We start from the raw sequence: 57,671 nt of genomic DNA, 5'->3' as shown, positions 1-57,671 counted from the left end.
CTGATGTCATCGGGAAACCCGTTCTGGATATCAGCGATCGCGGCACTTGTCGCAGCGGGTATTGTCGGAGCGATCAACGGTACATTGATTGCTTACGTGGGCATGCCGGCGTTTGTGGTGACGCTCGGGATGCTGTCGGCCGCCAGATCTCTGGCAATGGTCCTGTCCAACAACAAGATGATCTGGGAATTCGGCCCCGATCACGACCTTTTGTTATGGGTCGGCGGCGGCTCGACACTGGGTTTGCCGCATCCGATCTACGTACTCGGTCTTCTGACCATCGTGATGAGCGTGGTGTTTCGGTGGACGAGATGGGGCCAATATGTGTTTGCCATCGGCGGAAACGAGCAGGCAGCGACCCTGACAGGCATTCCGGTGAAGCGAATCAAGGTCTCGATCTATGTGTTTTCGGCCATGACCGCGGGGGTCGCCGGCATCCTCATGGCCGGCTGGCTCGGCAGCGTGACGACAAATCTGGGACAGGCGATGGAACTGACGGTGATTGCCGCGGCGGTGATTGGAGGTGCCAATCTTGCCGGAGGCCAGGGAACGGCCCTTGGAGCGGTCATCGGGGCTCTCTTGATCGAAGTGATCAGGAACTCTCTGATACTTCTTGGCATCTCGACGTTCTGGCAAGGCATGTTCATCGGCTGCTTCATTGTCATTGCAGTTGCATTCGACCGCGTCCGCAATTTGCGTTCACTCGACTAAAGCGTGAGGAGAAACAGACACCTGTGCAGATATCGACGGTGCAGAAACGTTGCGTTTGACCGTCTTTCCCGATAGTCATTCGCCGGTTCAGACACCTAATCCGTCCATTGCGAGGAGACCGGAACGAAGATGGCGAAAAAAGCCCGGCTTGGCAAAGATAGACGTCCTACAATGATGGATGTTGCGGCAATGGCCGGAGTTTCGCAGGCAACGGTATCGCTCGTCCTGAACGGAAGCCGCGGCGCGAAGTTGAGCGACGCGACGCGCAAGCGCGTGCACGAAGCCGCCAGAGAACTGGGGTACAATCTGATACGCCGGGGGGCGCGGACGGTGCCCGATGACCGGTCGAACATTGTTTTCATTGCGGACGAAATCACAACCGATCCGTGGATGGCTCTGGCTTTCGAAGGTGTTCGGGACAAGGCGTACGAATACGGCATCAACGTCAGTCTGGCAGTCAGCCACGGAGACGAAGAAACCGAGCAGATGATCGTCAACCAGATGAGCCGCCTGCCTCTTCTGGGCATGATCTACGGCACGATCCTGACCCGGCGCGTCGAACTGTCTTCTGCCTTTGACGGCCAGCACACCGTGCTCCTGAACTGTTACAACGCCGATCGCTCCCTTCCCTCAGTCGTACCTGGCGACGTTCTGGGAGGGCGGACGGCAACCGATCATCTGATCAAGGCCGGCTACAAACGCATTGCCCTGATCAACGGCCAGTCGGGCGTGGAAGCGACGCGGGACAGGCTCAAAGGCTACCGGCAAGCCCTCTCGAGCCACGACATTCCTTTCGACGGCGACCTCGTCAAACCGGGCAACTGGGAGCCGCTGTCCGGTTACGAGCACACCCATGCGCTCATGAATCTCGACATGCCACCGGATGCAATTTTCTGCGCGAACGATCTCATGGCCCTTGGGTGTTTCGACGCCCTGAAGGAACGCGGCCTGCGGATACCGGAAGACATTGCGGTGATCGGATTTGACAATCGGGAAATTTCCGAAAGCACGCATCCACCGCTTTCAACACTCGTATTGCCACAATACGAGATGGGAGAAATCGCCTTCGAACTGCTGCTCGACAATGCGAATGGCCGCCAGTCCGGACCGGCCCAGATCAAGGTCGAATGCCCGCTCATCGAGCGGGCGTCCGTAAGGGCTGCAAAACCGGTTCTCGGACAGGAAGCCGAAATGCTGTAGAGGGCACAGACAGCGCTCCAGGATTAACCAACGACCCGTCCCTCAGGGGCCTTTAAAGGACTTTCTCATCGCCGAGAATGCTTCCTCACAAGCCAGATTTGTCAGATCGCCGATCTTGCGTTGACCGCAATCTCATAAACCGACGTGGTTGCGGTGATCAGCAACCGGTTGCCGCGCACGCCACCGAAACACAGGTTAGAGACCACTTCCGGCACCAGGATCTTCCCGAGCCGGGTCCCGTCGGGGTGGAAACAGTGGATGCCGTCGGACGCCGAACTCCAAAGATTGCCGGCGATATCAACCCGCATTCCATCGGGAAGGCCCCGGTCAACCGTGGCAAAAACATCGTCCGACAGGATCCTGCCGGTGTCGTCCAGTTTGAAGGAGCGGATGACGGAGGGAACCCCGGCATCATGACTGGAGCCGGATTCCGCCACGTAGAGAACGCTCTCGTCCGCTGAAAAGGCCAGACCGTTCGGCTGGGTGAAGTCGGTGATCATTGCCTCGACCTCCCCAGTCGCCGGATCAACGCGGAAGACATTGCGGGCCGCCTGCTCCGGCTCTGCCGTGTAGCCTTCATAATCGCTCAGGATGCCGTAGGTCGGATCGGAGAACCAGATCGCACCGGTCGACTGGACGATCACGTCATTCGGTGAATTGAGACGTTTTCCCTGGTAGCTGTCTGCAATCACGGTGCGGGTGCCGTCCAGCTCGGTCCGGGTAACGGAACGGGTTCCGTGCTGACAGGACACCAGCCTGCCCTGACGATCCCGGGTGTTGCCGTTGGAATAATCCGAAGGCTGGCGGTAGGTGCTGACCTGGCCATCGAGTGTCAGCCGCATCATCCGGTTTGCGGGAATATCGGAAAAAAACAGGTGCTGGTGATCGGCAAACCAGACGGGCCCTTCTGTCCATTCAAAGCCGGTCGCAAGTTGGCGCAACCTTGCATTCTTCTGGATCAGGTTCCTGAACCGGGGATCGTCGATCTGATAGGGAGAAGAGAAACTGTTCATGTGGGTCTGCCCTTTCCGGATGCGGCAGCGACGATGCCAATGATGATGGCGCCGGTCATGATCAGGCGCACGCCTGCGCCGAAGCCGTAGGAATTCAACATCGAGACGACCAGGAACATCAGCAGCGCCCCACCCCAGATGCCCGGAACATTCGAATTGCCGCCTGCGATCGAGCAGCCTCCGATCACAACGACGGCGATGGAAATCAGGAGATATTCCGTGCCCATGTTCAGCGCGGCACCTCCTGAAAAGCTCGCCAGAAGGTATCCGGTGAACGCGGCCAGGACGGCGGACGCGATATAGGTGACCGCGCGGACCGTCTCCACCGGGATCCCGCTTAGTCGGGCCGCGCGCGTGTTCTGCCCGAAGGCGGACACCCAGCGTCCGAAGATCGAGTGTTCCAGAACCACCCAGCTCAACAGCGCAATCAGCACGCCGATGATCGTCAGGTTCGGCAGGCCTGCGATGGCACCGGTCGAAAAATCCGCGAGCGCCTCGGGCGGCTTGATCCTGAGGCCGCGGTTCCACCAGATCGCCAGCGACTGATAAAGGAAAGACGCTGAAAGGGTCGCAATGATTGGCGGGATCCGCAAAAGCCGGATCAGCAGGTAATTGAATGTGCCCGCGCCGATACCGACGGCAAAGGCAACGGCGAGCCCCGGCAAGATGAGATTTGCCGCGCCATCCATGAACTTGAGCGACAGCGTGCCAGCCAGCGTCATGGTCGCAGGGATCGACAGATCGACATTGCCCGGCCCTAGCGTAATGACGAACATCTGACCCAGCCCGACAATGGCCGAGAAGGAGGCAAAGGTCAGCGCTGCGGAAAGAAGCTCCCCTCCACCGCGTCCTTCCGTCAGCGAAAGGGTTGCGAAATAGGCAAGGGCACTGGCCGCGAATGCCCAGAACCAGGGTCTTCTGGGGATGGCGAGAACTGTCGAAAGACGGGAGTTATCCATTTTCGGCTCCCTTCCATTTCCGGCTGCGGCGCGAAAAGATCAGCCGCACCGCAAGCACAAGGATGAGGATCGCGCCCTGGGCGCCGATCTGCCAGTCCGGCGACAGGCGCATGAACGAGAGGAAGCTTCCGGCGAGCGCGAGTGTCAACGCACCGAGAACCGCACCGACAGGCGAGACCCGGCCACCGGTGAACTCTCCTCCCCCCAGGATCACTCCGGCGATGGAGAGCAACGTGTAGCGCAGCGCGATATTGGCATCGGCCGACGTTGTCAGTCCGACGAGGCAGATACCGGCCAGGACACCGAAGAAGCCGGCAAGCGCATAGGCGCCCGCCTTCAGTTGCGTGACCGACCAGCCGGAGCGGGCGACCGCCTGGGCGTTGCCGCCGACTGCGCGCAACAGCGTGCCTGTCGAAGACCGCATGATCAAAAGGTGCGTCAGACCGGCGATGAGGATGCAGGCCACCACCGCCATCGGCACCAGCGGAGGCTTGACGGTCATCACCGTCCGGATCCATGTCGGCGCCGCACCACCCGGCGATGGCAGCAGCAGAACCGCCAGGCCTCCCCAGACGAATGACATGCCGAGCGTGACCACAATCGCCGGAAGCTGGCGAATGTGAATGAGCGCGCCGATGGCCGCATACGCGAGGATCGATGCCAGCAGGATAGCCGCACCGACAAGCGGCGCATCGTTTAGGAAGGTTGCCGTAACACAGGCGACGAAGCTGACGAACGTCCCGACCGACAGGTCGATGTCGTTGACCATGATGATCATCATCTGCGCGATGGTTGCCAATGCGATCGGCACCGCGAGATTGAAGAGCAGGTTCAGGCCGAAGTAGCTCATTGCCCGGGGTTGAAGGTAAAAGACGGCCGCCAGCAGCACAGTCAGGGACAGGACCGGAAGCAGAATGCGGTACTTTCCGTTCATGCGCCGCCCCCCTGCATCTGGAAGGATGCGGCCAGAATGTTTTCTTCCGTGATGCCGTCCCCGGTCAACTCCGCAGATATCTGCCCGTTCCGGAACACAAACACCCGGTCACACTGGCAGACTTCATCCGTTTCCGTCGAGTACCACAGGAAGGTGCGCCCGTTGGCGGCTTCCGTTCGGATCATGTCGTAAGCTTCCTGTTTGGTGCCGACATCGACACCGCGCATCGGGTCGTCCATCACCACGATCGGGGCGGATGAGGCCAGTGCGCGGGCGAAAAGAACTTTCTGCTGATTGCCACCGGACAGGGACAGGATGAGATTGCCCAGATTGTCGGTCCGAATACCGATGCGTTTCTTCCAGTCTGCGCCCAGCGCCTGTTCAGCAATCCTGTCGACCAACCCTCGCCGGGTCAGGCTTGGCAGGTGTGTCAGCGTGAGATTTCGAAGGATCGACCAGAGCGGCATGACCCCGTCCCGGCCGCGGTCACCGGCAACGAAGGCCGCTTCAGGATCCTTCACCCGCGTGAGTTTCCCCGACCGGGACATGAAGAACCGGGCCAAAGCTTCTGCCTGCCCATGCCCGGCAAGACCCGCCAGGCCAACGATTTCCCCTTTGCGGGCACTGAGCCCTTCCGGCGTCTTCAGCACTTCTTCGCCGATGCGCTGGCTGCTTTCGACCGCCGCCCGGGCGACGGCCTTCTCGTTTGCCACATGTCCCATGGCATCAATCAGGCCCTGCTGGGTAAATTCGGACGCCGGTCTGCTGGCGATGATCTTGCCGTCCTTCATCACGTCGATCCGTGAAGCGACTTCGAAAACCTCGCCCAGCATGTGCGAAATGAAAATGACCGCACCGCCCTCGGCGCAGAAACGGCGGACATGTTCGAGCAGTTGCCGGGCGATCGAGGCATCAAGGGACGATGTCGGCTCGTCAAGGATGACGAGACGCGGCGGTGTAGGGCCGCCTGCAAATCCGGCAGCGATCTCGACCATCTGACGTTCCGCCAGGGTGAGGTCGCCGACGATCATGCCCGGTTCGATCCTGTGTCCGGGAAAGATTTCGTCGAGAGCACCGGCAATCCGCCCGGCAGCCGATTTGCGCCAGCCAAACCCTGTCAGATCACGATGTGGAACCCTCAGATTTTCCAGTACGGACAGGTTAGGGCATAAGGAGAGTTCCTGGAAAACACTGCGGATACCACAGGCACGCGCACGTGCCGCCCCCGTTCCTTTTCTGCCGTCCTCATGCCCGTAACGGACTTGTCCGTCCGTTGGCGTTAGTCCGCCGTTGATCACGTTGACGGCTGTCGATTTGCCCGCACCGTTGTGACCCATCAGACCGACACATTCGCCGGGACTGACGGTCAGACTGACCCCGTCGAGCGCGCGCACTGCACCGAAGTGAACGCACGCGCCCGAAAGGGCAACCAACGGGACATCCGGCTTCGGCCTGCCGGCGCCAGTTGCCACTTCCAATTCCGTCTCTCCCTTAGTTGGCAGCTGAAATGACGGACTTGGCGTCTTCCTGACTGTATTCGACGTTCGCCACCGAACCGGCAGGTGTTGCGGCAAGCGTCTCGTCAAGCGTCTCCTGGGTGACTTTCAGGAAAGGGACCGTGAGATCCTTGGGCACTTCGGCACCATCTAGCACCTGCTGGGCGACCCAGAAGGCAAGCGTGCCAACACCCGGGGCAATGGAAAGAGACAGGGTCTCGTAGCCGTTTTCGTCACGCGCTTCGGCCCACCATTTCATTTCGTCCTGGCGGTTGCCCATCACGATGATCGGCATATCGCGGCCGGCCGCCTTGATCGCCTGCGCTGCCCCGTAGCCATCGCCGCCCTGGGTGACGACCCCGACAATCTCCGGCAAGCTCGGCAAGACGCCTGCGACCGCCTTCTGGGCAACGTCCTGCGCCCAGTCGCCGTGGACCGATCCGACGATCTTGAATTTCGGGAATTCCGTAACGCCCTGCTTGATACCTGCGTGGATTTCATCGTCCACGAAAACCCCGGCCAGACCGCGAATTTCAAGAAGGTTGCCGCCATCCGGCAGGCGTCCGGCGAGATACTCGACCTGCTGACGGCCCATTTCCTTGAAATCAACCGCAATGCGCCATGCGCAGGGCTCGGTGACGATACCGTCGAACGAGACGACCGTGATGCCGGCGTCGCAGGCTTCCTTGATCGCGCCGTTGAGGGCGGTTGGCGAAGCTGCGTTGACCACAATCGCGTCGTAGCCCTGCAGGATCATGTTCTGAATCTGGGCAGCCTGTTCGGTTGCCTGGTTCTCGGACGTGGTGAATGCATCGGCCGAGGCGACCAAACCGTCTTCAACAGCCTTGTCACCGACCTTGGCCCAGCTTTCAAGCATGGCCTGACGCCATGAATTGCCGGCATAATTATTGGAAAGGGCAATACGTTTATCCGCGGTGTCCGCTACAGCGTGACCCGGCAGGGTGACCGCAACAAGTGCGACCGCCCCCAAGAGCTTGGCTTTGGTGTTCATGTTTCCTCCCTGACGCCAGCAGGCGTCTTTGATAACGGGACACAGTTCTCCCAACGCATCCCGCACTCAGATTGCTGACGTTAAGGAAATGCGTAAAGCGGAAGAAACGCATCATGGTTGCGGGTTCCCGCAACCATGATGCACTTGAGCGCGCAACAGATGGGTTGCCGACGCAAGCCCTGTACCGCACACTGGCATGCAATAAACGGGAGGAGCTTGTTGTTGCCATGCGACAGGAAGCCAATGAAAACCAGGAGGTGTCGGAGCCGACGGCTCTCGTCTCTCTCTTGCGCATTTCCAGTCATCTTGCGGGCCAGGTCGAAATCCGGGCTGCCCTGAGATCGGTGAAGGCCGAGATCGAGAACCTGCTTCCGATCGATCACCTGGACGTCTGCCTGGTGGACGACAAGAACACCTGGAACACCAGTTACGAAGTCGGCATGAAGACGCGCTGGAGCCTGTCACGCACGCTTGTCGCCATCTCACCCGTTCGCAGCATCCTGCTCGGGGAGACGGATTACATGCTCACCGGCAACGCCATGGAAGACGAGCGCTACACCTATGAGGGTGCGCTGGCCCAACCGATCATCAAGCACAAGCTGCGCAGCCGGGTGAATGTCGCCATGAAGGTGCTTGGCCGCACCATCGGCGCGCTGAACTGCTCCTCCTGCACAGCGGACATCTACGACGAGGCAACAGTTGTGCGCGTCAGGCAGATTGCCGATGTGCTTGCCCCCTATTTCTATTCCCTTCGCGCGAACGAAAAGGCCAAGCGCGCAGCCGTCGTCCGCGCGGAAGCCCAGGCTCGCGAAGAAGGCCTGCGGCAAGGCGCACTGGAACTGACGCGGGTTCTGGAACAGGAACGCCAGCGCATCGGCATGGATCTGCATGACCAGACCCTTGCCGATCTGACCCGGATCATGCGCGATGTCGAGAAGATGGATACGGCCTCCGACAAAGCCCGGGTGATCGGCAGCATACAGCACTGCATCGGCGACCTTCGCCGGATCATCGATACTGCCGTACCAACGATCCTGGACCTGTTCGGCTTTGCACATGCCTTGCGGATACATCTGGAGCGCGCGGTGGAGGACGTTTCGTCCACCTTCCTTGAAGCTGCGGACGAGACGGACGGATTGATCGATACCCTGGATCCCACCATCCGGATTGCCCTGTTTCGCATTGCCCAGGAAGCCATCAACAATGCCGCTCGTCACTCCGGAGCCGACCAGATAAGTGTCTCCGTGAAGCGTGTGAAATCAGGCCTGCAAATGACAATCAGGGACAATGGCAAGGGGCTTCCCGGTTCCCGTCTCGGCCGGCACACCAGCAAGGCAACAGGAGGCATTGCCCATATGCGCACACGGGCAAGGTTGATTGCCGCGGACTTCGGCATGTCGAGCAAGGAAGGCACGACCATCACGGTGAAATTGCCGATGACCTGCGCCCCGTGCCAGGAAACCGCACCACACACGGGTGAGGAAGAGCTGGCATGAAGGTGCTTCTGGTAGAAGACGATCAATTCCATGCCGGGTATCTGAGCGAAGCCCTGCAGCTGGCCTTGCCGGATGTCGAGGATATCCTCCATGCGACCAACGGCCTGGAGGGCGAGCAGTTGGCACGCAGGCATTCCATTCAGTCGGTGGTGATGGATCTTCAAATGAAGGAACGCAACGGCATCGACGCCGCCCGGACGATCTGGCGCGAACGCCCCCAGACCCGCATCCTGTTCTGGTCGAACTATTCGGACGAGGCGTACCTGCGCGGCATAGCCCGGATCGTGCCCCAGGAAACCTCCTACGGATATGTTCTGAAGACGGCAACTCAGGAGCGGCTTCACCTGGCACTGCGCGGTGTTTTTCTGGAATCCCAGATCGTGGTGGACCAGGAAATCCACCGGGTTCAGCAGCGCCACATCCGGACACACGACACGCTTACGGACAGCGAATATGCCGTTCTCCTGGACATGGCTCTCGGCCTGTCGGACAAGGTCATTGCCGTTCGGCAAGGGCTGTCGCTTCGCACCGTCCAGAACCGCCTGCTCTCGCTGTATGACAAGCTGGGCGTCGACAATCTCGAAACGGTACCCGCCGATTTTGCGATCAACAAACGGACACGTGCCATTACACGCGCCCTTAACCTGCGTGCCATAAACGCCGAAAGCCTGGAAAGCGCCGAGCGCGACCTGCAGAAGTGGCTGGACAGCCATACCGAGCAGATCGAAAAGGCCCGTTGACGCTTCGGCACGATTGCCACAAACCACCCGGCATCCAGATCCGTCAAAGACGCTTCTCGACACTGTAATTATGTATGTCGACATCGCCGATCTTCAGGTCGCGGCGATGCCGACGTTCAAAGCCCTGCTTTAAAAATACCGGCAGTGCCGTCTCGCTTGCCTCCGAATAAAGGCGACCCAGACCCCGTTGCCTCGCCGCGCCTTCAAGCGCCCTGATCAGGCTTGAACCAACACCACGGCCAGCCGCACCTGGATCAACGTAGAGGAACTGGATATGACCATCCTCTTCGAGGTCGGAAAATCCGATGACCCGCGCTTCGTGATCTACCGCCACAAGCGCGAGCCTTCCATCCCCATAGGCGGTTTCCATGACATCACCTGTCGGTGCAATGGAGAGCCAGGCAGACCGCTGGATTTCTGAGTAGTCGGCCCTGGCAATCTGATCGACCGCACCTTGATAGATGGCGGCAAGGGCATCACCGTCGCCTGGCGCCAATGGCCTGATCTGGCAGGTCTTGTCAGTCATGGGTCCAGTGGATCTTTCGAGGTTGGTGGAGGGCGTGAATCAGCGCACCAGTAACGTGATGGCCTCTGCGTGAAGCAGCAGGCCATCCGTTTGATCGATCAGCCACGAGCAGTCAACAAAGCGGCCTTCGCCACTGCAATCATGTTCTGGATAATTTAGCCCTGCGTTTCCTGACCTGGTCGAACCTCGAGTATCTTGGTCTTTCCGACCAGGACAAACTTGTCCTTGCGATGCAATGGCTCAAGGCGTCTGGTGACGCTTGAAAGGCGACGTACGGAACCAAATACCGTTCAAGCCTGGGAAATCAGCCTTCGGTTCTGGTCGCGTGCGATCTCGATTTCAGTGCCGATCCAGACCCGCAGATCGCGATATCCCTCCGTGTCTGCGTAGGCAGCCGTCGTCACCAGCCAGTATTTTGCCTTGGAAGCAACGGGGTCGCCGACGACTTCCAGAAACCCTGCCTCGATGTCGTTTTCGATCAGTAGTGTCCTGCCGAGCGCTACACCCATGCCACTGATGGCGGCCTGGATCGCGAGGTCGGCTCTGGCAAAGGAAGCCACTGGTCTTGAAGGTGGCTCGGGCCAGTTGCGGCCCTTGAAATAGTCGGTCCAGCTGAAGCCCGTTCCGTCCGTCCCGCCGGACCTGTCTGCAAGCAAGGCCGGTGCTGCCTTGCCGGGAACCATTTGACCCTTCAACAAGCCAGGCCGCGCAACGGGCACAAGTTGCGCAGTCATGAGTGCTTCGGCGTGGAACCCCGGATAAGGGCCGGTCCCGTAGCGGATCGCCGCCTGGGCCTCACCGGTGTGAAGGTCGACAAGCCTGTCTTCAACATCGACCACAAGGTCAAGACCGGCCTCCTGCGCGCGCTGCAGCGCCGGAACGATCCATTTCATGGCAACAGAGGACGACACGGACAGACGTATGGTCCTGGACGTCTTCGCATCCGCTATCCGCGACAGCGCACTGCCCCAGATCTCCTGACAGCGCTGCGCGGCATCACAAACGATCCGTCCCGCTTCCGTCGGGACGATGCGCCGGGTTGTTCGCTCGAAAAGCCGAATGCCGAGCGCAGCCTCCAGAGACTTGATGCGATGGCTGACCGCCGACTGCTCCAGCCCGACCGCGACGGCTGCCCGGGAGAAGTTCCCTTCTTCTGCAATAGCGTGCAGCAGCTGTGCGTTCAGCAAAAGACGGCTTTGCAGTTCGTCTCGCTCATTCATGAAATTCACTCATGTATTCAGGCGTTGAATGAGCAATAAGACGACATCATTCTTGTGTCCAGTCAATGATTGAGAGGTGCATGAAATGAATGAAACGAGAGTAATTGTCGCTCGCATTGTGAACGGGTTCGTTACGCGCCGGAACGGTTCGGAAGCCGTTGGCGGAAATCCGGCCGGCGTCATCCTTGATGCCGACGGCTTGTCGGACGCAGACATGTTGACCGTTGCAGGAAAGATTGGGCTGTCAGAGACAGCCTTCGTGTCTAAATCAGCGAAAGAAGGGTTCAAGCTGGACTTCTTCACGCCAAACAGGCGGATAGCCCATTGTGGCCATGCAACGATAGCGACCTTCAGCTACATGGCAGAACTGGGCCGGGTTCGGGAGGGGGCCACTTCAAAGGAAACCGTCGATGGTCCGCGCAAGATCGTCATCAAGAACGGTGCGGCATACATGGAACAGCTTGCCCCGACTTATGAACGGAGCCCAGCCTGGGCCGAGCGCGGTGTCAGCGAAGCCGACGTGCTGGCTTCGCTCGGTCTGAAGGCAGACCAGCTGGATGAGCGCCTGCGCCCTGTCCTCGTGAACACAGGCAACAGTTTCATCGTCGTCGCTGTACGCGATGCAGAAGTCTTGAAGCAGATCGTACCGGACCAGTCGAGGATCAATGACATCAGCAACAAGCTGGACCTGATCGGCTACTACGTTTTCACGACCGATCGAAGTGCCACGCAGGCCGATGCCACCACCCGCATGTTCGCACCGCGCTATGCAATTGACGAGGAATCCGCCACTGGCATGGCGGCTGGCCCCCTCGCCTGTGTGCTGCACGACCTGCTTCACGAAAGGAAATCACGGTTCGTCATTGAACAGGGCCACTTCATGACCCCGGCTTCCCCCAGTGTCATCACCGTGGATCTTGACCTTGAAGATGGCAGGATTACCGGCCTTATGGCGGGTGGCTATGGATCCGTCATGGAGGAAATGACCGTCACGATCTGACGGCATGAAACTCAAAAGCCTGGAGGTCTGCGTTGGCGGGCCTCCAGAGACCTACGGTGATGGCAGGATCAGTTGAAGCTCATGTCGAGCAGGCGCGAAAAGAAATTCTGGGCTTTTTCGTTGCCGGGTTTGTCCTTTTCAAGCCGGACAGGCAGAAATTCGAGCACGATCTGCCGCGAAGACTGTTTGCCGATGAAGCAGGTGCGAATGCGGTAGTGCCGCTTGAGTCCGATGTGACTTTGAACCTGCCACACACGGCCAGCGTCCCAGCCGACCTTGTCGAGAACAAGGGTCAGATCACGAACGTCATTCGCGCTCATGAGCGTGTTGGATAGTCGTTCGGTTCCTATTTGTTTTGCGGACAAGCCCAACTCGCCGCGCCCGGCCTTGTTGGCGTATTTGATGCGGCGAGTATCCAGATCGGCAACCAGAATTGGGGTTGGAACCGCATCCAGAACTTCATTGGCAGATATTTCCACTGAATTGGCAGCAAGTTCCCCTGCAAAGATGATACCGCCGTTCGGATCATCGAGTGCCATCGGATGCAGATCGTAAAGAACTTCAACAGGATCGCCTACTGTCTGAGGCAGCTTGAGCGTTCCCTTGGACGCAAGGCGGCTTCGCAACATCTCGGCAAATGAGCCAGCGAGCTTCTTGCCTATGTAATTGGGGATCGTTCTTGCATCCCGGCCAACGACCTGTTTGGCGTTACTTATGCCGAACAGCTTCAGAAACTGGCGATTGGCCGACTGAACCACCCCCTTGTTGTCCGTAATGAGGACAGCACTGGCGTTCGAGATAAAGACGTTGGACAGGTTTTGCAGAATGTCCGGCAATTCCGCGTTGACCGGCGCTTCCGGCGCACACTCCTTCATCAGCCCTATGATCAGAAACGCCGGTTTGCCGGAAATGCGAGAAGCCACCAGGTCGTAGGACTTGTGACCGCCATCCGTTTTCATGGTGACACGAGTGGTCTGCGACAGACCGTGTTCCACCGCATTGGAAATCACCTTGAGGAAGCGGGTTCTGTCACGCTGGATGTAGTATTGAAGCGCCCTTTGAATGGACAGCTTTGCGAGGCGATAACCTCTGACAGAGGTCGGATCCGACCTTTGCCAGCACAACTCTTCCGCAACCGGATCGTAAGCCCAGTAGGAAACACCCATCGCAGTCAGGATCGCGCTTGTTTCCGGATTGGGAACCAGCTGACGCATGGACCGAATAAGAATGTTGACTTCTGTAGACATGCTGCGTCTTCGTCATTAGCGCCAACTTGCACTCAAGTATTGAGCACGTCAAAGCTGAAAAAAGCCTGAATCCGCATTTCTAAACCGGGTCTATTTAATCGAAAAAGTTCTGCACTCGTGAAGATTTAATCCAGTACGACCACGCTGTCAGTTCTACCCCTCTCTACCCTGCGTCAAGCTGCAGGACAAAGCGGGTTTTCGACAAAGATTCAGCGCCGTTTCTTCTGTAGAACTCAGTTGCCTGACGGTTCCAGTCCGGCGTCTGCCATTCAAGCCGAACGCACCCGGCAGAATGCGCTTCTTCACGCACCTTCAGGAACAGTATCTGGCCGACGCCCCTGCCGCGATATTCCTTCGCAACGAAAAGGCAGTCGAGATGCCCGTAGCGCGCTCCGGACCAGAGCGAATAGTCCGTCGTCAACGCGGCATACCCAGCGATCTGATCTGATTCAGCGACAAGGATCCGAACCGGTGGCTCCTCGACCTGAAGCAGTCGTTTCAACACGCACTTGTCGATAGTGGCTCTCCCGCCCTCATACTGCGCATGATCTCGGATCAACCGGAGAAGTTGCGGGGTATCCTCCAACCGCGCGGTCCGAACCATCATTGCCCGGCTCGCAGCAATCGCGCGGCAATTCTGTAAGGGCGTTTGGCAACGAAGGCCTGTTTTGAAACTGGGGGCATTTGAAGTTCCGCGTTCAATGTCGACCCGCAGATGTGGCGGAAACCCTGTCTGGGAAGCAATCGGGTTCCAGGACTAAATACGTAAAAATCGTGCCATGATTTCCGGTTGCCCGAACCCTGGGAGGGCCACACCCCTTTCAAATAATACTTAAGTACTCCCACGAATTGAGAACGTTCCCAATCACCGGTAAAAAAGATGCAAGTTTCAAGTGCTCCCATCGCCCAAAACCAAGAACACCGCCCTTGAAGCTGCTTACGACAATAAAAACGGTGTGCCAAAAATGTCTTTAAACATAAGAATTCTTGAGCCATTGGAAACAAGCAGCTGCACAACGCTCGAAGACTTGCAGGAAAAAGGGTACTCACTCTCCAGTTATTGCAAGTCATGTAACGATCTAAATTCTCTGGAAATTGATTACTGGATTCAGGCGCTCGGAAGAGCGTTCCCGCTATACCTCATCGATACCAAAATCGAATTGTTCGGGATGGACCAATGCCATCCCGAAACCAGGATCTGCTGTTTGTCTAGAAGCGCGGAAGATACCTGGATGCAAGGCGCGCCCGGCTGCGGATGATTGCCCCACCGGCAGGAGCTCACGCTTGCATGAGAACATCCGGCGCAAACGCTCTGCTCCAAACGCCACTTCCACAATCTTCAGGAATGTGAGGCGTCGTCGCTTTCAGCTTCTGCTGGCACCTCAGTTTCCCCACTCTTTTCAACGCTCTTCTTGAGAGCGCCCAGCATGCTGGCTGCATAAGCAGCGTAGGGACCGATCCAGCGCTCGTGAACTGCTTGAATTGGCAGTGCATCCAGGTGGTTCCACCGCTCCCGCCCACGCCGCTCGACCACCACCAGCCCGGCTTTTTCCAGAACCTTCAGATGCTGCATGACCGTGCAGCGGTCTATCTTCGGCAGCGCCTCGCAAAGATGGCCTGTGGTTAACGGACCCTTCTTCAAAAGGTCAAGCATGTACCTGCGCGCCCTGTGGCCAAGCGCCTTGAAAAGCGCGTCATCCTGATCATCTGTTGACATGTTATATTTTTATAACATAATAGCTCGCAAGGCAACAAGGAACAGGGCCATGGAACTGAAATTCACAGTCGGCGGGAGGATTTCTAAACCCGTCGCGGAGGTGTTTGAGGCTGTCGTCGACCCGGCACAGCTTTCGGAATTCTTCACGACCGGAGGAGCCCAAGGCCGCATTGAAGCGGGTGCGGAGGTGACCTGGGACTTTCATGACTTTCCCGGTGCATTTCCTGTTCTGGTGCAGGAGGTGGTGCCGAACGAAAAAGTCGTTCTGCAGTGGGAGGCAGGAGATGACGCCCGCACCTGGACGACCGTGACCATCACGTTTCAGGAGCTGGAAGACGGGCGCACCTATGTCCGCATCAACGAATTTGGCTGGCCCGGAACCGAAACGGGTCTGAAGTCCTGTCTCGGCAACTGCGAAGGCTGGACGGGTATGCTCTGCGCCATGAAGGTCTGGCTCGAAAACGGCATCAGGCTACGCGACGGATTTTACAAATAGGCAACACGCATCGAAAGGGAATTGGAAATGGAACCGGGCAAGAACATCGCGATCAAGGTGCCGCTGTATCGGTGGGACGAAACCGTAGCCTTCTACCGGGACAAGATCGGGCTGAAGGTGACGCGTGAACTGAAGGACAGCACCGGCTTCTCGTTCGGCCCCATGACATTGTGGATCGACCGCGTGCCGCATCAAAGCCAGACGGACGTCTGGATAGAACTGTTCGATGAGGATCCCACGAATGCCCTGGCAGCATTGGGATCTCCCAAACGCGATGAACTGGAGCCGCTGACAGATGTCACCGGCCATTGGACATGCGATCCGGCAGGAACCGTCATATTGCTTCGGAAAGGTTCCTGAACTGCTTGGCGTTCCTTGTCGGACGTTCCAAGATTGGCAACAGCGACCAGAGCCAGGACGCCAATCGCCGGTTTTCAGCCTCCGCTCAGCTGCAAAATGGAGCGCAATCTCTTTGATGCAGGGCGCCCAATCTCAACGACATTGCTCCCATTCGAGAAATGAATGCTGCTGCGTCCGCTAGCGTGCCAATTGACGCGCTGGATCTGTGCGCAGTTCACGATAGTGGAACGATCCAGCCGGTGAAAAGGCGGTGCTGGAAGCCTGGTTTCGAAAACGCGCAGGAGGCCATTGGCGAGGTGTTGCTGACCGTTTTCCAGATAGACGCGGGTATAGTCCCCTTCGGCCCGCAGAAAGGCAACTGCATCGTGGGACACCAGGATCGACGCTGAACTGGTCTTGAATTGAAGACGACCCTGCGCTGTGACCAAGGTTGGGGACACATTGTTATCCGGAGTGGACGGGACCGGCGGCAGTCTTTCTCGCAGACGACCAATCGCTGTTTCCAGCCGCTCCGGCTTGACCGGTTTCACAAGGAAATCGAGTGCGGCTACATCAAAGGCGTCGATCGCGTATAGATCGTATGCACTGACGACGATCACGAAGGTTTCGGGCGGCAGGTCCGTTGCAAGGTCAAGACCCTTGCCGTTGGTCAGTTCCACATCAAGGAAAATCGCATCCGGGCGGACCTCATGCATCACTTGCCGGGCAGACTCGAGGTCCCCCGCTTCACCACTCACAGCAATGTCGGGAAATCCGGCAAGCATTCGCCTGAGGCCGCGCCTGGCGGAAGGCTCGTCGTCAACCAGAACTACACGGAGCATGCCGGACCTTTAAGCAAGATGCGTGCAACGACCATGCCTTGTCCCTCACGCAGGCTGAACTCGTGCATTTCCGGATAGTAGAGCTGCAGGCGTTTTCTGAGGTTGGCATGACCGATCGATTTCCGTGTCGGGTCCGTTTCCGAAATTTTCCCTGAGTTAGTGACCGAAACCTCGACCTCTTCCTTGCCGAGACGGCTGACAGAAACGTGAATGTCGATACGGTTCGACTGATGCTTTAACCCGTGCTTGACCGCATTTTCCACGAGCCCCTGCAGAATCATGTGGGGAACGATCATGTCCCTGACGGTTTCGTCGACGCTGACGGTGCATTGAAGCTTGTCTTCAAACCGGATTTCCTGGATGCGCAGATAAGCGTTCATCGCCTCCACTTCTTCCGACAGCGGACAGAGGTCCCGGCGCTGCTGGTTCAGGCAATAGCGCAGGTAACCTGCAATTTCCCTCACCATTTCAAGCGCGGTGTCGGGCCGTTCGTGAATTTCCGAAGCGACGGAATTGAGCGCATTGAACAGGAAGTGAGGCGCCAGTTGCAGCCGCAGCTGTTCCAGTTCGGAACGCATGGCCTCCGCAAGCGCCTCGCTGCGCCGCAACCGCGCGATCCGCGCCTCGTAATCGGACCTCAGGCAAAAATAGGCCAGCATCCAGCCCAGCAGAACCGAAGTGTAATAAACGACCGGCGTCAGAGGCGTGTTGAAGGGCAGAGCTTCAGGAAAAAGCAGGTCGCGCAGAAACCAGGCTAGATACATCTGCAAGGTGCCGCACGCGAGCGAAAACGCCGCCGCCCCCAGGAACACCGGAATCGTGATCAGCCGCTGGACGTTCCGGAGAACATAGTGATGGGCAGCGCTCGTCAGCAGAAAGCCGACCAGGTCCATCGAAAGGGTCAACGTGAACGCAAGCCGGAAGTCGGAGAACGTCACCACCCGGGCGAAAAAGCCATAAACGGCTATGAACAACCAGCCGCCGATCTGAAGTTTCCAGAAGAGATGCTCGGTCTCTGGCTGCAGGCGCTCCTCGTGATGAGACTTACTGACGGCGTGCACGCGGACGTCTTCTTCTGGAGTGGAGACAGTCCTGCGTGTCGTCGCCGGAACGGCTTCATCTAAAAGCATGATACAAGCAATCTCGTACTGGAAAGGTAACTTTCAATATAGGACCGCTCCTGCGGCACGGCCCACAATTTCATCGATGATTTCAGCTGGTTCATCGAATTTGCAGTGAAACCCGCTGCCCTGCAACCATAGTTATTCCTGACGAGGAAGAGCAAAAAGTTCCGTCTCAAAACTTTTTAAGCCAATTGTTTCAGGGATAAGAAAATGGGCCTCGGCCTTACAACCGAAGGAAAAGACCAGGTCTCCCGTCCTTCGGTCAGAAAAAACATTCGCGTTAAATCGCTGTTGCTGTCCACCGCATCCGTTGCGAGCCTGTGCCTTTCAGCCCCCGCCCTGGCGGATTCCCTGTGTGACGATTCCGGCGATCCTTGGGTTTGCACCTTCAATTCCGGCACGGAGGTCACCGACGTCAATCTGACTGCAACGGGTGCAACCGCTGGCGCCCAGGCCCCTGGCATCACGATCCAGAATTACGGCCAGCAGAGTATGGTTATCCCAACCAGCGAGGGCATCTACGCAAACTGGTATGTCGAGTCCAGAGGGGCGGCAGGCGAGGACTCCGGCGCAGCCGGCGCTGGCGGAACAGTTACAATCGGCAATCAGTCAAATATCGACATCAGCGTGTCGGAAGTCAGCCAATTTGCAATGGGCATCTTCGCCCAATCCAGCGGCGGCGAAGGCGATCAATCCAACGGGGATAACAATTCGAACGGTGGCGCGGGCGGCAACGGTGGCTCGGTTCAAGTCACCAACAACGGCATTGCAAGCTATACCGCCGTTGGTTACGCCAATTTCGGATTTGCGATTTTTGTTGCCGAAAGCAACGGCGGAACAGGAGGCAACCAGAACAACAGCGTCCTGTCCGACCAATATGGCGGCAAGGGCGGTGACGGCGGCAGCGTCACCGTCAACAACACCGCCCCGAGCAGCTTCACCGTCGGTTCGAGCAGCAACCGCTTTCAGGGGCTTGGAGAAGGCGGCGGTTTCATCGCCAGATCCTTTGGCGGTAGAGGCGGCGATAACAACGGCAATGCCGGTGCTGGTGGAACAGTCACGATCAACAACGCCATGAACGGCGACATCTACTGGGACGTCACCACGGCTGGGGGCGACGGCCTGTTCGTTCTCTATGGGTTAAGCGAAGGCGGCGCCGGCACCGCCTCGACTGACAACAGCGACGACGGCGGCGATGGCGGCAACGGCGGCAACGTCTCGATCACCAACTCAGCCAGGCTCGTCCTCGATGTTACCGGCGGCAGCTACGAACCGAGCGCAGCAATCGGCGCAAAAAGCCTCGGCGGCAAGGGGGGCACCGGCCCCACCAAGGATCATAGCGGCGGCGATGGCGGTACGGCAGGATCCGTGTCGGTATCTCTTCAAGACGGAAAATCCATCGAGACAAGTGGCGCTAATGTGTACGGCGTGCTGGCACAGAGTATCGGCGGTGAAGGCGGAGACGGCGGCGACGGCACGGCTCTCGCCGGCACCGGTGGCGGCGGCGGTTTCGGCGGCGATGCCGGCGCGGTTTCCGTCACTGTCTCAGGCGATACCAGTATTGAGACAAGCGGCGCTTTTTCCGCAGCCATCGCGCTGCACTCCATCGGCGGCGGCGGCGGAACGGGGAGCGATTTTCAGAGTGTTCTCGGCGGTCAGAGCGGCAACGGCGGCAATGGCGGCGATGCCGGAAACGTCACCCTTTCGCTTGGCAGTGCGACGGTCTCAACGGCAGCAGACCATGCCTTCGGTGTCGTCGCGCAGTCGATCGCAGGAAGTGGCGGAACCGGCGGGATCGATGCCTCAACCCTGGTTGGACTGGGCGGCGATGGCGCCGGTGGAGGCGCAGCCGGTACCGTAACGGTCAACTCAAGCGCGGACATCACGACCAACGGCTTCAACTCGCTCGGCATCATCGCCCAGTCGGTCGGCGGTGGCGGCGGTGCCGCGGGATCTTCCAGCGGGTTTGTCAGCGTTGGCGGCAGCGCTGCCGGATCGACAACGTCCAACGGAAGTTACGTCGGCGTTTCGAATACGGACACCGTCAGGACCAAAGGCGCTTCCTCAGCCGGTATTCTGGCGCAATCGATTGGCGGCGGCGGCGGGTCCGGCGGCGACAGCACCGGCACTGTCGGCGTAGGCGGTCAGGGCTCAGCGGGCGGAAATGGCGGAACGGTCGCCATTCCGAACATCGGAACCATCGTCACCTCCGGCGGCTATTCTCCTGGAGCCATCTTCCAGTCTGTTGGCGGCGGCGGCGGCAACGGCGGCAGCGTGCAAACCCTGTCGACCATCGCCTCCATCGGCGTCGGCGGTTCCGCCGACCTCGGTGGTGACGGCGGCGAGGTCTGCGTCGACAACACCGGCGGATGCGTTTACTCCGACCTTCCCTCACTTCTGGCTGCCACAAGCAACGGCAACGCGCACATCACCACAACCGGCGTATTCGCACCTGGGCTGATCGCCCAGTCCATCGGCGGCGGCGGCGGCAACGGCGGCAGCGTCAAGAATTTCAGCGTCCTTTCGTTCCTCGCCTTCCAGATGGGGGGCAGCGGCGGCGATGGCGGTGACGGTGGAACCGTTTCCCTGACCCAGAACCAGTTTTACGCCGCGACCTCCGGCGCTCAGTCGACAGCTGTCCTCGCACAGTCCATCGGTGGTGGTGGGGGCACGGGTGGCAGCGCCAATTACTTTGACGCGACCATCGGCTTCAACGCCGCCTTTGTCCTCGGCGGCAGCGGCGGCGACGGAGGCGACGGGGACGACGTCACAATCGATCTTTCAAGCGGCACCATCGCCACCGGACTTTCCGCGTCTTCCACCTCCAAATACGCCCCCAACAATGCCACCGGTATTCTAGCGCAATCGATTGGCGGCGGTGGCGGCAATGGCGGCTCGACATCCGCCGGCGATTTCCTGGTTGCCGCTCCAACCGGCACCGGCGTTCCCCTCGCCTTCAACTATGTGGCAACGGTAGGCGGCAACGGCGGCAATGCGGGAGCCGGCGGCGACGTGACCATCACCTACGACCAACCCTCCAGGCTCACGACAATCGGCGACGCCTCTCACGGGATCCTGGCCCAATCGGTTGGTGGCGGCGGCGGCAACGGCGGCGATGCCTCCGCGCTGACAGCCACGCTTGGCGACAAGGACACTGTGGAATCCACCGCTACCGTTGCTCTGGGCGGCGGCACGGGCAACGTCCTGAGCGACTTCAATTCGGATTATGCGTTCACGACATCCGGCGGCGGCAATGGCGGGGAAGTCAACGTAACCCTCGGAACCTACGGCTCGTCTTCCAATTCAGGCAGCACTACTGCAACGAAACTCACGAGTTTGGCCCCGGAAAGCACGCTTTTCACTTTTGGTGACGGTGCCCATGGCGTTCTGGCGCAATCGATTGGCGGCGGCGGCGGTAACGGTGGCCTAGGCAACAGCAACGCCTATTCGCAAGGCGGTATCGCTTCGCTGGAAGCGAAGATTTCCCTGGGTGGCCAGGGAGGTTCGGGCGGTGACGGCTCCTCCGTCGAGATCCATAACTTTGCCGGCTACACGGTCCAGACGCAGGGATCGGGCTCCAAGGGTCTGGTCGGGCAGTCCATCGGTGGCGGTGGCGGTAATTCGCAGGGTGGCACCGTCTACCTTGGCGTTGGCGCCAGCAGCGTCTCCGGCAGCATGTCCCTGGGTGTTGGAGCCATTGGTGGAAGCGGCGGCAACGGCGGTACCATCTACGCCGAACAATACGGCCGCATCGAAACCTTCGGCGGCGACTCGGACGGTGTCGTGCTGCAATCCATCGGCGGCGGCGGCGGGATCGGCGGATCGCTCGGCAATGACGCGTCGTCCCACAAGGTTCTTGACGCCATCGGGGCCTTGAAGAAACAGATCAAGCGCCTGTCGGATGCGGGAGCTTCCTATTCGTTCACGGTCGATGTCGGTGGCGGCGGCGGGTCTGGCGGTGACGGCAATCAGGTCAGATATTACCATGATGGCCAGATCATCACGAAAGGTGCCTGGGCGGACGGGGTCGTGCTGCAATCCATTGGCGGCGGCGGCGGTCAGGGCGGCTCGTCCACCGCCAGCGGCAGCGAAGTCAGTGCCTCCATCGAGCTTGCCGTCGGCGGCAGGGGCGGCTCCGGCGGGGACGGCGGTGAAGTCGCCGTCTGGCTGGCAGACGGCAACAGCAATTTCGTCAACACGGCCGGTTTTGCAGCCACCGGCATGACGATGCAGTCCATCGGTGGCGGTGGCGGCCAGGGTGGCGACGGCTCGGACAACCAGACCGGCACACTGGCAATCGGTGGCGACGGCGGCGGCACAGGCGGTGCAGGCGGCGATGGCGGCCAAGTTCACACCTATGACACCAGCGCGGTAACGATCACCACCAGCGGCAATGATGCTGCTGCCCTGGTTGCCCAGTCAATCGGCGGTGGTGGCGGCACCGGCGGGGTCGGCAGCAGCGCAGAGACAACCCGCGTCGACGGCAGTGAGCTGAGCGTCTCTGTTGGCGGTTCTGGCGGTGTGGCCGGCAATGGCGGCACAATCGATCTGACGATGGACACGACGATTGCCACCTACGGCAACCGCTCTCATGGCGTTCTGCTCCAGTCCATCGGCGGCGGCGGTGGTTATGGCGTCACCGGTAGCGTAGAAGGTGGGCTTGATCTGGCAATCGGCGGCACGGGCGGTGCGGCAGGCAACGGTGACGCGGTGACGTTCCAGCTAACCGGAGGCGCGGGCATCCAGACCCGCGGCGACGGCGCTTTCGGCCTGGTGGCACAATCCATCGGTGGTGGCGGTGGATTGGCGGGCGATGCGACCGGCGGTTCCATGACCAACGCCACCGCGAACCTGACCTCCGGCGGCGCCAGCGGCAATGGTGGCCAGATCACACTGGATATCGACGCGCCGATCACCGTCACGGGTAACGAGTCCATCGGTATTATCGCTCAGTCCATCGGCGGCGGCGGCGGTATATCCGGAACCGGCACCGGCGGCGTGGCTGGCCTCATGTCAACAGACAGCACGGGAACCGCGGGCGCTATTGATCTGGAAATCGCAAGTCAGGTCTATGCCTCCGGATCGCGTTCGTCGGGTGTCTTTGCGCAAAGCCAGGGCGCAGACGGCAACGGCACAATCGGGATCACGGTTGACGGACAAGGCAACGTCCAGGGGGGCACGGATACGGATGCCGCGGCCATCAGGGTCTCCAACGGGCTCAACAACACGCTGGCTCTGAACGACAATGCCATTGTCCAGTCAGGCGCATCTCGCGACGGCACCGACGACACAGGTTCCTATGCGATCTGGTATACCGGAACGGGCACGACGGCTGACGGGGCAATCCTCAATGTTACCGTCAACGACACTGCGTCTCTTTTCGGGGATGTCGTCCTGACCAATGCCGACGGCGGCAGCGCCGGTACAGTCACCAACAACTCACCCAACACCCTTGCTGACGGCTATCTGTACGATGCAAATGTCGTCAACAACGGCCGCTTCGTTTTGGGCCGCGCACGCGACCCCGGCAAGACAGTGATTACCGGCAATTTCACGCAAAGCGCACAGGGTTTTCTGGTCGCGGACATCGACCTGAACAATTTCGATTCCGACTGGCTGGAAGTGCGCGGCGACGCGACGCTTGCAGGCACACTCGGTCTCAAGACCATCAGCCTTCTTCCGGATAGGAAGACGAAAGTTCTGTCGGTCGGCGGGTCTGTTACAGGCACCCTCACCCCGCAGGACTCTCTCATCTTCGATTACCTGTTCAATCCGGAAGGCTCCGACTATTATTTCCAGGTAACCGGCGCCGACTTTACCCCCAACGGCAAGGTGAAACTCAACCGGGATCAGAAGGCCGTTGCGGAAAATCTGCAGAATATCTGGGATCGCGGCGGCAACAACATCTTCGGCACGTTGTTCGGCGCCATTGCCGACGAGGTCGACAATCAATCCGGAAGCTATGCAGACACCCTGAACCAGCTTTTGCCGCGCACCGGGCTTGCTGCCGTCGTCGAACAGACCTTCGAAATGCTGTCCTTCGGCGACAGCCTGATGAGTTGTCCTGTCTTCGAAGGCGATGGCGCAGGCATAACCGAAGGCTCCTGTGGCTGGGCACGCGCAACCGGCGGAACGGGCCACCGCTCAGCCATCGGCAATTCACCGAGCTATAACGCTAACGCGCTGACCTACCAGCTGGGAGGACAACGGGAAATAGCGCCTGGCTGGTTCATCGGTGGCGCTGCTGCCTTTCAGCAAACATGGATTTCACAGGCCTCCGGAACCGTGAAAGGAGACGGCAAGGCGGGGTATCTCGGGGCAAGCCTGAAGCGGGAGATAGGGGCCTGGACCCTTTCGGCCGCTGCCGCTGGCAGTTACGGAGCAACCAGGTTCGACCGTAACCTGTCGATCTCCGATCTTTCCGAGACGATCTCCAGCTCTCCCGATGTGCTGGCTGGCTCCGTCAGAGCACGGATCGCACGCACCTTCGCGGCAACCAACGTCTACGTTAAACCTTATGTCGACTTCGACGCTATCTACTCCAGGGTCGGCGACTACCGGGAAAGCGGTGACTACGGACTTGAATTCGACTCCACCGGCCACTGGAATTTTGCCGCAACGCCTTCTATCGAGATTGGAAGCCGCCTGCGCTACAAGGACGGCAAGGACCTGCGTGTATATGGAAAACTCGGTGTGTCGTTCCTGTCCAGTGACCAATGGGAAACAGATGCACGCTTCACCAACCGCGCCGGGGGAACCGGGTCGTTCAAGACGTCTCTCGAACATGAGGATCTGTTTGCCTCGATCGGGGCCGGCCTTCAGCTCACATCCATTGAAGGGGTCGACCTGCGCCTGGAATACAATGGCCGGTTCTCCGAAAATCTGGCCACCAACAGCGGCTCTCTCAGGCTCAGCATTCCGTTTTAAGTTTGCCGTTGGTCGGCAACGCAACCGCAAATGGCCAATCAGACCACGTCTTCCGCATTTCCAAATCGTGCAAGCAGCAACTCGGCACCGCCGTGCTCCTTGAGGGCATTCTCCAGTGCATTCTCGTAATCGGGCTTCGCGCTTTCAAAATGTGCACGTCCCTTGTCGGTGAGAACGGTGTAGACACCGCGCTTGTCGCCCGGACAAAGATCACGAACCGTGAAGCCACCCCGCTCCAGACGCTCGACCATGCGTGATACGGAACTCTGGTTCAGCTGCAGATGGGCAGCCAGTTCTTGCATTCGCAATTCGGACGTGGGCGATTTGGAGAGGATCTCGAGGGCGCGATAATCCGACAGACCGAGGCCATGCCGGTCTTGCAAGACTTTTGCGAGGTCTGCTTCGACATTGGCGACCGCGTGGATCAGCCTGAGCCACGAACCACTGCTATTGGACATGATCAATCTGAACCTTCGAGTGTTCTGCGCTTGCATGAGCATTTGTATGCTCATGCAAGCGCAGAAACAAGTAACTGCCATTAGTCGGAAATGCGGCTCATCGCGGCAAAGTTCTGGAAAGGCCGCATGGCTTTGGGAACGGCCAGCTTGGCCACGCGAGGCGACTGCCAGGCCAACGGATCACTTGCAAACAGCCCATAGGAACCTCGATAATCAAAGCCGTGCCTTGCCACTTCATCACGATCGGCGGCAAAGAATACCTGCGAGATGCCTGCATAAAGCGCGCTCATGTAACACATCGCGCAAGGTTCGCCTGAAGCAAGCAGAATGGCCCCATGCAGATGTGGAGTTTTTAGCGTGCGGCAAGCGTCGCGGATCGCGTCGACTTCCGCATGCGCGGTTGGATCATGATGATCCCGAACGCGGTTGACACCGCGCCCGATTACTGTGCCATTTCCGTCAACGACAAGAGCGGTGAAGGGAATGCCGCCTTTGTGGACATGATCCACGGAGAAGGCGACGGCCTCCTCCATGAGCTGGTCAAGGCGTTCTGAACGATCCATCCCCATCAGGCTGTCGCCGCAAGCTTCGGGCTGTCGGCCAGCTTCAGCCAGACGACACCTGCGATAATGACACCCAGCCAGACTGCCTGGATCAGCGTCAACGGCTGGTCGAGCAAGAAGCTGCCGAAGACGGCAGCCCCGACCGAGCCGATCCCTGCCCACACGGCATAGCCGATCCCCACGTCGATGGTTCTCAGCGCGGCACTGAGGAAGTAAAGCGTGAGCAGGAAGAAAACGACGGCGGCAATTGACCAGCTCGGAATAGTGAATGCCTGGCTGCCGCCGACGCTGAGCGCATAGCCGATTTCGAACGCGCTGGCGAGCATCAGCATGCCCCATGCGCCGCCATTGCCCTGGGTTTTCTGGTGCGTATCCATGATTTGCTGTTCCTTTTGATCAGAAGAAAATTGGAGGAGATACTTCGTGTTTCAGGTGCTCAGGCAGCACCACTCAGGCGCAGGCCGACAACGCCGCCAATGACGAAGACAATGCCGAGGCCTTTCTTCCAGTTGAGCTGCTGACCAAAGAACAGCGCCCCCAGGACGACGATCCCGACACCTGAGACGGAGGTCCAGATTGCGTATCCGACACCGACATCGAAGGTGAGGAGCGCAAGGCTCAGGAAGAAGGTGGCGATAGCGCCGCTCACGAGGGTTGCGACGGTCCACCCGAACCGTGTGAACCCTTTTGCATTTCCGGCACTTATTGCGACCGCGATCTCAAAGATCACGGCGATTCCGAGATAAACCCAACTCATTGCATGTTCCTTTCGTAGATTGAGAGTGTGTGAAGGCGGATGCCTTTAGACTTGGCCGCGTCGATTAACGGGAGCGGCCGCTATTGCCGGGGGCGCTTTCCAACCGGTCGATCGCCTGAAGCAACTCGTCCAGCGGGGGCACTCCCCGGAAAATCTGATCCCCGACCACGATCGTGGGAACCGACGTGATCACCATGTCTTCGCGGGCATGGCGCAGTGCTTCACGGTGACGTTCGCGATAGGCCCCGCTTTCGAGAGCCTGCCGGGCTTCATCCGGGTCGATCCCCGCTTCCGCAGCCAATGCGACAAGAACCTCGGGATCGCCGATGTCGCGATCTTCCTGGAAGAAGGCGCGCAATATCCGCATCGAATAGGGATGATCCAACCCCTGATCCTGTGCCAGGGCCAGAAGCTCGAAAGCCTTGTTGGTGCGTGGCTGAGGCGAAATCGACGGCAGCTTGATTGGCACCTGAAGGCTTTCCGCAAGCGGATAAACCGACCGGTTCCAGATCGCCGGAAGGTAAGGATCCTCAGGCTTCAGCGTTGGCACCGGGTCGGGCCGCAATTCATGGGCCCGCCAGGATATCGGGATCTTCCTGTCACCGATCGCCGTCGTCACAACCTGTTCTGCGAGCAGGCAAAAGGGACAGACGTAGTCGGTGTAAACTGTAACGGCACTCATCAAGTTGGCTCTCATTTTATTTGTATGTGCATGCAATATAGTTAGAGCCTTACCATCGTCAATATATTTGCATGCGCATGCATGTTTATTTTTGTCTTACGAGTGAAAAGGTCTCTTCTTGTTGCCGCTGCCAAAACCTCAAGGAGCGACCGTGCGGCACTGCCAAAAGGCGATGGTGAGACTGGCAACCCTTGAGAGGTTTCGCAGTCGCGGTGGTTCGCCTAACGTTGTTACAAAGGGATTTTGCTCAAAGGCTCAATCCGCGGGGCAAACAGCGCGACGGAAATGCCCGCAAGGCCGGACCCCTGCGGCGGCGCCATCCCTAATTGGGAACGCAAAAGGAATGGAAGAGCAATTTAGCCGGGTCATTAACGCTGCAACACTTCAGGTCATTGGGTGGCCCTGAAGTAGCACCGATCGAACGTTTTATTTAAGCGATATAATTTCTATCAGAATGATCTGTTTAAATGATCATTTTCCCAGCCGCCGCAACATCGATATTCACGACAGTCGCCAGCGGACAGGAGCCCCTTTGCCAGGAGTTTCCGATCCGCAGACACTCAATTGGACGGCTGGGATATCACGCGTGCAGGAGGGCGTTGCCGGTTTCCCTGTCGAACAGGTGGATGTGCTCCGGTTTGATCGAAACGGAGACCGACCGAACGCCATCTTCAACACGAACCGGAGCAGTAATCAGGAGCCCGGGATCCGTGTCGGTGAGCACGTAGGAGACTGCCCCCGTTCTCTCAACGAGCGATACCGGAAGCGTCATTTCATTTCCGGTATCCCCCTGCCCGACCATCAGGTGTTCCGGCCGCAGTCCGACTATTACCTTCTGACCGGGCAGTTGCAGTCCTTCAAATGCGATCTCCGGTGTCCCGGGAAGAGCAAGACCAACACTCTTGCCCCCCTCCGCTACGACGCCATCGACAAAATTCATCGCCGGGGAGCCGATAAAGCCCGCAACGAACTTGTTCACTGGCCTGTCGTAAAGGTCGAGTGGCGCGCCTTTCTGTTCGATTACCCCGCTTCGCATGACCACCACCTGGTCGGCCATTGTCATCGCCTCGATCTGGTCGTGGGTCACATAGACGGACGTCGCACCGAGGCGATTGTGCAGTTGCCGGATTTCGGAGCGCATGTGCACCCGGAGCGCTGCATCCAGATTGGAAAGCGGTTCGTCGAACAGGAACGCCTTCGGGTTGCGGATGATGGCCCGGCCCATGGCAACGCGCTGGCGCTGCCCACCGGAGAGTTGCCGCGGATATCTGTCGAGAAGTTCGCCCAACCCGGTCACGCGGGCAATTTCCTCCACCGCCTTGTCGATTTCGGACTTGGGGCGTCTCCGAAGCCGCATGGAATAGGTCAGATTCTGCCGAACGGTCATGTGCGGATAAAGGGCATAGGACTGGAACACCATCGCCAGGTCCCGCTCGCGTGGAGCCTTATCATTGACCGCATCCCCCGCGATCCGCATCGTGCCGCTGGTGATTTTTTCCAGTCCGGCGATGGTGCGCAACAAGGTAGACTTGCCGCATCCTGAAGGCCCAACCAGAGCAACGAATTGTCCCTTGGGGATCTGCAGGCAGACGTCGCGGAGCGCGTGATAGGCGCCATAATATTTCTGGATGTTTTCCAGCTCGATCTGATAGCTCATTTGAGGGCTCCGGAGGTCAGGCCGCTGACGATCTGGCGTTGCAGCAACACAAATATGATGAGAACCGGCGTCACGTAGATCGCGGAGTAGGTCATCACACCGGACCAGTCGGACGTGTTGGGGCCCATGAAGGATTGCAGACCGACGGTCGCCGGCTGTAGCGCCCGCTGCGTGATCAGGGAGCGCGAATAGACATATTCCCCGAAGGACTGCAGGAAGATGAGCACCGACGTCACCAGAATGCCGTTTCTTGCAAGCGGGACGATGATGGACAGGAAGGCACCGATCCGCGAGTTGCCGTCGACCAGCGCGGCTTCTTCCAGCTCCCTTGGCACCTGCAGAAAGGTTGCGCGGCACAGCACGATATAGAGCGGCAGAACCTTCGCCGCCTGCGCCAGTATCACCGATGTTCTTGGCACCTCGTTGAGGCCAACCTGGTTGAAGGCAACGAAAATCGGCGTGATCATCAGGGAGGATGGCAAGACCTGCATCATCAGAACGATGAAGAGCACCACGTCCATCCAGCGGTTGCGGATGCGAGAGAGAACATAGGCACAGCCCGTGCCGCAAATGGCGACGATAATCGTCACCCCCGAGGCAATCAGAAGCGAGTTCCAGAGGTAGACGTCCATCTTCAGGCGCGTCCAGACTTCGCCAACCATCCATTGCGGATTTTCCGGCCAGAACGTCGGTGGATTGGCAAAGATTTCCGTGCCGCTTTTCAGGGCCGTGATGTACATCCAGTAAAGCGGGAAGAGATAGAAGCTCACCAGACAGAGCGCGATCGCGGTCAGGCCATATTTTTTCATCATCGCTCGACGCCTCAAGCTAGCTGTTCGTGGCGCGTGGACCGCACGTAGACCGCGGCAACGAAAATCACGAACAGGATCATCAGAACCGAAATCACCGAACCGACGCCAATCTCGTAGTACTGAAACGACAATTGCCAGCTCCAGTACTGGAAGACATTGGAAGCATTCGACGGACCGCCCTGCGTGAGGGCTGCAAACAGGTCGAACTGCTGAAGGGTGAAAATGACACCCAGTGAGATCACCGCTCCGAGCTGGGCGCGCATCATTGGCAAGGTGATGGTGAAAAACCGTTGGATGGCATTCGCACCGTCCATTTCGGCGGCTTCGTAGGTATCCTCCGGAATTCCCGCCAGTCCGACGGACAACAGGATCATGTTGAACGGAACACCCAGCCAGATGTTGGCGAGGATGACCGAATAAAGGGCCACGTTCGGGTCGGACAGCCAGAAGATACGCTCACCGGTCAGGCCGAGAGACAACAGGACATGGTTGAGAACGCCAAAATCCCCTGCAAGGATCCAGCTCCAGACAGCGCCGACAACAAGGGCCGGCATGATCCAGCCTGCCAGGAACAACCCGCGCAGCCAGGTGCTTCCCGGAAAATTCTGCTGAAAGAACATTGCCAGGGCAAAACCGATGGACAATTGCGCAGCGACCGAGATGCCGACGAATTTCACGGTGTTGAGGAAGATGCCCCAGGCCTCGGGACGTGACAGTACATCAACGTAATTGTCGAGACCGACATAGGGCCTGTCGAAGGATCCGAGTGAAAACAAGTCCACTTCCTGAAACGACATGACGAGGTTGTAAACGAGCGGAAAACCCGAAAACAGAACCAGGTACCCGAGTGCCAGCGTCACGAGAATCGTGTCGAAACCGGCCCCGTCCCGGAACGGTCTGGTAAAGTTGAGCATCCGTCTCCTCCTCCATGGCGGATGAAAAAGGGTGTGCGCTCCCGTCCGGTCGGACGGCTCGCGAGCACACACCCCAAGGCAGGGCGAACATCGCAAAACCCCGCCTGAACAGACCCTACTTCAGGACCTTGTCGATGCTGGTCTGCGCGGCAGCGAGAGCATCTTCAGGCGTTGCCTGACCGGTCAGTGTCGACTGGATTGCGGTCTGGATCGCCTTGCTGATGCGCGGCCACTGCGGATGAGGTCCGCGGTTGCGGGCATATTTCATCGATTCTTCGAAGACCGCATAGATTTCAGGATACTTGGGATCCTTCACCTCGACCTTGGAAGCCGGCAGGTAGCCGAATTCATTCCAGACGCGGTCCATGTTGTCATAGAGAAACTCCAGGAACAGGAAGGCTTCATCCGGATTGTCGGTGCTGGCCAGAATGACGTTGTCGCCCTCCCCCAGCGCCGAGGCACGGTCCGCTCCCTCGTCCGGTGCGGGCAGGAGCGCAGCCCTGAAATCGAACTTGGCTTCCGAGCTCATCCGGGGCAGTTCCCAGGGTCCCGAGATCGACATTGCGGCGGTCCCGGCATTGAAAGTACCGGTGCTGTCCCACTGACCGCGAATGAGCGTGTCCGGCGAGGCCAGTCCTTCGTCGAGGATTTTCTTCCAGAGTGAAAGCGCTCGTACCGCCCCGTCCGTGTCGACGTTGTCGTAATCCCCACCGGTCATCTGCAGCCAGGGCAAAAACTGGAAAGTGCCCTCTTCGGTCGCAACCGCAGAAAAAGCGAGGCCGTAGATATTCTCTTCCGGCTTGGTCAGCGCCTTGGCGGCTTCGTAAAGCTCGTCCCAGGTGCGTGGCGGGTTGTCGGGGTCGAGCCCGGCCGCCCGGTACATGTCGGCATTGTAGTAGAGAGCGATCGTGTTCGCCCCACGCGGAATGCCATAGATGCCACCCTCGTAGCTGACCGATGACAGCGGTCCCGGGAAGATGTCGTCGGCATTCACGATATCGGACTGCTCGATATAGGGTTTCAAATCGAGCAACAGTCCGCGAGAAGCAAACAGCGCCACTTCCGGATTGTCGATATAGGTGATGTCGGGAGCATCGCCAGTCGCCACGCCGCGTGCGAGGTCATTGACCATGTCCTCGAACTGGACGGTCCGCACGTTGATCTTGATGTCGGGATGCTTGGCCATGAACTCGTCGGCCATGACGTAGTGATATTCGCCCGGGTCGTCGATGGTCCACAGATCCAGCTCGACCGGATCGGCAACGGCGGTTGAAGCCAGCGCGATCAGCCCGGATGTTGCCAATGCTATTGATTTCAAGTCCATTTTGGGTCTCCTCCCTGTATGCGACATGAATGACGGACGGCGTTGCCCTAGGTCAGTGAGGGATCGCCGCCTTCGTATTTGCCGGTTCCCGGTATGAAGGCACCGCCCCGGCTAGTTTTCAGATGGTTGAGCGCATGCACCTGGCCGGTCATTTCGAGCTCGTCGCGATAGACCGGGTCGTGCCAGCCCTCGATGTCGATGGAGCCTGAATACCCTGCAAGACGCAGCTCGCTGATGATGTCTGTCCAGTTGCTATCGCCAAAACCCGGCGTGCGCATGAAGACGAACGGATGTTTTCCGAAGATGCCGTGTTCCCGGATGACATCATGGCGGACTGTGGCGTCCTTGCCGTGCACGTGAAAGATCTTGTCGGCCCACTTGCGGATCTGCGGCAACGGATCGATCAGATAGACAAGCTGGTGGCAAGGCTCCCATTCCAGGCCGAGATTGTCGTCCGTCGTTTCGTTGAACATCAGTTCCCAGGCATCCGGATTATGGGCGATGTTCCAATCGCCGGTCTGCCAGTTCCCGTCCATGGCGCAATTTTCAAAAGCGATCCTGACACCCTTGTCAGCGGCACGTTTTGCCAGCTCCGACCAGACTTCCCTGTATTTGGGCAGGCTGTCTTCCAGGGGCTTGCCACGGATCCTGCCTGTAAAGCCGGCGACGCAAGTAGCGCCGAAGTGATGGGCGTTATCGATACAGTCCTTCCATCCCTGCAGGGTGTCCCGGTCCAGCGGCTGATCTTCCAGCGGGTTCCCGAACATGCCCAGGGTCGAGATGGTGATGTCCCGGTCGCCGATCGCCTCGACACAGCGCTTGCCGAGCTCGGCCAGGTCCTGCCCGTTGGTCGTCTGCCAGAAGAACGGCTCGAAGCTTTCAAACCCGAGATCGGCGATTTCATCGATCCGCCTCGCAGCTTCTCCGCCCGTGGCGGCGATCATCGTTCCGATGCGAATGGATTTTGCAGGATTGCTCATGAATGAATGTCCTCGGGTCAGATATCTATCTCGACGAAGCGCTCTTCCTCGGCACTCCGGATTGCAGCAAACGTCATGGCGAGTGAGCGGATGTTGTCGGCGGAATCCGTGAGAGCGGCCCTGCCGGTCTCGCGCGCATCCAGGAAATCGGCAATGACGCCTGCATGGCCGGTGGCCTCCAGCGATGCGGGCAATTCGGGTACCTCGACCTCTTCCAGCGGATACAGAAAGCCTTCAGCCGATTTCACGATTTCGGCTCGGAAGCCTTCGTTGCCGTCCCACAAAAGAGTTCCGCGCGATCCGATGATCCGCCAGGAGGCTTCCCAGTCCGTGCGTGCGCCTTCCGCACACCACGAGCCGCGATAGGTCATGGTTACATTGTCATGGCAGTCGAAGATGGCGGCGGCACTGGCTCCGTGGCGGTACCAGGAATGGGACGGATTGCTCTCGTGACAGAAGACCCGGCGTGGTTCCAGCCCGGCGACGAAACGGGCCGCGTCGAAAGTGTGGATTGCCATGTCGTGCAACAGCACATGATCCATCTCCTCCCGGAACCCGCCGAAATGCGGTGCGATGAAGAAGTCGCAATGGACCTCCGCGATCCGCCCAATGCCACCCTGGTCCAGAAACTGTTTTGCACGCCGGATGCCGGGCAGAAACCGGCGGTTCTGAATCACGGCATGCAACCTGCCCTGATCCCGTCGCACGTCGAGCAGCGCTTTTGCCTCATCCAGCGAGTTCGCCATCGGTTTTTCGGAAAGTACATCGCAGCCGGCAGCAAAGCCCTGGGTCACCACCTCGTTGCGGGCGGATGGCACGACGATATCGAACAGGAGGTCTGGCTTCAGCCTGGACAGCAGTTCCGTCAGATCGTTTCCGGCCTCTGCGTTGCCGAATCCGGAGGTCTGAGCACGTTTTTGCGCAAGGTCCGTGTCAAGGTCGACAAAGCCGACAATCTCGACCCGCTTGCCGGAAGAGTTGATGTCCTGAAGTGCACGTAGCCAGCCCTCGGACATGGCTCCGCACCCCACCATGACGGCGGTCTGCATGTGATTTCCTCCCATCGGGCGCGGTTGTGACCTTTCGTCTTTCCGGGCTCCGTAAACGTTTACGACGCTAGATTACGATGGAACTTTGTGTCAAGAAGTTTCGTAAACGTTTTCGGAAATCTTTTCAGGAGCCCCTGTCCTTGAACATAAAAGACCTCGCGCAACATCTTGGGATCTCTATCGGAACCGTTTCGCGAGCGCTGAACGACAAGCCGGATGTAAACGCAAAGACCCGAGAGCGCGTGCTCAATGCTGCAGTTGAACTCGGCTACAGTGCGAACGCTTCGGGCCGTTCGCTGCGTCGTGGAACAACGCAGACAATCGCCTTCATGCTTGAAACCGGGCAGTCGGAACTCAGGAGCGGCGACAACTTCTTCATGCGCGTGATAGACGCCATGCAGGCCGAACTCGACGACCAGGGCTATGATCTCATCATCCTGCCTTGCCACTCCGCCAACGATCCGACGGAGTTTCTGAAACGTGTTATCGCGCGCGGCACGGCGGATGCCATTGTTGTAACCGCGACCATGAAGAATGATCCGCGGATCGAGTTCCTGCTCAAGTCACGGCTCCCATTCCTGACACTCGGACGGTCACGCCTGGAAGACCAGCACCCCTGGATCGATCTCGATTTCGAAGGATATGTCGATCAGACAATCCGCAAGCTGGTGGCCCTCGGGCATAAACGCATTGCCATTACCGTGCCGCCGACCCGATCCAACATCGCCAGTGTGTTGCGCGAAGCCTATGAAAACGCAGTTGCCGAAACGGGGCTGGAATTCGATCCCGGTCTGATCTTCGAGTGTGAAGTCAGCGAGTCCGGCGGCAATCAGGTGACCCGCCAGATTCTGGAAATGCCCAACCGGGCGACCGCGCTGCTGCTGAACTACGAACTGATGGCATTTGGCGTTTACTCGGCCCTTCAGGAAGCCGGGCTCTCACCGGGCAAGGACCTGTCGGTTGCAACACTCCGCAGAAGCAAGCTCCTTCGCTTCCTCAACCCGCCGGTAACGGCATTCGAGATCGATCTGGAGCAGCTCGGGCGAACAATCGCGAGGGAAGTTCTGCAAGTGCTGCGCGACAACAGCCACAAGACCAGAATTGTCTGGCCTGCCACGATGGCCATAACAGAGAGTTTCGCGCCGCCACCTTGCCGGTAGTCCAACTCGTATCCGACCGGCTTGCCACTTGTTTTTCAGCGGACGCTGCCCACCCCTCCCAAAGACAGTCAGTCCCTGATGACGTGTCACTACATCGGAAATCGCTGCACAGCTGCGTCAAACAGAGCCGAGGAGCAGGTCGTTGCAAGGACATCGCCGACCGGTCGTGTCAGCCATTCCGGCTGAAGTGCATCTGACAGGAATGACGGCAGTTTCTTTTCGTGCTCGCTGAAAGCCTGTGTGCTCATCAGGCTGGGATCGGCGTCCAGGCACAGGGTTAGGTTGCTTGCGTCATCCTCTCCTCGGAAGGTGAGATTGAAACCGTCAGCGGGGCCACTGCCAAGAATATGGCGGCGAGACCTGCAACCGGTGAAAGCCGGTGCATTGAAGGGCAGTACGTTGATCAGGGGAGAGAAGAAGTACCGGCTGCCTTCTGTCAGCCCCTGGTCTTGTGAAATCTGCTCGATACGGTAGCGGCTGTACCGTCTTTGGCGTTTCAGCTCAGCGGCCGAGCCTTTCAGAAAATCTGCCAGGGTGTCGGTTCTGTTCACCTCCATCCGGAACGGCAGAATGTTGACCAGCAGCGCCGGCAAATGCGCCCCCACGCTGCCCCACCTGCTCATGAATGGAAGCCAGAGTGTCAACGCATTCTCGGGCGGCATCTGCCGACCGGCCCGTTCGCGCAGAAGATAGAGACCGCAGAGCAGTGTCAGGAGATCCGGCCAGCCAATTTCAACCGTCGCAGCGGTTGCCTGCAGGTTTCGCGTGAACTCCGAAGTTAGAGAAACCTGAGCGTGATACCCGGGGCCACCATAGTCTTCATCTCCCCGCTCCAAAACTTCGATGTCGGCGGCACTTGCGAAAAAGTCCGACCAGAACGCCTTGTCGTCGTTCCACTGCCGGCTCTCCTGATATCGAGCCTCTTCAGATAGAAAACTTGCCAGCGGATGGAATGGCATACCGGCATCGCCCTTGCCGCGATAATGATTGTACAGCTCGGCACAACGCTGTTCGATCAGCGCCAGACCATAGCCATCGACGATGATATGGTGAGCGCGGATGTACCAGAGGTACTTTCTCTCCCCGACGCGGTAAAGCGCATGCGCCGACAGTTTATCGTGCCGCAAATCCAGCTTTGCGGCCAGATCGGTTTCCATCCGCTTTCTGGCAACTTCCAGTGGCTCGGCTTCCTCGCGCAAGTCCACCTGTACAAGCGCGGGCAGAAATTCCGGATCACAGACCTGAACCGGCGCTCCACCATCCGGGCTCACCCGAAACCGTGCCGACAGGATCTCGGCCTCGCGGATGGTGCGTGTGATCGCCCTGGTCAACGCAAGCTCGTCTATGTCGTCTTCAAGCTCGATGTAATGCGCGACCGTCGACACAGGCTGGTCGGGATGAAAGGTGAATTCTTCCCAGAAGTCGAGCTGTGGCAGCGTCAGCGGCATCTCACCGGTTGGACCGATGTCCGGCATGAACGAAACTCCTTTTTCGATGTCAAATGACGACGGAATTATTCGCAAGGTTGGAAAACGGAACGTCTTGAGGCCAATCAAGGCAGCTCTCGGGAAACGAGTTCCTCCACCTGATTCGCGTTTCGGCACGTGAGAAGTTGCTTTGGCGGCAGAGCGACGCCGAATTCGTCGGAGATGCGCTGAGCGATCGTCTTGAGATGCGACGGTAAAAGCCCCATCGACAGGAAGTCGGTAGCCCCATTTACGGCTGACGTTGATCCGCAGCCGACGACCTCCAGATAGATGTCGACAAGCCGCCGTTTTGCCGAGGATGTTTTCCTTTGCGGCACCGGTTGCCTGGAAGGGAAATCTGCAAACAATTGCCTTGCAGCCCTTCGATCCGGTTTTCCATTGGCAGACAGCGGAATGCTATCCACCTTCAAAAAGTAAGCCGGAACGTGGGATTCCTGCAGGTGCTGTCTTGCAAAATTCCGAAGGTCCGCATCGGAAAGTCCGCTTCCTGGAACCGGTTCATAAAGGGCGCCCAATTCGGTTTCCCCACGGCGTTCGTCTCCAAGATCCGTCAGTAGAACGCGGGCCACGTCAGGGTGTTTCACAAGTTCATTCTCGACGTCAGGCATGGAAATGCGGACGCCGCGCACCTTGACGTAACCCTGAACGCGGCTGTCGAACAGGATCAGTCCGTCCTGCCTGTATCGCCCCCGGTCTCCGGACCGGAATGCGCGAACCGGCTCTCCGTGCTCATCCCGGATCACGACGAAGTCATGCTGCCGCAACTCGCCGTCTTCCAGATATCCGAGCGCCGTGTTCACACCCGAAGAATGGATACGGCCAACAACACCGACAGGGCAGTGCTCGCCTTTCTCGTTGAGCACGAAATACCGGTTTGCCGGCAGCGGTCGGCCATAAGGTATGTTGCCTGTATCTTCCGGACAGATCCTGTGCCAGATACTCCAGATCGTGGTTTCGGTCGGTCCGCCGATTGAACTCAATCGGATAGCCGGGTTGCTGCGCCTTACTTCTGCGATCACCGCCGGTTTGAGGTAGTCGCCGCCCTGGTTGATCAGGCGCAAGTTGGCAAGTTCCGGCTCTTGACGGCAGGAAAGCAGCATCTCGAAGATGGTCGGAACCGAGGACCAGATCGTTACGCCGTGCGCGTCAATCAGCTGGTTCCACCGAACCGCATCCTTCTCCTCGCCCTCAGCGGGTTGAACCAGCGTTCCGCCAGCGGTCAGACACCCGAAGACCTCGTAGACAGACATGTCGTGATGCAATGGACTGACTGAAATGAAGATGTCACCCGAAGTGATTTCCCACTCCGCATTGGTACTGCCGATGACGTTGTCGGTCGATCGGTTGGACAGCACGACGCATTTCGGTTTCCCGGTCGTGCCTGACGTATAAAGATAGTAGGCAGCCTCCGGACTGGACGAGAGCTCCTGAAGCGGCGGCATGAAGTCAAATACGTCGCCGGAGGGTTCTCCCTGCAGCAGCGTCTCGGCAGAAACGACGTCGTAGCCCTCAACCGGCTGCGTTCCGACGACAAGGTCTGGCTTGCAATTGTCGCAGAGAAATTTTCTGCGCTCTTCTGGGGCAGAAGCATCCACGGGAACCCAGGTTACCCCACGCAGCGCACAGGCCAGCGTCACCATCGTCTGTTCAGGAGAACGCGGCAGCGCAAGAACCGCAACATTTCCCTTTTGAAGGTTTCGGGCCGCGAGAGACGCCAGCACCTTGTGCACGCCCCTGCCGAGCTCTGCATAGGAGACCCGACGGGCACCGCAGACAAGCGCGTCGTTTTCCGGCGGTGTTGAAAACATGTTGTCGGCAATGCGCCTCAGGAACCCGCAGGCGGCAAAAGTCTCCTCCGGCATGTTGAACCGATAGTGGTCGAAATCCAGCACGTTTCGCGCTTCGACCTGAAGCTCTTCGCTTTCGCAGATAGCGGTCACGGCCCTGTCGATGGCTGTAAGAATATCGTCGACGACGGTGCGCTCGATAGCCTCGACAGCATGATCGATATCGATCACCAGACCTCCGTCGGCCAACGCACCCAGGCGAATGTCCAATGCGACCTGCGGTGTCTGTGTCAGGCCGTCATGCAGGCGAACGTGCGCATCGGACGAGAGCACTGGCCAGGACAGCCCGTTCGTGAGGACAACCGGCAGGGCGACACCACTTGCACCACCGCCGAGATCCATCAGGAACCGGCTGATGTCGACGCCGGAAAACGACAGGTGATCCAGCCCCTCCAGAACGTCGTCCTGCAAGGCCCTTGCCCTGGCAACAAAATCGTCGGTTCCCTGCCCGTCCCAAGCGACGGCAAAGAACGTCGACCCGTTTTGGTAGCCCCCTTCCGTTCGCGGGGCCGCCGGTACGCCGACATGAAGCCCCCCTTCGCTCAACCAGTGCGACAGAACTTCCAGGATCACGGCCGACAGCACCGTATTGCGAAAGAGGCCCGCCTTTGCCCCCATGCGCGTGAGCTTGCGGAATCGTGCTGCATCGATCGTCAAACCGGCGCGCGCATAGCGAGAGGTTCCAATGGTCTCCAGAGATTTCGCCCAGGGAAGCTTCGGCACGCCTTCGTAAGACCCGAGCTTGGCCCTCCAGTAGTCTGCATCAGCCTCGTTCTGGCTCTTGATCGGCTGTATGGCAGAAGGAACAGGCAAGCTTGCCGCGGATTCGATCTGTCGATCCTCGAACAGTTCAACCATCAGCGCAGCTATGGAAAAACCGTCCAGGATCAGCGCATCGAACCGGAAGAAGATTGCACAGTCATCTCCGGTCTTGCCGGCCGTTTCGGGCAGCTGGAACGCGACGACCCGCCAGGGCGGTGCAGTCAGATCGAACAGCTCATGGGTAAACCCCTGCTTCAACTCGGCGATCTTTTGCTCAGCACTTTCCGGCGTCTGGTCGGACAGATCGATGCGGAGGAAATCGACCTGCGGCGTTGCCAGGACGTGCCTCGATTGGCGTTGGCCATCGACAACCGTCCGCAGGCTGTCATATCGCTCTGCCAGATGGAGCAATCGGCGCTCCAGAAGAGCGAGGTTGAAGCGACCGCGATACTCTCGAAACTCCTGCATCGCGACACCGCCGAGAGGCACATATTCGCTTCTGCCAAGGAGGTACGCGCGCTGCAGCGACGTCAGTTCGGATGTCATGATGTCTCCAGCGGATCTATTCGGCAGGTTGAGCTGCAAGCGAAATCCGGCTACTTGCGCCAACCGCCTGCAGAAAAGCTCGTGCGATGCTGTCCGACGCCTTGCCGGAGCGATCGTTGATCAGAGATGCCAGGGTGGCCGTTGTGCTCGCAGGACCAATGTCCTCCGGTGCAATGGCTGCAGACGGAATGTAACGATTGAGAAAGGTGACGAAGTCCGCAAGATCGCCCTCGCCCAGTCCGAAATCCCGGATAGGGAGATGCATGTCAGCGTCACTGCCAGTCACCCTGCCCGGCGCCAGCCGGTTCAAAAGTTCCAGAAGCATGTCTTGGGTGTATGTAGCGGGCCGTCTTGCAGAACCGCACGTCATGACGTTGCAAACTGCCAGTTCGCCAAGTGACCGCGGATCGGCCGCAACTTTCCTCGCGAGCCGCTCATAGCTCTTGAACGCGGCCTCGACCCAGGCTTCGGGCAATGCATCATAGCGGATATCCCAGTTGACCAGGATACCACCGTCCAGTTCCGCAACTTGGGCATCCAGGGCAACTTGCGGCCCTTGTGACACGGCCCAGTTCATTGATCCGAAAACCTGGCGGACACGTTCGGAGAAGAGGCCTCCCCCCGGCAGACCGAGGCCGGAGGTAAACACGATGGGCGCAGACTGCAGGGACCGTTGATGGCGCGACAGATCACGCATCACGCTGACACCCGGATAGGCAGAATGGGCGAGCAGGTCCAGCATTCTGTCGGCCAGAGATTTGCAAACCTCTTCGTAGGTCTCCCCGGGCCGTAGATCGACCGCCAGAATGAGGGTGTTGGAAAAGTCTCCGACAAGCCGCTCGACACCAGCGGTGTAAGGAGCACGCCAGAACATCGGCACGTTGAGACGAAAACGGCCGCTGCCGGTGGCCCCGCCCACAACGGCGGCGAACAACCCCAGCATCAACGCCGACACCGTCACGCGCAGCCGGCGCGCGGTTTCATCCAGTGATCTGCGTTCAGCAGGCGACAGATAGGCGGCGAGCCTGCCGTTTTTGACCCGTTGGCCAGCGGCAACGACCGGCAGGTCGGGAGCCGGCGGCATGTCATCCAGACGCTCTTGCCACCAGCGCTTGTCTTCCTGCTGACGCCTGTGCAAATCCGCATCATCGGCTTTGGCGTCCAGCCAGTCGAAAAAGCTGCTTTCCCCGGGCTCCACCGGCAATGAGGGCATTTCGTAGTACCGGGCAAGGTCCTCCATGAGGAGGCAGAAACTCGGCGGATCGATCGCCGCCATATCCGTGTCGACATGCAAACGGCTTGCACCATCGGGTAGAAGGCTAAGTCCGAATGCGGACGTCTCACCGCTAACAAGGTCCAGCGATCGACTGGTCCAGCTTTCCCGCTTTTCCGCCAGTCGATGGGCGAGTGCTTGCGGCTTGAGACGGCTCAGGTCCTCAACCTCGAAAGACAGGCTTTCTTCTTTTTTTCCAATGATTTGCCGGCCATCCGCCGTGATTTGCATGCGAAGCATGGCATGCGTTTCATAGAGTTTGCGAACCGCCTCCTCCAGCCGGGTCGGATCGATGTTGTTGCCATCGAATTCCACATAAAGATGAGCTGATACATTTCCGAGGAAGCCCTTGGCCTCGCGCCCGGTCCAGTAAGCGGCCTGCATGGGTGTAAGATTTTTCATTGCGACTTTTGGTGTTGACAAAACATGAGTATCATACTCAAGTATTGAAGCAGGTCAACCATTCATATAGGAGATGCTCCATGGCAACCGGAGCGAGAGTGATGCGTCACGAAGACGTGGCCATCCAGCCTGATCCCAAGCGAAAATTTCTGTTCACTTCAGGCGGAAACGAACTGCATGCAGATGGAATTCGTGAGCGGATTGCCGTCCCGGCCCGGTCCGGAAAAACTTCGGGGGACCTGTTTCAAGCCACGGTTGGCGCAGCCCTGGAACGCGCCCGCAATGCTGGCCAGGAAAACCCGATTGTCGTTGGTGCCATTCCGTTCGATCTCGGTGAGGTGTCCTGCCTCTATGTGCCTGAACGCCATGAATGGCGCACCTGCAAGGAGCCGAACGGAGGCGCCGTCTCCAAACGCATCATGCCGGAGCTGCTCGCACAGCGGAGTTATCCGGATGAGGCCGGCTTCAAACGGGCCGTCCAACACGCCATCGTCAACTTCCAGCACAGTGATGTCCGCAAGGCCGTTCTTTCGGTCATACGGGAACTGCAATTTGCAGAGCCTGTCGATGTCGAGCGGCTCATGACAAGCCTGCGGGCTCAGAACACCGACGGCTATCAGTTCCAGGTGCCACTTCCGGATGGCAGCGAGATGATCGGCGTCAGTCCGGAATTGCTCATTCGCAAGAGCGGCCGCTCGTTCACGTCTAACCCGCTAGCGGGGTCAACCAGGCGCCTGCCCGAACTCGCCGCCGACAAGGACGCCGGCACTGAATTGCTTCGTTCCGAAAAGGATCGCTATGAGCACAGGCTGGTCGTGGAGGACATTCACCGATTGCTGCAACCCTATTGCTCACAGATCGATGTGCCGGATCAGCCGTCGCTTCTTGGCACAGCGGCTTTGTGGCATTTGTCCACCAGGATCGAGGGACAGCTGAACGACCCGTCGATGACCGTGTTGCAGCTAGCATGCCTCCTGCATCCGACGCCTGCTGTCTGCGGATATCCGACAGAGCTGGCTCACCGTCTCATCCGATTTGTCGAACCCTTCGAACGCGGGCTTTTCACCGGAATTGTCGGCTGGTGCGATGCCGAGGGCAACGGCGAATGGGCCATCACCATCCGCTGCGGCATCGTTGAGCGTGACGTAGTGCGGCTTTTCGCAGGTGCCGGCATCGTTGAGGCCTCTCAACCGGACTGCGAATGGGCCGAAGTCCAGACCAAACTGGGTACCATGCTCAAGGCTTGCGGCCTCGCCGCCTGAGCCCCTGACCTTACCAAACAATCAGGTTTTCCAATGAACGTCGAATTTCAGCGCTGGCCAGAGGAACTGGCAGCGCATTACCGCTCCTGTGCCTACTGGATCGATCAGCCATTGACCCGAATTCTGGATCAACAAAGGCAAACGCGTCCCGCCGCGCCGGCGATCGTGTGCGGCGAACGAACCCTTTCCTATGACGCACTCGACCGGCTGTCCTCCAATCTGGCTGCAAGATTGGTGGCAAAAGGGTTGGGTCCCGGTGACACCGCACTGGTGCAGCTGCCAAACCTCGCCGAGTTCTACATCGCCTTTTTTGCGTTGCTGAAGGCCGGCATTGCACCGGTCAACGCGCTTTACAGCCATCGACGTCACGAGATGACGGCCTATGCCCGGCAGATCGAACCGAAACTTTTGATCGCCAGCCGCCAACATGAGCTGTTCAGGACGGAAGACTTCATCGGCAGCCTGCAGGAAATGCAGGACGGTGCTCTCACTGTTCTTCTTATGGACGAAGCAGATCCCGCCTCCAGCCTGTCACACTGGATCGAAAGTGCTCCGGAAGGCGTTGCCCCCGATTACGGCCCGACACCCCCAGGCGAAGTCGCCTTCTTCCAACTGTCCGGCGGCAGCACGGGTACACCGAAGCTGATCCCACGCACACACAACGACTACGATTACAGCGTCAGGGCCAGCGCGGAAATTTGCGACCTGACACCCGAAACGCGGTTTCTTTGCGCGTTGCCGGCCGGGCATAACTTTCCGCTCAGTTCACCAGGCGCACTCGGAGTGTTCCATGCCGGTGGCTGCGTCGTGCTCGCCCCCAATCCGGAACCTCTTGCCTGTTTCGAGCTTATTCGCAAACACAAGGTGACCATGGCCGGTCTTGTGCCTTCCGCCGTCAATCTCTGGCTTCAGGCAGCGCCTGATCATCGCAATGCGCTGGAGAGCCTGAAACTCCTGCAGGTGGGCGGCGCACATTTTCCTGAGTCCCATGCGCGTCTGGTTCCTCAGATACTTGGCTGCAAGCTGCAACAGGTCTTCGGAATGGCGGAAGGACTGGTGAATTACACCCGTCTGGATGATCCGGATGAGCTTGTCTTCACGACCCAGGGACGCCCGATCAGCCCTGACGACGAAATCAAGATTGTCGGAGAAGACGGGCAACCTGTTCCCGACGGCGAAACGGGCAGACTTGCGACGCGTGGTCCCTACACCTTCCGCGGCTACTTTCGAAGCCCGGAACACAATGCCGACGTCTTCGATGAGGACGGGTTCTACTATTCCGGTGACCTGGTGTGCCGCACCGGTGAAGGTTATCTGCGGGTGGTTGGACGGGTAAAGGACCAGATCAACCGGGGCGGCGAGAAGATAGCCGCGGAAGAGGTGGAAAGCCTGCTTCTGCTTCATCCTGATGTGCGTGAAGCGGCCCTTGTCGCCATCCAGGATCCGGCACTCGGCGAGAAAAGCTGCGCTGTCATTGTCTCGGACAACTCCTGCATCAAGCCGCTTGCTCTTCGCAGGCACCTGATGTCGCTCGGAGTTGCCGATTACAAGCTGCCTGACCGCTTCAGTTTTGCGGACGCCATTCCCCTTACAGCCTTCGGCAAACCTGACAAGAAGAAACTGCGCATGGATCTCGCGCAGAAATTCACTCCCGCTCTGACACAGTAGAGGTTCCCAATGACCATCCCGACAATTTCCGACTACCCGATGCCGAAGGACTTTCCGGCGAACAAGACCGGCTGGAAACCGGATGCCGCTCGTGCTGTCTTCCTGATCCACGACATGCAGGATTATTTCCTGCGGTATTACAACGCCGACGGCGAACTGATGACGCGGTTGATCGCCAACCTGCAGCGTGTTCGCAACTGGGCCTACGCCAACAACGCCCCGGTCATCTACACGGCTCAGCCTCATGACCAGCCGCCGGAAGACCGAGCACTCCTGAACGACATGTGGGGTCCCGGCCTGACCGTGGCCGACCCGGCCCTGCAGCAGGTGGTCAAGGGACTGGAGCCCGGCGAAAACGACGTGGTTCTGACGAAATGGCGCTACAGTGCATTTCAACGATCCGACCTCAAGGCCCGCATGGCATCCCTTGGCCGCGATCAACTGATCGTCGGTGGCATCTACGCACACATCGGCTGCCTGATGACTGTTGCGGATGCGTTCATGAACGACATTCAGGCCTTCATGATTGGCGATGCGGTTGCCGATTTTTCCGAGGCCGAACACAAGATGGCCCTGAAATATGTCGCCACCCGCTGTGGTGCGGTCACAGATACGGCAAGCCTCACAGGTGCAGCCCAGAAGTCTGAGCCGATGCGGGACTGGCTGCACAGCCGCGTGTTGGAGCTCATCGAAGACGACGCCGATCTCGATCCGGAAGAAAACCTGATTTTCTATGGCCTCGATTCCATTCAGGTCATGAAACTTGCCAGTGAACTGAAGGAACGCGGCATTGTGGTCGGCTTTGACGAACTGGCGCGTGTCCCGACCCTGAACGGCTGGTGGGCGCTCATTGAAAGCAAGCGCCTTGCAGCCTGACACAGCAGAGCGCTCCGACATGTCAACTCGGCAGTTCGCAGGCAAGCGCGTGTTCGTAACCGGTGCCGCAAGCGGCATCGGTCGGCGCATCGCCGAAAGGTTTTGTGACGAGGGTGCCACGGTCCTTGGTCTCGACAGACAGGCCGGCGACAACACCCTGCCATTTCGCATTCTCACAGCCGACCTTGCCGATGCCCGTCAGGTTGAAAAGATCTCTAGCGGGCTCATGACGGACCGGTGGTACCCGGACATCCTGGTGAATGCCGCCGGTGTCCTGCGAACCGGGGCGGCGGAGGATCTGTCGCTAGAGGATTGGCAGGCCTGTATGAACGTCAACGTCAGCGGACCGTTCTACCTGCTACGCCAATGGATACCGGTGTTCAAGGAACGGCAAAGCGGGGCGATCGTGAACATTGCCTCCAATGCGGCGCATGTGCCTCGCACGGGCATGACTGCCTATTGCGCGTCCAAGGCGGCGATGGCGAGCCTCAGCCACTGCATCGGGCTGGAACTCGCGCCCTTCGGCATCCGTTGCAACCTTGTCTCGCCGGGTTCGACCGATACACCGATGCTGCGCGAAATGGCGGGTGGAGCATCCGGCTACAGGCAGCTGGTCGCGGGCCAACCGGATCGGTTCAAACTCGGCATTCCTCTGCAAAAGGTAGCCACGACCGACGATATTGCCGAGACCGTGCTGTTTCTTGCATCCGACAAGGCCGGGCACATAACGCTGCAGGACATCGTGGTCGATGGAGGCGCGACCCTGGGCGCCTAACAGCCAGCGCCCTCCCCTGCCCTCCATTGAGCCGGACCCTCCGGCAAATTTTCATTTACAAGGATTGCGAAATTGACAGCACCAGCTCCCACACCTTCCGAACACCCGGCCCCCGTTCCGCCCTTCAAGCTGATGGCACAGATCACGGCATATCGTACGTCTCAATGTATTCGTGCTCTTGTCGAGCTCGGGATACCCTCACTCCTGGTCGAGCGGGCGAGATCGCTGGGAGAGCTTGCGGAAATCACTGGAACAAAGCCCCGTCTCCTGGAACGAGTGCTCAGGCACCTGGTCAATGAAGAGGTGATTTCCCTGGATGCCCAGGGGCATTACCTCCCCTCCCCTGTCACCCGCCACCTCGTGCCGGGGCATCCGCAGAGCCTGCACAACTGGGTGGCCTGTGAACTCGACCCGTTGCTCTGGCGAAGCTGGGAAAACCTGCCCGAACAACTGCGAACCGGTACGACTGCCTTCGATCTGGCCCATGGCTCCGCGTTTTTCGATTGGCACGCACAGGATGAGGCAGCGCAAAAACGGTTCGACGACCAGATGAACGGGGCCTCAAAAGGCATTGGTGCTGTCGTCGTCGACAAACTGGCATTCGCACGAGGCACCAGGATCATGGATGTCGGCGGCGGCAACGGGTCGTTTCTGGCACAAATTCTGGACAGAAACGCGGAAACCACGGGAACTCTGTTCGAGCTTCCGCGCGGTGTTGAAGACCACGATCCGTTGTTCGAGCGGATGCGGTCAAACGGCCGGGCAACTACTCAAAACGGATCCTTCTTCGAGCATGTACCAGGTGGTGCCGATGTTTATCTGTTCAGCCGGGTCTTCCATGACTTTGACGACGAAGCTGCGATCACCATCCTGCAGAACACCAGCCAATCCCTGAGCGGAAAAGAGCGCCTTTACCTGATCGACATGATGACCAGCGCCGCTGCTGCCGACGCCCGCGGATCGTCCCAGGATATCTTCATGATGACGCAGCTCGGTGGCAGGGAGCGGACGGCCGAAGAATTTACCGAGCTGTTGGCGAAGGCAGGTTTTGAGACTTTTTCCATAACACCGACGGCCAGCCCCGTCAGCATTCTGGAATTCAGGCTGGCAGGTTGATGCAGCCACTCCCCTCCCCTCTCGCGCGGAAAATCGGTTCGCATCAGATAGATATTTAAACGGCTAAGTTTCTTAAGCAATCAATGTTCTGCCGGCGGCAAGGTTTCCCCAGCCGCCGGCAGAATTGTGTCGTGAAGCCTGATTTAGAACGTTGCCTTTGCACCAATGCCGAACATGCGCGGTGCCGTCATGGTGGCGAAGGAAGCGACTCCCGGCCGGTTCTCGAGATAGGTCGGAACACGCTCATCGAAGATATTGTTCACGTAGCCATAGAGCTGGAAATGATCGTGAACCTGGTAGGTCGCCCGTGCATTCGCGATTGTATAGGGATCGACCTGAAAAGCCGGCGTGTTGAGATCGTCCGAATAGTACCCGTCGAAATGCTCGACATTTGCCGAGAGGGTCAGGTTTTCCAGCACACTCCAGTCCACACCAAAGCCCAGCATATAGCCCGGAGCCTTGCCGAATTCATTGCCTTCGACCGACGGCAGCGTGTCGAATTCGGAGATCTCACTCTGAAGCACACCGGCATTGGCATTCACACGCAGATTGTCCAGGACCTGGTAGCTCATCGCCACTTCAAGACCATAGGCGTGGGCCCGTTCCGCGTTCAACGTGAGGAGCTGCGTCACGCTGCTGCCAGGCAACACCGTTTGGAAGTAACGCTGGGAGTCGTGATAGTCGGTGTAGAAAAGGTTTGCGGACACAAACAGTTTGTCGTCCAGAAGATTGGCTCGGCCGAAAATTTCGTAGTTCCAGGACGTCTCCGCCTTGAACGGCAGGGCTTGTCCATTCAGGAAGTCGAAGGCAACACCACCTGGATTGAAACCCCGATTGACAAGGCCGCCCACGGTAACGTCCGGCGTGATGTTGTAGGCGAGCGCAATCTTCGGCAGAAGCGCGTTGAAGGTCTCGTCGTAATCGAAATCCACGGGCCTGGGGGCAACCGTCGACGACAGTCCGGTACGCTTGATCCGGTCGCTCTCGAACCTCAGACCGCCTGTCAGCGTCCAAGCATCGCTGATCCGGTAATCGATCTCGGTGAATACACCCAGATTGGTCTTGGAATCCTCAAAATCCGGCGAACCGTTGAAGGGCAAGAGCAGGGTTTCGTCTGACTGTGTATGAGCTGCATAAAGGCCGGCAACACCACTGAAGGTGCTGTCTTGCGTTCCGAAGTTCACCAGGGTCTCGTTCGACCAGTTCTGCTGGTCGATGGTCGCATCGCCGTTGCCGACGGTTTCGACGCTCCGCTTCACTTCCAGATCGGTGTATTGGGTGACGTTGCTGACGACAATTCCGTTTTCGAACTCATAGGAAAGGTCTGCGATCCCGGTGTGTGAACGGGAATAGAAGCTCGGCACGTTTGCCTGGCTGTTTTCAAGCCGGTCGTAGGGCTGGACTGTCGCAGCTTCATATGTCGGCTGATTGTTCTGAGCGGTCGCATAGGTGAGCTTTGCCGTCAGACCCGGGATGGCGTCAGGCGTATAGAGCAACTTCGCCCGTCCATTAAAGGACATGATGTCGAGGTTGGTCTCGTCATCCGTGAAGCTTGAATTGATATAGTCGATGAACGTGTCACGGCCGTAGTAGTCCAGCGCGACACGGGCGGCGAGCTGGCTGCTCAGCGGTCCGCTCAGCATGCCTGACACACGGTGAGTGTTGTAGCTGCCGTATTCAGCCTGCAGCGCACCTTCCGGCGTGAACGTGGGATCCTTGGTCTTAACGATGATCGCACCGGCGATGCTGTTCGCACCTTGAGATGTTGTCTGTGGGCCCCGGAACACTTCGATCTGATCCACATCCCAGATCGATGTCGCACCGAACACAGTTTCGAAATAGGTCTGGTAGTGTCCGTCTATGTTGATGGACGCCCGAGGAACGGTACCTGAATAAAACGCGACCGCGCCAGTGTTTGGCCCTTGCGTATCCTGCCCGCGGATAATGGGCGCAACGCCAGCCGTGCCGGGATAGTAGACGTTGGGAACGTCCTGAATGGCGCTCTGGACATTTTCCTCATCCGGCCGTGTTTCCAGATCCTCCCCCGTAATGATTTCAACCGAGCTGGCCGTCTCCTGAAGGCTGCGCGAAATTTTCTCGCCGCTCACGAGGATCGTATCGAGGACAGTTACGTCTGCAGCAGTTCCGGTTCCTGCATCTTGAGCCCATGCGATGCTGGTAACCATCTGTGAAACGGTGAACACGGCGGTGCTGCCAAGCATCGTCGCAATACGAGTCGGTTTCATCTCTTGATCCTGATGACTTTGTGACTGCGCGAGCTGGAAAAGCCTTGCCCACGAGCGGTTGGGGAGAGACGACCCTGTCACCGGTTGCGGCTCATGCTTGCCCCAGCCGCCGGTGACCGGATCAACTGAATTTCACTATACAGAACTCATTACACATTTCAACATGAGTATAAAACTCATAAATAAATGTGGCGAACTGGCAACACCTTCAGTCAACAAACTGAATTTGAACGGAAAATCTGCTGCAATCACGATTGAACTTGCAACGGTTGCCAAATACCCTGTCGGTGAGATGGGAGGGGTGTGCGTTGTCGAAATATTCAGATTGGTTGCACGACGAATCCAGGCATCTGTCGATTAAGGTGCCAGGCAATGAGTGAAGACACAGATGGCGAAATGACCGGACAATCACCCAAACGCTCCGGTAACATTCAATCCGTTTCCATTGCCACGCGGTTCTTGAACATCCTGGCCAATGGGTCCGAAGCCATGGCACTTGGTGTCATCGCGAAACAGGCCGGCACCGGCAGCCCGACCGCACACCGATACCTTCAAAGCCTGGTGAAGGAGGGGCTCGTCATGCAAGACCCCCAGACCGGGCACTACGATCTTGGCCCGACTGCGCTGAGTATCGGAATTGGCGCCTTGAAACGTGTAAACCCTGTAGAGATCGCGGCAAGGCACACGAAGCAACTCGCCAGTGGCTACGCTGCAAGTGCGGGCATCGCCATCTGGACCGAGCGCGGCCCAACAGTCGTGCGCTGGTATCGCAGCGCACTTTTTTCGATCAGTTCCGTCGGGCTTGGTGACGTCCTGCCGGTCGACAATTCCGCGTGCGGTCTGGTCTTCCAGGCATTCCTTCCCGAAAGCCAGATCAACGTTGCCAGGAAATTGCAGCCCCCTCATTTCCGAGGCAAACCATCCTCGCGCAAGATCCTCGAGACCGTTCGCGCCGAGTGCTGGGCCGAACTGACCGACCACCTGCTACCAGGTATTACGGGGCAGGCCGTGCCGGTGTTTGATGCACAGCAGGAGATTGCCTGCGTCATGACGACGGTCACAAATCTCGGCCTCATGCACAAGCCCGAGGACAGAAAGGCTCTGTTTGACTGCGCCCGGCAAGCGGCCCGGGAAACTGGTGGCCTGGATGCGTTCACGGGTTTGTAACCCCCTCCCCTCTCCGGGGATTTGCAATACAGCAGGCACACAAAAAGCTTCTGGCCAGATCGGTTCCAATCAAAAAGCCGGCGATCATCTAAGAGCCCACCAGGCACTCGTTGCCCAATCGGCCAGAAAAATCTTCGTGAGTAAGGTCAGGCCCCGACATCTGACGAGCCGCCCTCATGGACGTCCGCCCATTTTTTTTGCCGCGTATTTTAGCCACGTATCGCAGGACTGTTCGCCTGGAATACCTGCATTACAAACCACGATCATGGCCGAACAATCGACGAAATTGGCGTCAGGCTCTTTGTGCCTCTACGAACGCTCAGCACGGCACCGGTCAAATATAGCAATTGCTATAATTTCTAGCGGAGCGACTTTTAACACTGAAGGATCATACCCCACACCCGGAAAAATCAGCTGATATAGCAATTGCTATATTCACAACGCTTTGCCCATGGCAGCGTCTGAAACGTTTGCGAACGTTACGAGGCGTCGGCGACTGTGAACCTGAAACTACCGAAAATTCTGAACAGGCACCACATTGCCGTTGGCCATCAAAATCCCCCCCAGGCCTTGGACCTTCCGAAGAAAGTCCTTTCACAGAGATGCCGCTCGGTTTCCGGCGAGAATTCTCAGAACCAGAACATCGCGCCACCCAATTCAAGAAAAAAGAGATCAAAAACCACCTCAAGCTGTACAAGGCATCGGACGAAAAGTTGGCCCGTGGCATAACGAGCACCGGAAGGCATGGACTGTCTCGATATTCCTTTTTTGAAGCGCGTCAGGACAGAAACAGAGCGGGCAGGGAGGTGACACCGAACGATGAAAGTAACGCGACCTCTAGCTAGAGACACAAGCCTCCGCTTCTCACAATGCATCCAGCCGAAACACCCGGAACATCTGCTCATCCAGCACCAACCCGTCTACCGCTCCATCCACCAATGTGTGCTCCGAAACACCTTCCGCAAACCACGTGTCAATAAAGAGCTCAATCATTCGGCAGTTTCAATTCAAGGCTGAACGACGAACCGACTGTATGACAACAACCGGACTCCGGATCAGAGATCATTAGTCCAACGAAAACAACGCGGCGCTTGAAGAAAACTTCTTCAAGCTAAGAAGCTCATCTCATCGGGGGAGGGCGCTATACCCACAGAACGAACCCTTCTGCGCTAAAGGCCGTTTCACACAACTAGCAAATCCCAAAAAAGCAATCAGTTAGCCGAGCCTGTCCGAGAGCTCTCCGGCATCGCACTACTAAGTTTTTTCAGACCGGGAACCAATGAACCGGCAACACAAGCATGGACCAAGCCGACGGCTCCCTTGTTGGCCCAATATAGCTCAACCTGTGTTAGTGAAACCCACTGTGGCTATGCGACCAAACTTTAGTTTCCTGTTTGCTTCCCCAATCAGCCTTCCCCGATCCGAACGAAATCTTGAAGAGAATGGACCGAATGAAGAGGGGAGTAAGTTGCCACGTTTTTAGGAGCTGCCAGATACATGTCCTGCAAACGCCAGCTACTGAAATTGTGCAACCGGCCTGACAGGAACAGGACGACCTGTTTTCTGAAAGATGAATACAGACTTGATGGCTTCGACCTGACCGCCGGCCCTGCGAACAGAATTCAAACGACAACCAAGAGAGGCATTACGTGCAATGGCACACACCAATCATTACGCTCAATGATCATGCCTCGCTGAACAACATTGGAAAATTGCGCGCCAGTCCGGTGCAATGCAAAACGCCAGCCCTAGGAACGACCTCGCAGCAAACAGAGCCTGCCGAAGTCTGCACAACACGAAATGGATGCACCTTGGCCATGACAACAACCTCTCGTCGCTTGTATGCCGCAAGGGAATATGAGAGTTTATTAACTGTTTTTTAAGGAGTTCAACGCGACTGATGGATCAGCTAATGATTGAGGAGAAATGATCCGGACGGGCCACTTTCAAGACCTGCCCGGATCTCCCTCATGAGCTTCTCTCGCGTTGAACATCACCCCAACAATCTGGCCGACCGCCGTCTGCTGCGCCCGGCATCGCTGTAATAGCTGGACGCCTGGGCGAGGGACCTGTGCCGGGACTGCAGCATGGCATCCTGGATCGGAATGTCCCTGTTGGCCGCTTCCGTCAGAAAGCCTGAGCGCAAGCCATGCGCGGAAAAGTCCTGCGGGTCCAGACCGGCAAGCGCACAGCGTTTCTTGACGATAGCATTCACCGATTGTGGGGTGAGGGCGCGGGTTTTCAGGTTGCCCCACTGATCGATCGCACGGAAGACGGCACCTTCCTGAATCTGGGCGGCTTCCAGCCAGGTCTTCAGCGCATCGACACTGCGTCCGATCAAAAGAACCGAATTGTCGTCCGAAAATCCTTCCGTCTTGGTGCGCCCCAGTCGCAGGCTGGCGGCAGGCAGGAGGTCGCTCCCCGGGTCACTCGGATCCAGAGGCAAGAAGTCCTCCCAGGTGATCTGACCAAACCGCATTCCGGATAACTCTGAGCGCCGACGGCCACCGGAGGCAAACCCGACCAGCAGCAAGGCCCTGTCTCGAATGTCCATCAGGCTTGGTGCGGCGTAGTCCGTGCCGTTACATGTCGCGAGCAGAAGCTCCAGACAATCGGCCGTGATGGCCTTGCGACTTTTCCGCGCCCGCGGCCGGTCGGCGACACGAACAGCCAGACGCATGGCGGAGCGCACTTCCGCCGCGGAGAAGTCTCCCGTCAGACCCCGCCAGCGATGCAAGGTCGACCAGGAAGCCAACCGCCGCTGCACAGTCGCCGGCGCATGCGAGGGTCGAAGGGTTTCTGACTTTTTTTGAGTTCTAAGGAGCTTCTGCGCCTCCAGAGCCCGCGCCACGTGGTCAGGCATCCCGTGACTGGGATCAGACATCTTCTTGTCCGGATCCCACAGGTGATGGGCGATGAACTTGAGAATGAGTGGCGCCGGTGCCGGCCAGGGCAGGAGGCTTCCGGTTGCCGCCAGGCACCAGCCTTCCAGATAGGAAAAGTCGGAAGTCAGAGCCCGCAGCGAATTCTCGCCCATACCTTCCCTGGCAAGGTGGCGCAGGGTGTCGATGTCCTCATCGGTCAGAAGCCGGGCCAGCTGCTCTGCCCGGTCTGACCCGGCAAGGGCTGGCAGAATGGCGGACAACGTGTCGAGGGTTTCTACCTTGTCGCGCATTGCCTGATCCACAGACTCGTTCCGTGCAGCCTCGTTTCGTGCGGGCTGCGACGAGAGACGGGGCGCGGGGAGGGGGCTTTCGGGCATGGCTGACAGGCTTTTGCGGGTCGGGACAGGGGCCAATGTCTAGCATGAGGTCGCTGAAAAGTCTAACCATCGATAAGCTTTAATTATCATTGCTTATGATCCTTAGTTGACTGATATCCATGTGATGATACTTTTTTGCTTGTTGATTATCGTTAATGAAATATTATCAGCCGATGTCAATGAGTTACGATCTTCGCAAGTCCCTGAAATCACTGGATTGGCTGGATCTGGCCGACCCGCTCGATCGCGCCACCCGGTCCCTGACCCGAGCTGACGAGAGATTGCGCCGGACACCTGCGCTGGAAGACGGTGTGCGCAGCCGGTCCCACCTGTTTGAGACATGTGCCTCCATGGCCCTCGATGGAGACCTCGTTCATCTGGAGGACCTTGTTCTGCACGACGCCGGCACCGACAGACGCGCGCCCACCCACGAATTGACCCGGGCCGCCAGGTTCCTGGCGCTCCGCAGACGGGTCGACCGGCAAACCCCGGACAGTGTCTTGAGCCGGGACGGTCTTCTGACACTTGTAGGCCGGCCGACAGATGACGCCGAGTTCGAGACAACGACGAGCCGAAGCTCGGGGGAGGGGAGGGGACCTGCCGCTTCAACCTCGGCCCAACAGGACACTGCCGACACCGAAAAAAATCTCTTTGCCGAGATCGACGCCGTTCTGGAACGCTCCAGACATCTGGCGCAGGGAAACGTCCCGGAACGACCTGTCTCGTCCCGCCAATCCGGAGATATACCTTCCGTACACTTCTCTCGGTTTTCGGAACGGGGTGACCGTCTGGACGACTGGCTCACTGTCAAAAAGGAAGCTGAAGCCCTGAAATTGCCGCCCGTTCTGGCGGCGGCAATTTTGCTTGATGCATGGCAGGTGCTGCAGCCGCTGGACGGATGGCCAGAACTTGGCCGCCTGCTGTCGGCGGTCTTCCTGAAAGCGCAGGTGACCACGTCTCATTTGCCGAGCCTGTCAGCGGGATTGCGAAAGTCGCCCTTTCGCTGGCGCCGCAAGGACACGTTCCAGGTGCGTATCGCCGGCTTCCTGTCCGGTTTTGAAAAAGCCGCCCAGGAAACCATGGATCAGCTGGACCGGCTATCAATTGCCCAGGAGCAATTGGCTCGCCATTGCCAGTCTTGCCGAAGCCACTCCAGGCTGCCGGAGTTTGCCCGGATGTTCCTGTCCCGGCCCCTGGTGACCATACCCATGGCCCGTCAGGACCTGGGTGTCACCGCCGCCGCCGTCGACCGCATGATCCGCCAACTCGGCCCCGCGCTCCCCCGTGAGCTTACAGGCCGAGACAGATACAGGGCCTGGGGTATCCTGTGACGTCTGATTGAGTGATCTGCCCGAGGAAGATCCCATGGAACAGGGATCAGGCACAACGCCACAGCCTCATTCCGGGCGATACCCGCGCTTGTGTTTTTGTGCCGCCAGCTTCTGTTGATGCGCCAGAGCCGATGACACATCCGCAAACAGATCAAGCCGCGTTCGACCCCAGGTGCCCAGGCGTCCCCATGTCCGGCGAACGGCAAATCCGCCGAACAGGGTGGGCTCGACCGACAGGTGGTAGAACCGGTTCATGTTCCGGCCGGGGTCCACGCGCTTGAGGAGAAGGAGATCGTCATCTGGTTCCATGACCTCATTTTCAAAGATCTTCAAACAGCGGTCCAATGAATGATTGGAATCGATGCGTAGGGACGGATTCATATCGATGATGAGTGGCTGAGAAGAACACCGCCAAAGCCGGAGGCTTCTCAGCCACATTCGGACGGCGTCCAACATGCCTTTATCCGGCCAAGGGTGACAGCGCGACGGGATTGCCCCTTGCAAGACTTGATAGGAAGCCCGTCAATCAAGCCGGCTGGGAGACAACGGTTTGTCGCTGTGTCCCAAGGCCGGAGATGCTTAGATCGACAACGTCACCAAGCTTGAGAAACTGCGGGGGATTGAGCCCAAGGCCTACGCCTTCCGGCGTTCCTGTGGCAATGACATCACCGGGCATCAGACGCATGAAATTGGACATGTAGGAGATGATTTTCGCCACCGTGAAAATCATGTCGTCGGTTGAGCTGTCCTGGTGCATCACTCCGTTCACCGAGAGCGTCAATCGAAGGTCCTGCGGGTCCTGGATCTCGTCCCGTGTAACCAGCCAGGGACCAATCGGGCCAAAGTTTGGTGCGGATTTGCCTTTGATCCACTGGCCACCGCGCTCGATCTGATAGGACCGCTCACTGACGTCGTTGATGAGGCAATAGCCGGCGACCTTCTCCAGCGCGTCCTGCTCTGGAACGTATTGGCATTCGCTGCCGATCACGACACCCAGTTCGACTTCCCAGTCGGTTTTTTCAGATCCCTTCGGCAAAATGATCGGATCGTTCGGACCGCTGATGCATGAGGTGGATTTGGAAAACAGCACCGGCTCGGAGGGATTTGGATTGCCTGTTTCCTTTGCGTGCCGGGCATAGTTCAACCCGACTGCGTAGAAATTCCGGACACCCCCCACACAAGCGCCAAGGCGCACGTCCGGATCCACGACCGGTAGCTTTGCGGCGTCCAGGGCACTCAGGGCAGAAAGGGTGCTTTTTGTGAGTGTTTCGGGCGTCAGGTCGCTTATGTGCGCGGACAGGTCACGGATGCGGCCTTCGGCATCAACACAGCCCGGTTTTTCCTGGCCCAACGGGCCAAAGCGAAGAAACTTCATGTGAAATCCTCGTGGTTCTGTTTCTTGGGGAATTTTTGTCAGGCAGAAAGCAGGATCATGTCCGCGGCTTTCTCGGCGATCATCACGACGGGTGATGCCGTGTTGCCGGAAACAATGCGCGGCATGATCGAAGCATCCACGACACGCAGTCCTTCAATGCCGCGCACCCGCAGTTCCGGGTCGACGACGGCTTTGTCATCGACACCCATCCGGCAGGTTCCGACAGGATGAAAAATGGTTGTCCCGATGTCGCCCGCAGCACGCATGAGCGCTTCATCGGACCGGACGTCGGGGCCGGGCAGAGCTTCCTCCGGCTCGTATTTTTTCAAGGAAGGCATGGTCAGCAACGCGCGGGCATGACGCAAGGACCTGAGTGCAACCGTCCTGTCATCAGGAGCAGACAGATAGCGCGGTGTTATTATCGGTTGGGTATCAGGGCTGCCGGAAGCGATGTGCACCGTACCACGACTTTCCGGCCGGAGATTGCAGACCGAAACGGTGACGGCCGGATAGGGATGCAGAGGCTCGCCGAGCCGGTCAGTCGACAAAGGCTGAATGTGATACTCCAGATCGGGCGTCGCCACGTCCGGGCTGCTGCGGGTGAAAATGCCGAATTGGCTGGGCGCCATGGAAAGCGGGCCTGACCGCGACCACAGATATTGGGCGGCCATCGACACTTTGCCTGAGAGCGAATTGACGACCTGGTTCAAGGTCCGGGCATTGCGGACCCGAAAAACCATGCGCAGTTGAAGGTGGTCCTGGAGGTTCTCACCGACGTCATCCAGGGCATGCACCACATCAATGCCGGCCTTCCTGATGACCTCCGGTCGGCCGATGCCTGACAGTTCAAGCAGCGCGGGAGATTGAACGGCTCCCGCCGCAAGCAGGACTTCTTTTCCGGTCGTGGCTATGAGCTCCTGT

At 58.6% G+C, this 57,671-nt stretch carries 48 protein-coding genes (2 of these 48 running past the window's edge); 16 read left to right on the top strand and 32 right to left on the bottom strand.

All coding sequences use genetic code 11. From position 1 onward, the window contains the following. Positions 1 to 711, top strand: partial view of an ABC transporter permease gene (locus B0E33_RS29070; protein ID WP_077294120.1) — the 3' portion only. It extends 285 nt beyond the left edge of the window; the window shows 711 of its 996 coding nt (coding positions 286-996); its start codon lies beyond the left edge, outside the window; its stop codon occupies positions 709 to 711. Between the two features lie 171 nt (positions 712 to 882). Beyond that, entirely contained in the window at positions 883 to 1,911 is a 1,029-nt protein-coding gene (locus B0E33_RS29065; RefSeq protein WP_077294117.1) for a LacI family DNA-binding transcriptional regulator, read from the top strand. Positions 1,912 to 2,012: 101 nt separating this feature from the next. Here B0E33_RS29065 and B0E33_RS29060 read toward each other — a convergent pair whose 3' ends face one another. From B0E33_RS29060 to B0E33_RS29040, 5 genes are read right to left on the bottom strand one after another with little or no spacing between them, the layout of a single operon-like run. Continuing rightward, positions 2,013 to 2,924 (bottom strand): SMP-30/gluconolactonase/LRE family protein, encoded by a 912-nt coding sequence (locus tag B0E33_RS29060; RefSeq protein WP_077294114.1) that lies wholly within the window; start codon positions 2,922 to 2,924, stop codon positions 2,013 to 2,015. After that, positions 2,921 to 3,883, bottom strand: coding sequence for an ABC transporter permease (locus tag B0E33_RS29055; RefSeq protein WP_077294111.1), 963 nt, complete (start codon positions 3,881 to 3,883; stop codon positions 2,921 to 2,923). The genes B0E33_RS29060 and B0E33_RS29055 overlap by 4 nt, the downstream gene beginning before the upstream one ends. Further along, positions 3,876 to 4,817: an ABC transporter permease gene (locus B0E33_RS29050; protein WP_077294108.1), complete on the bottom strand. Its 942-nt coding sequence runs from the start codon at positions 4,815 to 4,817 to the stop codon at positions 3,876 to 3,878. Before B0E33_RS29050 ends, B0E33_RS29055 begins: the two co-directional genes overlap by 8 nt. Further along, positions 4,814 to 6,295 (bottom strand): sugar ABC transporter ATP-binding protein, encoded by a 1,482-nt coding sequence (locus B0E33_RS29045; RefSeq protein ID WP_228148163.1) that lies wholly within the window; start codon positions 6,293 to 6,295, stop codon positions 4,814 to 4,816. Before B0E33_RS29045 ends, B0E33_RS29050 begins: the two co-directional genes overlap by 4 nt. A 13-nt stretch (positions 6,296 to 6,308) precedes the next feature. Further along, a complete protein-coding gene (locus tag B0E33_RS29040; protein WP_077294105.1) occupies positions 6,309 to 7,325 on the bottom strand; it encodes an ABC transporter substrate-binding protein in 1,017 nt (338 codons plus the stop codon). Between the two features lie 113 nt (positions 7,326 to 7,438). Here B0E33_RS29040 and B0E33_RS29035 point away from each other — a divergent pair, with 113 nt between their 5' ends. Both B0E33_RS29035 and B0E33_RS29030 read left to right on the top strand, forming a co-directional pair. Beyond that, positions 7,439 to 8,821 carry a sensor histidine kinase gene (locus tag B0E33_RS29035; protein ID WP_228148162.1) on the top strand — a complete coding sequence of 461 codons (1,383 nt, stop codon included), beginning with the start codon at positions 7,439 to 7,441 and terminating at the stop codon, positions 8,819 to 8,821. Beyond that, positions 8,818 to 9,561 carry a response regulator transcription factor gene (locus B0E33_RS29030; RefSeq protein ID WP_055660733.1) on the top strand — a complete coding sequence of 248 codons (744 nt, stop codon included), beginning with the start codon at positions 8,818 to 8,820 and terminating at the stop codon, positions 9,559 to 9,561. The genes B0E33_RS29035 and B0E33_RS29030 overlap by 4 nt, the downstream gene beginning before the upstream one ends. A gap of 43 nt (positions 9,562 to 9,604) precedes the next feature. On the opposite strand, the gene B0E33_RS29025 is transcribed toward B0E33_RS29030, so the two are convergent. Then, the gene (locus B0E33_RS29025) at positions 9,605 to 10,087 is read right to left on the bottom strand and encodes a GNAT family N-acetyltransferase (RefSeq protein WP_077294099.1); all 483 of its coding nucleotides are present in this window, start codon (positions 10,085 to 10,087) and stop codon (positions 9,605 to 9,607) included. A gap of 290 nt (positions 10,088 to 10,377) precedes the next feature. Next, entirely contained in the window at positions 10,378 to 11,307 is a 930-nt protein-coding gene (locus B0E33_RS29020) for a LysR family transcriptional regulator (protein ID WP_156912567.1), read from the bottom strand. Between the two features lie 85 nt (positions 11,308 to 11,392). On the opposite strand from B0E33_RS29020, the gene B0E33_RS29015 reads away from it, so the two are divergent. Next, positions 11,393 to 12,307: a PhzF family phenazine biosynthesis protein gene (locus B0E33_RS29015; RefSeq protein ID WP_077294093.1), complete on the top strand. Its 915-nt coding sequence runs from the start codon at positions 11,393 to 11,395 to the stop codon at positions 12,305 to 12,307. 68 nt (positions 12,308 to 12,375) lie between these two features. On the opposite strand, the gene B0E33_RS29010 is transcribed toward B0E33_RS29015, so the two are convergent. The 3 genes from B0E33_RS29010 to B0E33_RS29000 all read right to left on the bottom strand — a co-directional run bounded on the left by B0E33_RS29010 (position 12,376) and on the right by B0E33_RS29000 (position 15,271). After that, complete coding sequence (locus B0E33_RS29010) at positions 12,376 to 13,554, bottom strand: PAS domain-containing protein (protein ID WP_077294090.1); 1,179 nt, start codon at positions 13,552 to 13,554, stop codon at positions 12,376 to 12,378. A gap of 163 nt (positions 13,555 to 13,717) precedes the next feature. Beyond that, positions 13,718 to 14,059 carry a GNAT family N-acetyltransferase gene (locus tag B0E33_RS29005; protein ID WP_167579699.1) on the bottom strand — a complete coding sequence of 114 codons (342 nt, stop codon included), beginning with the start codon at positions 14,057 to 14,059 and terminating at the stop codon, positions 13,718 to 13,720. A gap of 834 nt (positions 14,060 to 14,893) precedes the next feature. Next, positions 14,894 to 15,271: an ArsR/SmtB family transcription factor gene (locus B0E33_RS29000; protein WP_077294084.1), complete on the bottom strand. Its 378-nt coding sequence runs from the start codon at positions 15,269 to 15,271 to the stop codon at positions 14,894 to 14,896. 49 nt (positions 15,272 to 15,320) lie between these two features. Here B0E33_RS29000 and B0E33_RS28995 point away from each other — a divergent pair, with 49 nt between their 5' ends. After that, a complete protein-coding gene (locus tag B0E33_RS28995) occupies positions 15,321 to 15,767 on the top strand; it encodes an SRPBCC family protein (RefSeq protein WP_055660716.1) in 447 nt (148 codons plus the stop codon). A 27-nt stretch (positions 15,768 to 15,794) separates the two neighbouring features. Beyond that, positions 15,795 to 16,127: a VOC family protein gene (locus B0E33_RS28990; protein WP_023001524.1), complete on the top strand. Its 333-nt coding sequence runs from the start codon at positions 15,795 to 15,797 to the stop codon at positions 16,125 to 16,127. Between the two features lie 74 nt (positions 16,128 to 16,201). On the opposite strand, the gene B0E33_RS28985 is transcribed toward B0E33_RS28990, so the two are convergent. Together B0E33_RS28985 and B0E33_RS28980 are read right to left on the bottom strand one after the other, a co-directional pair. Then, entirely contained in the window at positions 16,202 to 16,948 is a 747-nt protein-coding gene (locus B0E33_RS28985) for a LytR/AlgR family response regulator transcription factor (protein WP_077294081.1), read from the bottom strand. Then, a complete protein-coding gene (locus B0E33_RS28980) occupies positions 16,936 to 18,078 on the bottom strand; it encodes a sensor histidine kinase (RefSeq protein ID WP_077294078.1) in 1,143 nt (380 codons plus the stop codon). Before B0E33_RS28980 ends, B0E33_RS28985 begins: the two co-directional genes overlap by 13 nt. A 204-nt stretch (positions 18,079 to 18,282) precedes the next feature. Here B0E33_RS28980 and B0E33_RS28975 point away from each other — a divergent pair, with 204 nt between their 5' ends. Continuing rightward, positions 18,283 to 24,999, top strand: a complete 6,717-nt coding sequence (locus B0E33_RS28975; protein WP_077294075.1) for an autotransporter outer membrane beta-barrel domain-containing protein — start codon at positions 18,283 to 18,285, stop codon at positions 24,997 to 24,999. Between the two features lie 38 nt (positions 25,000 to 25,037). Here B0E33_RS28975 and B0E33_RS28970 read toward each other — a convergent pair whose 3' ends face one another. From B0E33_RS28970 to B0E33_RS28920, 11 genes are all read right to left on the bottom strand, one after another. Continuing rightward, entirely contained in the window at positions 25,038 to 25,457 is a 420-nt protein-coding gene (locus tag B0E33_RS28970) for a MarR family winged helix-turn-helix transcriptional regulator (protein ID WP_077294072.1), read from the bottom strand. 80 nt (positions 25,458 to 25,537) lie between these two features. Next, on the bottom strand, positions 25,538 to 26,026 hold the full coding sequence (locus B0E33_RS28965; protein ID WP_077294069.1) for a nucleoside deaminase: 489 nt from the start codon (positions 26,024 to 26,026) through the stop codon (positions 25,538 to 25,540). Then, positions 26,026 to 26,397: a DMT family transporter gene (locus B0E33_RS28960; RefSeq protein ID WP_077294067.1), complete on the bottom strand. Its 372-nt coding sequence runs from the start codon at positions 26,395 to 26,397 to the stop codon at positions 26,026 to 26,028. Before B0E33_RS28960 ends, B0E33_RS28965 begins: the two co-directional genes overlap by 1 nt. A gap of 59 nt (positions 26,398 to 26,456) precedes the next feature. Continuing rightward, a complete protein-coding gene (locus B0E33_RS28955) occupies positions 26,457 to 26,777 on the bottom strand; it encodes a DMT family transporter (protein WP_077294064.1) in 321 nt (106 codons plus the stop codon). A gap of 64 nt (positions 26,778 to 26,841) precedes the next feature. Beyond that, entirely contained in the window at positions 26,842 to 27,459 is a 618-nt protein-coding gene (locus B0E33_RS28950) for a DsbA family oxidoreductase (RefSeq protein WP_077294061.1), read from the bottom strand. 580 nt (positions 27,460 to 28,039) lie between these two features. After that, positions 28,040 to 29,116, bottom strand: coding sequence for an ABC transporter ATP-binding protein (locus tag B0E33_RS28945; RefSeq protein ID WP_077294058.1), 1,077 nt, complete (start codon positions 29,114 to 29,116; stop codon positions 28,040 to 28,042). After that, complete coding sequence (locus B0E33_RS28940; RefSeq protein WP_023001536.1) at positions 29,113 to 29,928, bottom strand: carbohydrate ABC transporter permease; 816 nt, start codon at positions 29,926 to 29,928, stop codon at positions 29,113 to 29,115. Before B0E33_RS28940 ends, B0E33_RS28945 begins: the two co-directional genes overlap by 4 nt. Before the next feature lie 11 nt (positions 29,929 to 29,939). Then, positions 29,940 to 30,842, bottom strand: a complete 903-nt coding sequence (locus B0E33_RS28935) for a carbohydrate ABC transporter permease (protein ID WP_077294055.1) — start codon at positions 30,840 to 30,842, stop codon at positions 29,940 to 29,942. Between the two features lie 115 nt (positions 30,843 to 30,957). Continuing rightward, complete coding sequence (locus B0E33_RS28930; RefSeq protein WP_075281840.1) at positions 30,958 to 32,166, bottom strand: ABC transporter substrate-binding protein; 1,209 nt, start codon at positions 32,164 to 32,166, stop codon at positions 30,958 to 30,960. A 47-nt stretch (positions 32,167 to 32,213) separates the two neighbouring features. Continuing rightward, positions 32,214 to 33,146: a sugar phosphate isomerase/epimerase family protein gene (locus B0E33_RS28925; protein ID WP_077294052.1), complete on the bottom strand. Its 933-nt coding sequence runs from the start codon at positions 33,144 to 33,146 to the stop codon at positions 32,214 to 32,216. 17 nt (positions 33,147 to 33,163) lie between these two features. Next, a complete protein-coding gene (locus tag B0E33_RS28920) occupies positions 33,164 to 34,195 on the bottom strand; it encodes a Gfo/Idh/MocA family protein (RefSeq protein ID WP_023001540.1) in 1,032 nt (343 codons plus the stop codon). Positions 34,196 to 34,335: 140 nt separating this feature from the next. On the opposite strand from B0E33_RS28920, the gene B0E33_RS28915 reads away from it, so the two are divergent. Next, positions 34,336 to 35,355 carry a LacI family DNA-binding transcriptional regulator gene (locus tag B0E33_RS28915; RefSeq protein WP_167579697.1) on the top strand — a complete coding sequence of 340 codons (1,020 nt, stop codon included), beginning with the start codon at positions 34,336 to 34,338 and terminating at the stop codon, positions 35,353 to 35,355. Between the two features lie 89 nt (positions 35,356 to 35,444). On the opposite strand, the gene B0E33_RS28910 is transcribed toward B0E33_RS28915, so the two are convergent. The 3 genes from B0E33_RS28910 to B0E33_RS28900 all read right to left on the bottom strand — a co-directional run bounded on the left by B0E33_RS28910 (position 35,445) and on the right by B0E33_RS28900 (position 41,672). Then, positions 35,445 to 36,830 carry a condensation domain-containing protein gene (locus B0E33_RS28910; RefSeq protein WP_077294578.1) on the bottom strand — a complete coding sequence of 462 codons (1,386 nt, stop codon included), beginning with the start codon at positions 36,828 to 36,830 and terminating at the stop codon, positions 35,445 to 35,447. Positions 36,831 to 36,907: 77 nt separating this feature from the next. Further along, positions 36,908 to 39,997, bottom strand: coding sequence for an AMP-binding protein (locus tag B0E33_RS28905; RefSeq protein WP_077294046.1), 3,090 nt, complete (start codon positions 39,995 to 39,997; stop codon positions 36,908 to 36,910). A gap of 16 nt (positions 39,998 to 40,013) precedes the next feature. Beyond that, on the bottom strand, positions 40,014 to 41,672 hold the full coding sequence (locus B0E33_RS28900; protein ID WP_077294042.1) for a condensation domain-containing protein: 1,659 nt from the start codon (positions 41,670 to 41,672) through the stop codon (positions 40,014 to 40,016). A 101-nt stretch (positions 41,673 to 41,773) separates the two neighbouring features. Here B0E33_RS28900 and B0E33_RS28895 point away from each other — a divergent pair, with 101 nt between their 5' ends. From B0E33_RS28895 to B0E33_RS28875, 5 genes are all read left to right on the top strand, one after another. Beyond that, positions 41,774 to 42,934: an isochorismate synthase gene (locus B0E33_RS28895; RefSeq protein ID WP_228148165.1), complete on the top strand. Its 1,161-nt coding sequence runs from the start codon at positions 41,774 to 41,776 to the stop codon at positions 42,932 to 42,934. A 33-nt stretch (positions 42,935 to 42,967) separates the two neighbouring features. Then, positions 42,968 to 44,602, top strand: coding sequence for a (2,3-dihydroxybenzoyl)adenylate synthase (locus tag B0E33_RS28890; RefSeq protein WP_077294036.1), 1,635 nt, complete (start codon positions 42,968 to 42,970; stop codon positions 44,600 to 44,602). A gap of 9 nt (positions 44,603 to 44,611) precedes the next feature. Continuing rightward, positions 44,612 to 45,478, top strand: a complete 867-nt coding sequence (locus tag B0E33_RS28885; RefSeq protein WP_077294033.1) for an isochorismatase — start codon at positions 44,612 to 44,614, stop codon at positions 45,476 to 45,478. 19 nt (positions 45,479 to 45,497) lie between these two features. Continuing rightward, positions 45,498 to 46,253, top strand: a complete 756-nt coding sequence (gene dhbA, locus B0E33_RS28880) for a 2,3-dihydro-2,3-dihydroxybenzoate dehydrogenase (RefSeq protein ID WP_077294575.1) — start codon at positions 45,498 to 45,500, stop codon at positions 46,251 to 46,253. A gap of 72 nt (positions 46,254 to 46,325) precedes the next feature. Continuing rightward, a complete protein-coding gene (locus B0E33_RS28875; protein ID WP_156912566.1) occupies positions 46,326 to 47,369 on the top strand; it encodes a methyltransferase in 1,044 nt (347 codons plus the stop codon). Positions 47,370 to 47,512: 143 nt separating this feature from the next. Here the strand turns inward: B0E33_RS28875 and B0E33_RS28870 are convergent, their stop codons facing one another. After that, positions 47,513 to 49,615, bottom strand: coding sequence for a TonB-dependent receptor (locus B0E33_RS28870; RefSeq protein ID WP_156912565.1), 2,103 nt, complete (start codon positions 49,613 to 49,615; stop codon positions 47,513 to 47,515). 372 nt (positions 49,616 to 49,987) lie between these two features. Between B0E33_RS28870 and B0E33_RS28865 the strand changes: the two genes are divergently transcribed. Continuing rightward, a complete protein-coding gene (locus B0E33_RS28865; RefSeq protein WP_156912564.1) occupies positions 49,988 to 50,782 on the top strand; it encodes an IclR family transcriptional regulator in 795 nt (264 codons plus the stop codon). A gap of 864 nt (positions 50,783 to 51,646) precedes the next feature. Here B0E33_RS28865 and B0E33_RS31535 read toward each other — a convergent pair. Together B0E33_RS31535 and B0E33_RS28860 are read right to left on the bottom strand one after the other, a co-directional pair. After that, complete coding sequence (locus tag B0E33_RS31535) at positions 51,647 to 51,775, bottom strand: hypothetical protein (RefSeq protein ID WP_265733581.1); 129 nt, start codon at positions 51,773 to 51,775, stop codon at positions 51,647 to 51,649. 1,000 nt (positions 51,776 to 52,775) lie between these two features. After that, positions 52,776 to 53,957, bottom strand: coding sequence for a tyrosine-type recombinase/integrase (locus B0E33_RS28860; protein WP_077294024.1), 1,182 nt, complete (start codon positions 53,955 to 53,957; stop codon positions 52,776 to 52,778). A 266-nt stretch (positions 53,958 to 54,223) separates the two neighbouring features. Here B0E33_RS28860 and B0E33_RS28855 point away from each other — a divergent pair, with 266 nt between their 5' ends. Beyond that, on the top strand, positions 54,224 to 55,375 hold the full coding sequence (locus B0E33_RS28855) for an RHE_PE00001 family protein (RefSeq protein WP_228148161.1): 1,152 nt from the start codon (positions 54,224 to 54,226) through the stop codon (positions 55,373 to 55,375). Positions 55,376 to 55,441: 66 nt separating this feature from the next. Here B0E33_RS28855 and B0E33_RS28850 read toward each other — a convergent pair whose 3' ends face one another. From B0E33_RS28850 to B0E33_RS28840, 3 genes are all read right to left on the bottom strand, one after another. Beyond that, positions 55,442 to 55,684, bottom strand: a complete 243-nt coding sequence (locus tag B0E33_RS28850; protein ID WP_055661078.1) for a WGR domain-containing protein — start codon at positions 55,682 to 55,684, stop codon at positions 55,442 to 55,444. 217 nt (positions 55,685 to 55,901) lie between these two features. After that, a complete protein-coding gene (locus B0E33_RS28845) occupies positions 55,902 to 56,750 on the bottom strand; it encodes a fumarylacetoacetate hydrolase family protein (RefSeq protein WP_077294018.1) in 849 nt (282 codons plus the stop codon). Positions 56,751 to 56,788: 38 nt separating this feature from the next. Further along, a protein-coding gene (locus B0E33_RS28840; RefSeq protein ID WP_077294015.1) for a GMC family oxidoreductase crosses the window boundary here: on the bottom strand, positions 56,789 to 57,671 show its 3' portion. The gene runs 725 nt beyond the window's last position; only the last 883 of its 1,608 coding nucleotides appear in the window; the start codon falls outside the window, past its right edge; its stop codon occupies positions 56,789 to 56,791.

It is taken from the genome of Roseibium algicola, from assembly GCF_001999245.1.
Taxonomy (GTDB): domain Bacteria; phylum Pseudomonadota; class Alphaproteobacteria; order Rhizobiales; family Stappiaceae; genus Roseibium; species Roseibium algicola.
The sequence above is the reverse complement of the archived record's forward strand: the minus strand, read 5'-3'. Positions and strand labels throughout refer to the sequence as shown.

Bases quoted from the DNA above. Each gene is read 5' to 3' on its own strand.
- B0E33_RS28905 (WP_077294046.1), bottom strand. From the start codon at position 39,997: ATGACATCCGAACTGACGTCGCTGCAGCGCGCGTACCTCCTTGGCAGA.
- B0E33_RS28910 (WP_077294578.1), bottom strand. From the start codon at position 36,830: ATGCCGGACATCGGTCCAACCGGTGAGATGCCGCTGACGCTGCCACAG.
- B0E33_RS28900 (WP_077294042.1), bottom strand. From the start codon at position 41,672: ATGAAAAATCTTACACCCATGCAGGCCGCTTACTGGACCGGGCGCGAG.
- B0E33_RS28930 (WP_075281840.1), bottom strand. From the start codon at position 32,166: ATGGACTTGAAATCAATAGCATTGGCAACATCCGGGCTGATCGCGCTG.
- B0E33_RS28955 (WP_077294064.1), bottom strand. From the start codon at position 26,777: ATGAGTTGGGTTTATCTCGGAATCGCCGTGATCTTTGAGATCGCGGTC.
- B0E33_RS28895 (WP_228148165.1), top strand. From the start codon at position 41,774: ATGCGTCACGAAGACGTGGCCATCCAGCCTGATCCCAAGCGAAAATTT.
- dhbA (WP_077294575.1), top strand. From the start codon at position 45,498: ATGTCAACTCGGCAGTTCGCAGGCAAGCGCGTGTTCGTAACCGGTGCC.
- B0E33_RS28920 (WP_023001540.1), bottom strand. From the start codon at position 34,195: ATGCAGACCGCCGTCATGGTGGGGTGCGGAGCCATGTCCGAGGGCTGG.
- B0E33_RS29065 (WP_077294117.1), top strand. From the start codon at position 883: ATGATGGATGTTGCGGCAATGGCCGGAGTTTCGCAGGCAACGGTATCG.
- B0E33_RS29050 (WP_077294108.1), bottom strand. From the start codon at position 4,817: ATGAACGGAAAGTACCGCATTCTGCTTCCGGTCCTGTCCCTGACTGTG.
- B0E33_RS28945 (WP_077294058.1), bottom strand. From the start codon at position 29,116: ATGAGCTATCAGATCGAGCTGGAAAACATCCAGAAATATTATGGCGCC.
- B0E33_RS28960 (WP_077294067.1), bottom strand. From the start codon at position 26,397: ATGGATACGCACCAGAAAACCCAGGGCAATGGCGGCGCATGGGGCATG.
- B0E33_RS28870 (WP_156912565.1), bottom strand. From the start codon at position 49,615: ATGAAACCGACTCGTATTGCGACGATGCTTGGCAGCACCGCCGTGTTC.
- B0E33_RS28845 (WP_077294018.1), bottom strand. From the start codon at position 56,750: ATGAAGTTTCTTCGCTTTGGCCCGTTGGGCCAGGAAAAACCGGGCTGT.
- B0E33_RS28925 (WP_077294052.1), bottom strand. From the start codon at position 33,146: ATGAGCAATCCTGCAAAATCCATTCGCATCGGAACGATGATCGCCGCC.
- B0E33_RS29035 (WP_228148162.1), top strand. From the start codon at position 7,439: ATGGTTGCGGGTTCCCGCAACCATGATGCACTTGAGCGCGCAACAGAT.
- B0E33_RS28855 (WP_228148161.1), top strand. From the start codon at position 54,224: ATGAGTTACGATCTTCGCAAGTCCCTGAAATCACTGGATTGGCTGGAT.
- B0E33_RS31535 (WP_265733581.1), bottom strand. From the start codon at position 51,775: ATGATTGAGCTCTTTATTGACACGTGGTTTGCGGAAGGTGTTTCGGAG.
- B0E33_RS28980 (WP_077294078.1), bottom strand. From the start codon at position 18,078: ATGCTTTTAGATGAAGCCGTTCCGGCGACGACACGCAGGACTGTCTCC.
- B0E33_RS28965 (WP_077294069.1), bottom strand. From the start codon at position 26,026: ATGGGGATGGATCGTTCAGAACGCCTTGACCAGCTCATGGAGGAGGCC.
- B0E33_RS29015 (WP_077294093.1), top strand. From the start codon at position 11,393: ATGAATGAAACGAGAGTAATTGTCGCTCGCATTGTGAACGGGTTCGTT.
- B0E33_RS29030 (WP_055660733.1), top strand. From the start codon at position 8,818: ATGAAGGTGCTTCTGGTAGAAGACGATCAATTCCATGCCGGGTATCTG.
- B0E33_RS28995 (WP_055660716.1), top strand. From the start codon at position 15,321: ATGGAACTGAAATTCACAGTCGGCGGGAGGATTTCTAAACCCGTCGCG.
- B0E33_RS28865 (WP_156912564.1), top strand. From the start codon at position 49,988: ATGAGTGAAGACACAGATGGCGAAATGACCGGACAATCACCCAAACGC.
- B0E33_RS28850 (WP_055661078.1), bottom strand. From the start codon at position 55,684: ATGGAACCAGATGACGATCTCCTTCTCCTCAAGCGCGTGGACCCCGGC.
- B0E33_RS29040 (WP_077294105.1), bottom strand. From the start codon at position 7,325: ATGAACACCAAAGCCAAGCTCTTGGGGGCGGTCGCACTTGTTGCGGTC.
- B0E33_RS29000 (WP_077294084.1), bottom strand. From the start codon at position 15,271: ATGTCAACAGATGATCAGGATGACGCGCTTTTCAAGGCGCTTGGCCAC.
- B0E33_RS28970 (WP_077294072.1), bottom strand. From the start codon at position 25,457: ATGTCCAATAGCAGTGGTTCGTGGCTCAGGCTGATCCACGCGGTCGCC.
- B0E33_RS28985 (WP_077294081.1), bottom strand. From the start codon at position 16,948: ATGCTCCGTGTAGTTCTGGTTGACGACGAGCCTTCCGCCAGGCGCGGC.
- B0E33_RS29025 (WP_077294099.1), bottom strand. From the start codon at position 10,087: ATGACTGACAAGACCTGCCAGATCAGGCCATTGGCGCCAGGCGACGGT.
- B0E33_RS28990 (WP_023001524.1), top strand. From the start codon at position 15,795: ATGGAACCGGGCAAGAACATCGCGATCAAGGTGCCGCTGTATCGGTGG.
- B0E33_RS29010 (WP_077294090.1), bottom strand. From the start codon at position 13,554: ATGTCTACAGAAGTCAACATTCTTATTCGGTCCATGCGTCAGCTGGTT.
- B0E33_RS29060 (WP_077294114.1), bottom strand. From the start codon at position 2,924: ATGAACAGTTTCTCTTCTCCCTATCAGATCGACGATCCCCGGTTCAGG.
- B0E33_RS29055 (WP_077294111.1), bottom strand. From the start codon at position 3,883: ATGGATAACTCCCGTCTTTCGACAGTTCTCGCCATCCCCAGAAGACCC.
- B0E33_RS28950 (WP_077294061.1), bottom strand. From the start codon at position 27,459: ATGAGTGCCGTTACAGTTTACACCGACTACGTCTGTCCCTTTTGCCTG.
- B0E33_RS28890 (WP_077294036.1), top strand. From the start codon at position 42,968: ATGAACGTCGAATTTCAGCGCTGGCCAGAGGAACTGGCAGCGCATTAC.
- B0E33_RS28860 (WP_077294024.1), bottom strand. From the start codon at position 53,957: ATGCGCGACAAGGTAGAAACCCTCGACACGTTGTCCGCCATTCTGCCA.
- B0E33_RS28940 (WP_023001536.1), bottom strand. From the start codon at position 29,928: ATGATGAAAAAATATGGCCTGACCGCGATCGCGCTCTGTCTGGTGAGC.
- B0E33_RS28885 (WP_077294033.1), top strand. From the start codon at position 44,612: ATGACCATCCCGACAATTTCCGACTACCCGATGCCGAAGGACTTTCCG.
- B0E33_RS28935 (WP_077294055.1), bottom strand. From the start codon at position 30,842: ATGCTCAACTTTACCAGACCGTTCCGGGACGGGGCCGGTTTCGACACG.
- B0E33_RS28975 (WP_077294075.1), top strand. From the start codon at position 18,283: ATGGGCCTCGGCCTTACAACCGAAGGAAAAGACCAGGTCTCCCGTCCT.
- B0E33_RS29020 (WP_156912567.1), bottom strand. From the start codon at position 11,307: ATGAATGAGCGAGACGAACTGCAAAGCCGTCTTTTGCTGAACGCACAG.